Source organism: Mesorhizobium alhagi CCNWXJ12-2, from assembly GCF_000236565.1.
GTDB lineage: Bacteria > Pseudomonadota > Alphaproteobacteria > Rhizobiales > Rhizobiaceae > Allomesorhizobium > Allomesorhizobium alhagi.
Genome location: NZ_AHAM01000210.1, coordinates 1 through 50,916 on the forward strand (window position 1 = coordinate 1; position 50,916 = coordinate 50,916).

The 50,916-nt window shown below is 64.1% G+C and carries 46 protein-coding genes, 1 tRNA gene and 2 pseudogenes; 22 read left to right on the forward strand and 27 right to left on the reverse strand.

The window, feature by feature from the left end:
• The 4 genes from MAXJ12_RS23795 to MAXJ12_RS23810 form a co-directional block, all read left to right on the forward strand.
• A partial coding sequence (locus MAXJ12_RS23795; RefSeq protein ID WP_008838593.1) for an aldehyde dehydrogenase family protein occupies positions 1 to 567 on the forward strand: 567 nt, incomplete at its 5' end.
• 119 nt (positions 568 to 686) lie between these two features.
• Positions 687 to 1,436, forward strand: a complete 750-nt coding sequence (locus MAXJ12_RS23800) for an SDR family oxidoreductase (protein WP_008838594.1) — start codon at positions 687 to 689, stop codon at positions 1,434 to 1,436.
• Positions 1,437 to 1,537: 101 nt separating this feature from the next.
• Positions 1,538 to 2,362 carry an alpha/beta fold hydrolase gene (locus MAXJ12_RS23805; protein ID WP_008838595.1) on the forward strand — a complete coding sequence of 275 codons (825 nt, stop codon included), beginning with the start codon at positions 1,538 to 1,540 and terminating at the stop codon, positions 2,360 to 2,362.
• Between the two features lie 414 nt (positions 2,363 to 2,776).
• Positions 2,777 to 3,628 carry a hypothetical protein gene (locus MAXJ12_RS23810; protein WP_008838596.1) on the forward strand — a complete coding sequence of 284 codons (852 nt, stop codon included), beginning with the start codon at positions 2,777 to 2,779 and terminating at the stop codon, positions 3,626 to 3,628.
• Positions 3,629 to 3,713: 85 nt separating this feature from the next.
• Here MAXJ12_RS23810 and MAXJ12_RS23815 read toward each other — a convergent pair whose 3' ends face one another.
• From MAXJ12_RS23815 to aceA, 5 genes are all read right to left on the reverse strand, one after another.
• Complete coding sequence (locus MAXJ12_RS23815; RefSeq protein WP_008838597.1) at positions 3,714 to 5,000, reverse strand: NAD(P)/FAD-dependent oxidoreductase; 1,287 nt, start codon at positions 4,998 to 5,000, stop codon at positions 3,714 to 3,716.
• 177 nt (positions 5,001 to 5,177) lie between these two features.
• Positions 5,178 to 6,611 (reverse strand): glutamine synthetase family protein, encoded by a 1,434-nt coding sequence (locus MAXJ12_RS23820; RefSeq protein ID WP_008838598.1) that lies wholly within the window; start codon positions 6,609 to 6,611, stop codon positions 5,178 to 5,180.
• Between the two features lie 65 nt (positions 6,612 to 6,676).
• Positions 6,677 to 7,132 (reverse strand): ANTAR domain-containing protein, encoded by a 456-nt coding sequence (locus tag MAXJ12_RS23825; protein ID WP_008838599.1) that lies wholly within the window; start codon positions 7,130 to 7,132, stop codon positions 6,677 to 6,679.
• A gap of 211 nt (positions 7,133 to 7,343) precedes the next feature.
• Positions 7,344 to 7,589: an SMc00767 family acetate metabolism repressor gene (locus tag MAXJ12_RS23830; RefSeq protein ID WP_008838600.1), complete on the reverse strand. Its 246-nt coding sequence runs from the start codon at positions 7,587 to 7,589 to the stop codon at positions 7,344 to 7,346.
• 55 nt (positions 7,590 to 7,644) lie between these two features.
• Positions 7,645 to 8,934 (reverse strand): isocitrate lyase, encoded by a 1,290-nt coding sequence (gene aceA / locus MAXJ12_RS23835; RefSeq protein WP_008838601.1) that lies wholly within the window; start codon positions 8,932 to 8,934, stop codon positions 7,645 to 7,647.
• Between the two features lie 236 nt (positions 8,935 to 9,170).
• Between aceA and MAXJ12_RS23840 the strand changes: the two genes are divergently transcribed.
• Positions 9,171 to 10,619 carry a helix-turn-helix domain-containing protein gene (locus tag MAXJ12_RS23840; protein WP_008838602.1) on the forward strand — a complete coding sequence of 483 codons (1,449 nt, stop codon included), beginning with the start codon at positions 9,171 to 9,173 and terminating at the stop codon, positions 10,617 to 10,619.
• Positions 10,620 to 10,762: 143 nt separating this feature from the next.
• Here MAXJ12_RS23840 and MAXJ12_RS23845 read toward each other — a convergent pair whose 3' ends face one another.
• Complete coding sequence (locus tag MAXJ12_RS23845; protein ID WP_008838603.1) at positions 10,763 to 11,638, reverse strand: LysR family transcriptional regulator; 876 nt, start codon at positions 11,636 to 11,638, stop codon at positions 10,763 to 10,765.
• Positions 11,639 to 11,729: 91 nt separating this feature from the next.
• Here MAXJ12_RS23845 and MAXJ12_RS23850 point away from each other — a divergent pair, with 91 nt between their 5' ends.
• The 6 genes from MAXJ12_RS23850 to MAXJ12_RS23875 all read left to right on the forward strand — a co-directional run bounded on the left by MAXJ12_RS23850 (position 11,730) and on the right by MAXJ12_RS23875 (position 17,486).
• A complete protein-coding gene (locus tag MAXJ12_RS23850; protein WP_008838604.1) occupies positions 11,730 to 11,972 on the forward strand; it encodes a hypothetical protein in 243 nt (80 codons plus the stop codon).
• 131 nt (positions 11,973 to 12,103) lie between these two features.
• Positions 12,104 to 13,057 carry a DMT family transporter gene (locus MAXJ12_RS23855; protein ID WP_008838605.1) on the forward strand — a complete coding sequence of 318 codons (954 nt, stop codon included), beginning with the start codon at positions 12,104 to 12,106 and terminating at the stop codon, positions 13,055 to 13,057.
• A 326-nt stretch (positions 13,058 to 13,383) separates the two neighbouring features.
• The gene (locus tag MAXJ12_RS23860; protein WP_008838606.1) at positions 13,384 to 14,484 is read left to right on the forward strand and encodes a polyamine ABC transporter substrate-binding protein; all 1,101 of its coding nucleotides are present in this window, start codon (positions 13,384 to 13,386) and stop codon (positions 14,482 to 14,484) included.
• A gap of 69 nt (positions 14,485 to 14,553) precedes the next feature.
• Positions 14,554 to 15,693 (forward strand): ABC transporter ATP-binding protein, encoded by a 1,140-nt coding sequence (locus tag MAXJ12_RS23865; protein ID WP_008838607.1) that lies wholly within the window; start codon positions 14,554 to 14,556, stop codon positions 15,691 to 15,693.
• Positions 15,694 to 15,699: 6 nt separating this feature from the next.
• A complete protein-coding gene (locus tag MAXJ12_RS23870; RefSeq protein ID WP_008838608.1) occupies positions 15,700 to 16,671 on the forward strand; it encodes an ABC transporter permease subunit in 972 nt (323 codons plus the stop codon).
• Positions 16,668 to 17,486: an ABC transporter permease subunit gene (locus MAXJ12_RS23875; protein WP_008838609.1), complete on the forward strand. Its 819-nt coding sequence runs from the start codon at positions 16,668 to 16,670 to the stop codon at positions 17,484 to 17,486. The genes MAXJ12_RS23870 and MAXJ12_RS23875 overlap by 4 nt, the downstream gene beginning before the upstream one ends.
• A gap of 4 nt (positions 17,487 to 17,490) precedes the next feature.
• Here the strand turns inward: MAXJ12_RS23875 and MAXJ12_RS23880 are convergent, their stop codons facing one another.
• Positions 17,491 to 19,317 (reverse strand): AsmA family protein, encoded by a 1,827-nt coding sequence (locus tag MAXJ12_RS23880; protein ID WP_008838610.1) that lies wholly within the window; start codon positions 19,315 to 19,317, stop codon positions 17,491 to 17,493.
• Positions 19,318 to 19,519: 202 nt separating this feature from the next.
• Between MAXJ12_RS23880 and MAXJ12_RS23885 the strand changes: the two genes are divergently transcribed.
• Entirely contained in the window at positions 19,520 to 21,478 is a 1,959-nt protein-coding gene (locus tag MAXJ12_RS23885; RefSeq protein ID WP_008838611.1) for an acetoacetate--CoA ligase, read from the forward strand.
• A 245-nt stretch (positions 21,479 to 21,723) separates the two neighbouring features.
• On the opposite strand, the gene MAXJ12_RS23890 is transcribed toward MAXJ12_RS23885, so the two are convergent.
• The 3 genes from MAXJ12_RS23890 to MAXJ12_RS23900 form a co-directional block, all read right to left on the reverse strand.
• A complete protein-coding gene (locus tag MAXJ12_RS23890; RefSeq protein ID WP_008838612.1) occupies positions 21,724 to 23,442 on the reverse strand; it encodes an ABC transporter permease in 1,719 nt (572 codons plus the stop codon).
• 74 nt (positions 23,443 to 23,516) lie between these two features.
• Positions 23,517 to 24,566 (reverse strand): Fe(3+) ABC transporter substrate-binding protein, encoded by a 1,050-nt coding sequence (locus MAXJ12_RS23895; protein WP_008838613.1) that lies wholly within the window; start codon positions 24,564 to 24,566, stop codon positions 23,517 to 23,519.
• Between the two features lie 232 nt (positions 24,567 to 24,798).
• Complete coding sequence (locus MAXJ12_RS23900; RefSeq protein ID WP_008838614.1) at positions 24,799 to 28,422, reverse strand: ATP-binding protein; 3,624 nt, start codon at positions 28,420 to 28,422, stop codon at positions 24,799 to 24,801.
• A gap of 245 nt (positions 28,423 to 28,667) precedes the next feature.
• On the opposite strand from MAXJ12_RS23900, the gene MAXJ12_RS23905 reads away from it, so the two are divergent.
• The 3 genes from MAXJ12_RS23905 (at position 28,668) to MAXJ12_RS23915 (ending at position 30,170) form a co-directional block, all read left to right on the forward strand.
• Positions 28,668 to 29,132: a phasin gene (locus MAXJ12_RS23905; protein WP_008838615.1), complete on the forward strand. Its 465-nt coding sequence runs from the start codon at positions 28,668 to 28,670 to the stop codon at positions 29,130 to 29,132.
• A 324-nt stretch (positions 29,133 to 29,456) separates the two neighbouring features.
• Positions 29,457 to 29,533: transfer RNA gene (locus tag MAXJ12_RS23910), tRNA-His, on the forward strand.
• Positions 29,534 to 29,813: 280 nt separating this feature from the next.
• Positions 29,814 to 30,170, forward strand: a complete 357-nt coding sequence (locus tag MAXJ12_RS23915; RefSeq protein ID WP_008838616.1) for an RcnB family protein — start codon at positions 29,814 to 29,816, stop codon at positions 30,168 to 30,170.
• Between the two features lie 59 nt (positions 30,171 to 30,229).
• On the opposite strand, the pseudogene MAXJ12_RS23920 reads toward MAXJ12_RS23915, so the two are convergent.
• The 3 genes and pseudogenes from MAXJ12_RS23920 to xseA all read right to left on the reverse strand — a co-directional run.
• Positions 30,230 to 30,448, reverse strand: a pseudogene (locus MAXJ12_RS23920) (MucR family transcriptional regulator); the annotation flags it as partial.
• 22 nt (positions 30,449 to 30,470) lie between these two features.
• Positions 30,471 to 30,626 (reverse strand): hypothetical protein, encoded by a 156-nt coding sequence (locus MAXJ12_RS38280; RefSeq protein WP_008838618.1) that lies wholly within the window; start codon positions 30,624 to 30,626, stop codon positions 30,471 to 30,473.
• Between the two features lie 100 nt (positions 30,627 to 30,726).
• Positions 30,727 to 32,377, reverse strand: a pseudogene (gene xseA, locus MAXJ12_RS23925) (exodeoxyribonuclease VII large subunit).
• Between the two features lie 88 nt (positions 32,378 to 32,465).
• Here xseA and MAXJ12_RS23930 point away from each other — a divergent pair.
• Positions 32,466 to 33,461, forward strand: coding sequence for a DMT family transporter (locus MAXJ12_RS23930; protein WP_008838619.1), 996 nt, complete (start codon positions 32,466 to 32,468; stop codon positions 33,459 to 33,461).
• Between the two features lie 8 nt (positions 33,462 to 33,469).
• Here the strand turns inward: MAXJ12_RS23930 and MAXJ12_RS23935 are convergent, their stop codons facing one another.
• The 3 genes from MAXJ12_RS23935 to MAXJ12_RS23945 are packed head-to-tail and all read right to left on the reverse strand — an operon-like array spanning position 33,470 to position 35,074.
• Complete coding sequence (locus tag MAXJ12_RS23935; protein ID WP_008838620.1) at positions 33,470 to 33,769, reverse strand: addiction module antidote protein; 300 nt, start codon at positions 33,767 to 33,769, stop codon at positions 33,470 to 33,472.
• Positions 33,766 to 34,071 carry a type II toxin-antitoxin system RelE/ParE family toxin gene (locus MAXJ12_RS23940; protein ID WP_008838621.1) on the reverse strand — a complete coding sequence of 102 codons (306 nt, stop codon included), beginning with the start codon at positions 34,069 to 34,071 and terminating at the stop codon, positions 33,766 to 33,768. The genes MAXJ12_RS23935 and MAXJ12_RS23940 overlap by 4 nt, the downstream gene beginning before the upstream one ends.
• Positions 34,072 to 34,117: 46 nt before the next feature.
• Positions 34,118 to 35,074 carry a LysR substrate-binding domain-containing protein gene (locus MAXJ12_RS23945; RefSeq protein ID WP_008838622.1) on the reverse strand — a complete coding sequence of 319 codons (957 nt, stop codon included), beginning with the start codon at positions 35,072 to 35,074 and terminating at the stop codon, positions 34,118 to 34,120.
• A gap of 176 nt (positions 35,075 to 35,250) precedes the next feature.
• Between MAXJ12_RS23945 and MAXJ12_RS23950 the strand changes: the two genes are divergently transcribed.
• Entirely contained in the window at positions 35,251 to 35,541 is a 291-nt protein-coding gene (locus tag MAXJ12_RS23950) for a DUF1127 domain-containing protein (RefSeq protein ID WP_008838623.1), read from the forward strand.
• Between the two features lie 141 nt (positions 35,542 to 35,682).
• Here MAXJ12_RS23950 and MAXJ12_RS23955 read toward each other — a convergent pair whose 3' ends face one another.
• The 3 genes from MAXJ12_RS23955 to MAXJ12_RS23965 all read right to left on the reverse strand — a co-directional run bounded on the left by MAXJ12_RS23955 (position 35,683) and on the right by MAXJ12_RS23965 (position 39,113).
• Complete coding sequence (locus MAXJ12_RS23955) at positions 35,683 to 36,555, reverse strand: alpha/beta fold hydrolase (RefSeq protein ID WP_008838624.1); 873 nt, start codon at positions 36,553 to 36,555, stop codon at positions 35,683 to 35,685.
• A gap of 177 nt (positions 36,556 to 36,732) precedes the next feature.
• Positions 36,733 to 37,644 carry a DUF937 domain-containing protein gene (locus MAXJ12_RS23960; protein ID WP_008838625.1) on the reverse strand — a complete coding sequence of 304 codons (912 nt, stop codon included), beginning with the start codon at positions 37,642 to 37,644 and terminating at the stop codon, positions 36,733 to 36,735.
• 95 nt (positions 37,645 to 37,739) lie between these two features.
• Positions 37,740 to 39,113, reverse strand: a complete 1,374-nt coding sequence (locus MAXJ12_RS23965) for a glutamate--cysteine ligase (protein ID WP_008838626.1) — start codon at positions 39,111 to 39,113, stop codon at positions 37,740 to 37,742.
• A gap of 484 nt (positions 39,114 to 39,597) precedes the next feature.
• Here MAXJ12_RS23965 and MAXJ12_RS23970 point away from each other — a divergent pair, with 484 nt between their 5' ends.
• A complete protein-coding gene (locus MAXJ12_RS23970) occupies positions 39,598 to 40,254 on the forward strand; it encodes a TerC family protein (protein ID WP_008838627.1) in 657 nt (218 codons plus the stop codon).
• 220 nt (positions 40,255 to 40,474) lie between these two features.
• On the opposite strand, the gene MAXJ12_RS23975 is transcribed toward MAXJ12_RS23970, so the two are convergent.
• From MAXJ12_RS23975 to MAXJ12_RS23985, 3 genes are all read right to left on the reverse strand, one after another.
• On the reverse strand, positions 40,475 to 41,209 hold the full coding sequence (locus MAXJ12_RS23975; protein ID WP_008838628.1) for a 16S rRNA (uracil(1498)-N(3))-methyltransferase: 735 nt from the start codon (positions 41,207 to 41,209) through the stop codon (positions 40,475 to 40,477).
• Positions 41,210 to 41,263: 54 nt separating this feature from the next.
• Positions 41,264 to 41,956: a pentapeptide repeat-containing protein gene (locus tag MAXJ12_RS23980; RefSeq protein ID WP_008838629.1), complete on the reverse strand. Its 693-nt coding sequence runs from the start codon at positions 41,954 to 41,956 to the stop codon at positions 41,264 to 41,266.
• Between the two features lie 104 nt (positions 41,957 to 42,060).
• The gene (locus MAXJ12_RS23985; protein WP_008838630.1) at positions 42,061 to 42,708 is read right to left on the reverse strand and encodes a hypothetical protein; all 648 of its coding nucleotides are present in this window, start codon (positions 42,706 to 42,708) and stop codon (positions 42,061 to 42,063) included.
• 74 nt (positions 42,709 to 42,782) lie between these two features.
• Between MAXJ12_RS23985 and MAXJ12_RS23990 the strand changes: the two genes are divergently transcribed.
• Both MAXJ12_RS23990 and MAXJ12_RS39720 read left to right on the forward strand, forming a co-directional pair.
• Positions 42,783 to 43,481: a type 1 glutamine amidotransferase gene (locus MAXJ12_RS23990; RefSeq protein ID WP_008838631.1), complete on the forward strand. Its 699-nt coding sequence runs from the start codon at positions 42,783 to 42,785 to the stop codon at positions 43,479 to 43,481.
• Between the two features lie 205 nt (positions 43,482 to 43,686).
• Positions 43,687 to 43,818, forward strand: coding sequence for a hypothetical protein (locus tag MAXJ12_RS39720; RefSeq protein ID WP_280113349.1), 132 nt, complete (start codon positions 43,687 to 43,689; stop codon positions 43,816 to 43,818).
• Positions 43,819 to 43,892: 74 nt separating this feature from the next.
• Here MAXJ12_RS39720 and MAXJ12_RS23995 read toward each other — a convergent pair whose 3' ends face one another.
• The 5 genes from MAXJ12_RS23995 to MAXJ12_RS24015 all read right to left on the reverse strand — a co-directional run bounded on the left by MAXJ12_RS23995 (position 43,893) and on the right by MAXJ12_RS24015 (position 48,532).
• Positions 43,893 to 44,636 carry a metallophosphoesterase gene (locus tag MAXJ12_RS23995; protein WP_040587650.1) on the reverse strand — a complete coding sequence of 248 codons (744 nt, stop codon included), beginning with the start codon at positions 44,634 to 44,636 and terminating at the stop codon, positions 43,893 to 43,895.
• 3 nt (positions 44,637 to 44,639) lie between these two features.
• Positions 44,640 to 45,314: a LutC/YkgG family protein gene (locus MAXJ12_RS24000; RefSeq protein WP_008838634.1), complete on the reverse strand. Its 675-nt coding sequence runs from the start codon at positions 45,312 to 45,314 to the stop codon at positions 44,640 to 44,642.
• Positions 45,311 to 46,747 carry a LutB/LldF family L-lactate oxidation iron-sulfur protein gene (locus MAXJ12_RS24005; protein ID WP_008838635.1) on the reverse strand — a complete coding sequence of 479 codons (1,437 nt, stop codon included), beginning with the start codon at positions 46,745 to 46,747 and terminating at the stop codon, positions 45,311 to 45,313. The genes MAXJ12_RS24000 and MAXJ12_RS24005 overlap by 4 nt, the downstream gene beginning before the upstream one ends.
• A gap of 209 nt (positions 46,748 to 46,956) precedes the next feature.
• Positions 46,957 to 47,727: a (Fe-S)-binding protein gene (locus MAXJ12_RS24010; RefSeq protein WP_008838636.1), complete on the reverse strand. Its 771-nt coding sequence runs from the start codon at positions 47,725 to 47,727 to the stop codon at positions 46,957 to 46,959.
• 25 nt (positions 47,728 to 47,752) lie between these two features.
• A complete protein-coding gene (locus tag MAXJ12_RS24015; protein WP_008838637.1) occupies positions 47,753 to 48,532 on the reverse strand; it encodes an FCD domain-containing protein in 780 nt (259 codons plus the stop codon).
• Positions 48,533 to 48,738: 206 nt separating this feature from the next.
• On the opposite strand from MAXJ12_RS24015, the gene MAXJ12_RS24020 reads away from it, so the two are divergent.
• Positions 48,739 to 50,235, forward strand: coding sequence for an FAD-linked oxidase C-terminal domain-containing protein (locus tag MAXJ12_RS24020; protein WP_008838638.1), 1,497 nt, complete (start codon positions 48,739 to 48,741; stop codon positions 50,233 to 50,235).
• Between the two features lie 50 nt (positions 50,236 to 50,285).
• Entirely contained in the window at positions 50,286 to 50,756 is a 471-nt protein-coding gene (locus MAXJ12_RS24025; RefSeq protein ID WP_244421579.1) for an endonuclease domain-containing protein, read from the forward strand.
• Positions 50,757 to 50,916: the final 160 nt, after the last annotated feature.

Sequence of the window (50,916 nt, forward strand, 5' to 3'; positions counted from 1 at the left end):
CGGCCGGTCTACGAGGCGGTCGCCGCCGCCCTCGCCGAGCGCTTCTCGAAGCTGGTCGCCGGTCCGCACGACGCCGATCTCGATCTCGGCGCGCTGATCAATCCCAAACAAAAGAGCCAGGTTGCCGGCATGGTCGCGGCGGCCGAAGAGTCGGGCGTTCCGGTTCTCGCCAAAGGTTCGGTGCACCCGGATGCGCCGTCCGGCGGCTACTACCACGCGCCGGTGCTGTTCGGTTCGGTCGATCCCGAAGCCGCCATCGCGCGTCAGGAGGTTTTCGGGCCGGTGCTGACGCTGTTCCCGTTCGAGGGCGAGGACGAGGCGGTTCGCCTCGCCAACGGCACCGATTTCGGCCTGGTCGCCGGTATCTGGACCAGGGACGGCGGCCGTCAGCACCGCGTTGCCAAGCGGGTGCGCGCCGGCCAGGTCTTCGTCAACGGCTATGGCGCGGGTGGCGGCATCGAACTGCCCTTCGGCGGCTTCAAGAAATCCGGTCACGGCCGAGAAAAGGGCTTCGAGGCGCTGTACGACATGAGCGCGACGAAGACGATTGTGTTCAACCATGGGTGAATGTCGAAGCACCCCCTCACCGGTTTGCGAAGCAAACCACCTCTCCCCCGGGCCGGGGGAGAGGTGGCCCGAAGGGCCGGTGAGGGGGTGCTTTTCGTTCGCAAACATTTCGAGGGATCATGAACCGTCTCAAGGACAAGGTCGCCATCATCACCGGCGCTGCATCGGGATTCGGCGAGGGCATGGCGAAGCGCTTCGCCGAGGAGGGCGCGAAAGTCGTCGTTGCCGATTTGAACGCCAAGGGCGCGGAGCGCGTCGCGACCGACATCGGCGCTTCGGCCATCGCGGTGACCACCGACGTTTCGCTGCAATCGGAATTCGACCTGATGGTAGAGGCGGCGATGACCGCCTTCGGCCGCATCGACATCATGGTCAACAATGCCGGCTACACGCATCGGAACGGCGACATGCTGGCGGTCGAGGAAGACGTTTTCGACCTGATCACCGCCGTCAACATGAAGGCGATCTACCACTCCGCCCGCGCTGTCGTGCCGATCATGGAAGCGCAGGGCGGCGGCGTCATCCTTACTACCGCCTCGACCGCAGGCCTCAGGCCGCGCCCGGGACTGACCTGGTACAACGCCTCCAAAGGCTGGGCGATCACCGCGACCAAATCGATGGCGGTCGAACTCGCGCCGAAGAACATCCGCGTCAACTGCCTCTGCCCGGTGGCGGGCGAGACCGGCATGCTGGCACAGTTCATGGGCGAGGACACGCCTGAACTGCGCGCGAAATTCCGCGCCTCGATACCACTCGGCCGGCTGTCGACGCCGCTCGACATCGCCAATGCCGCGCTGTACCTCGTCTCCGACGAGGCAGCTTTCATCACGGGCGTGGCGCTGGAGGTCGATGGCGGGCGCTGCATCTGAGGCAGGTTCGTCACACCCGGATTGCAACGCAAGTCTAGATTGCTCTCGTGCCTCGACGGTGCGCAAGCTTCGCCTCCACCCAAGCAGAAGGAAGAAAGACCGTGAGCAAGATCGTCACCCGCGACGGCGTTGAAATCTATTACAAGGACTGGGGCAAGGGGCAGCCCGTCGTTCTCAGCCACGGCTGGCCGCTCAGCGCCGACAGCTGGGAATCGCAGGCGCTGCATCTTGCCTCCAACGGTTTTCGCGTGATCGCCCACGACCGGCGCGGCCATGGCCGCTCCAGCCAGCCGTGGGACGGCAACGACATGGATCACTATGCCGACGATCTGGCGGATCTCATCGAGGCGCTGGACCTCCGGGACATCTTCCTGGTCGGCTTTTCCACCGGCGGCGGCGAGATCACCCGCTATATCGGCCGCCACGGGACCGGCCGTGTCGCCAAGGCGGGGCTGATCTCCGCTGTGCCGCCGCTGATGGCCAGGACCGAAGCCAATCCCGAAGGGCTGCCGATCGACGTGTTCGACGGCTTGCGCGCGGCTTCGATCGCCGATCGGTCGAAGCTCTACCGCGATCTCGCCAGCGGCCCGTTCTTCGGCTTTAACCGTCCGGGCGCGACCGCCTCGCAGGGCATGATCGACGCCTTCTGGCTGCAGGGCATGATGGCCGGCCACAAGAACGCCTATGATTCCATCAAGGCGTTTTCGGAGACCGACTTCACCGAGGACCTGAAGAAGTTCGACGTGCCGACGCTGATCGTCCACGGCGACGACGACCAGATCGTGCCGATCGGCCGCTCCGCCCACGCCGCCGCCAAGCTGGTCGCGAATGCGACTCTGAAGGTCTATCCCGGCGCGCCGCACGGGCTCGGGGACACGCACAAGCAGCAGCTCAACGACGACCTGCTGGCTTTCGCCAGGGGGTGATGAGGCGGGCGGCTGCCTCCTTCCCCTCAAGGGGGAGGGGGTCGTCAGCGCCGGTACTTCATCCATATGCAATAGCCCTGCCCGCCGAGGGGATTGAGAGGCGTGTCTCATCATCGCCACGCCCGGTTCTCACCGTCTGGCCTTTGTTAAAGAACGCCTCCCTTTGTAGGGAGCTAGTGGGAAGCGGGGCGCGAGGCCAACGCCTTCCTAATTTTTATACGTGGCGCGAACTCCGCGCCCCGCCGGTTGATTTTTCAGCCCCCCGTTTCCCAGCCTGCGGACCTGCCGGCCCATGCCCGATAGAACTCGCGCCACCCTGACCGCTGCTCTTCCTGTAATCGAAATTATTTTATCCACGCCCTTCCCGCTCGCGCGATAATCCCTGCGCCTTGTGTTCTGATGGAGGAGGCGGCGATGGACTGGAATGCTGCGATCGAGCGAAACCGCGAAGCTCTGAAACGCGTCTTGGCTATGCTCGTCGCCATGGCGGGGCTGGGTCCGCGGGGACAGTTTGCTTTCTCTCCGCAGGAAGGCGCGGCCGTTTCAAGGCTGGTGCGGGCGCAAGAAAGTAAACTGTCCCTGCCGCGCCATCTCCACCGCGCCGTTCTCCGCCTGCTGCGTCCTGCCGAAGCCGCCGCGCGGCGGCTGGTCATCGTGATGGCGCGAGGACTTGTCGTAAAACTGCCCCCTGCGCGCCCGCGCCAGCCGCAGCCAAGGTCCACGATCCTGCACGACAGGCTCGGCACCGGCATTCTGATGCCGCGCGGCTTTCGGCCCGAAGCCGGCCCTCGTCCGCCCGCTCGGCGTACATTCTCCCTTCCCCTTCTCGATCCACTGCCCCGTTGGCGGACTTCCCGCCGGCCGGCGGCGAGCGGGATTCCCCGCATCTCCTTTCCCGGCATCATTGCTCCGCATTCCGTTGCGGTCCGACAACCGCCTTCGCCCGACGATCCGGTCGACGCTGCGCGTCTTGCGCTGCGCCTCGACGCGCTCGGCTCGGCACTCGACGATTTGCCGGGCCAGGCGCGGCGCTTTGCCCGCTGGCGGGCGCGCCGCGACGCCGTGGGCGCGCAAGACAAGAACCGCGACGCAGCGTGTGCGCAAGACCGGCAAGGTCGTAGTACAGGCCGAACCCGCCGCCTGTGGCCCTTGCGCCCCGGCCGCCCGCCGGGCGGCCGCCAAAGGGCTGTCCATGAGGTCCACGAGGTTCTGAGGGACCTGCAATGGTTCGCCGTCAAGGCCCTGGAGCGTGCTGACACGTCATGACCTCGCGACCGCTCGTCGGACGCAGGGAGGAAGGAATCAATGGCCGGATGCAAAAAATGCAGGCGCGGCAAGGATGAAGCGCGCTCTAAATCCGGTCCCTCAGCGCGAACCAGTTGAGGGCGAGGAAGAGCAGCGGGGCGCGGAGGCGGCGGCCGCCGGGGAAGGGCGGGATATTCAGCTCCTCGAACAGCTTCAGGCGGTCGCGGTTGCCGGCCACCGTCTCGGCGTAGAGCTTGCCGACGAAATTGGACAGCATGACGCCGTGGCCGGAATAGCCGCCGGCAGAAATCACCCCCGGCATGACCTCGCGGACGAACGGCTTGCGCGGCACGGTGATGCCGACATAGCCGCCCCAGCCATGCGTGATCTCTATGTCCTTAAGCGCCGGATAGATCTCGGCGATCTGGCGGCGGATGTGGATGTGGATGTCCTTGGGGTCGTGGACCGTGTAGATTTCGCGCCCGCCGAACAGCAGCCGGTTGTCGCGCGTCTTGCGGAAATAGCGCACCACGAAACGGGAGTCGTCGACGGATTCGCCGCCCGGAAGCACCGGGCTGTCGGATGGCAGCGGTACGGTCGCGCCGATGAACGAACCGATCGGCATGATATGCGAGGCGCTGACCGGTTCGAGTTCGCCGCCATAGGCATTGACTGCGACCAGGCATTTTTCGGCGGTGATCGCGCCGGTCGGTGTGGTCACGCGGATTTTGCCGCCGGTGGAGGACAGGCTCGTGGAACGCGTATTCTCGAAAAGCCGCGCGCCGGCTTTGGCCGCAACCCGCGCCGTGCCGACGACCAGCTTCAGCGGGTGGATGTGGCCGGGGCCGGTGTCGCGTATGCCGCCATAATAATGGGTCGAGCCCAGGCGCTCGGCGGTCTCGGCGGCGTCCATGAAACTCATGTGCGGATAGCCGGCCTTTTCGCGCATGTAATCGGCGTAGCGGCGGTAGTCGTCGACATAGCGCTTCTTGTGCGCGACCGAGATCTGCCCCGGCATGAAGTCGATGTCGATGGCGTTGACGCGGGCGAATTCGAGCAGATGCGCCTTCGCCTCCTCGGCAAGATCGAACAGCGCCTTGGCCCGCGTCCAGCCATAAGCGGCCTCCAACTCGTCCAGCGAGCCGCGCTGGCCGGTGCCGAGCTGGCCGCCATTGCGCCCCGACGCGCCGTCGCCGAAGCGGTTGGCGTCGATCAGCACGACATCGACGCCGGATTTGGCGAGATGCGCCGCGGCTGAAAGCCCGGTGAAGCCGCCGCCGATGATGACGACATCGGCCTGAGCATCGCCGTCGAGGGCGGGGTATTCAGGTCTTGGCCCAGCGGTATCTTCATACCAGGAGCGGCCGGGGGAAATCGGAGATTGGTAGGTCAATGAAGCCTCCTGACCTTCTCCCCTTGTGGGAGAAGGTGGCCGAGCGAAGCGAGGTCGGATGAGGGGTGCTGGGCGGATTGCCGACTCTTCATTTTTCCAACACCCTTCATCCGTCTCGGCGCTGCGCGCCGATCCACCTTCTCCCACAAGGGGAGAAGGCAGGCGCGCCCAATCGCCCTAAACATTCAACAGCAGATATTCCCGCTCCCACGGGCTGATGACCTCCATGAAGGTCTCGAATTCCGCCCGCTTGATCGCCGCATAGGTGGCGGCGAAGGACTGGCCCAGCAGGTCCTTAAGGTCCTCGTCGGCCTCGAACAGGTCGACGGCTTCGAGCAGGCTGCGCGGCAGGTCGATCTCGTCCTCGTTTGCGGTGGTAAGCACCGCTGTGTCGGGCGCGATCTGCTTCGACATTCCGATCAGCCCGCAGGCCAGCGAGGCGGCGAGCGCCAGATAGGGATTGGCGTCGGAGGAAGGGATGCGGTTTTCGAGCCGGCGGCCGGCCGGATCGGAGCGGGGCACGCGGAAGGCGACCGTGCGGTTGTCGTAGCCCCATTTGGTGTTGACCGGCGCGGAGGCGGCCTGCGTCAGCCGTCGGTAGGAATTGACGTAGGGCGCAAACATCACCAGCGCGTTCGGCACATGCTTCTGCATGCCGCCGATGAAGTGGCCGAAGGCTTCCGTCTCGCCGCCATCCGCGTCCGAAAAGACGTTGCGGCCGGTCTTCTTGTCGATGATCGACTGGTGGATGTGCATGGCTGAGCCGGGCTGGCCCTGGATGGGCTTGGCCATGAAGGTGGCGTAGGTCTCGTGCTTCAGCGCCGCCTCGCGGATGGTGCGCTTGAACAGGAACACCTGGTCGGCGAGCTCGACCGGATCGCCGTGACGCAGGTTGATCTCGAGCTGGCCGGCGCCCTCCTCGTGGATCAGCGTGTCGATCTCCAGGCCCTGGCTTTCGGAGAAATGGTAGATGTCGTCGATCAGCTCGTCGAACTCGTTGACGCCGGCGATGGAATAGCCCGCCCCGCCTCCGATGGGGCGGCCGGAGCGCCCGACTGGCGGCGTCAGCGGATAGTCGGGATCGGGGTTCTTGCGCACGAGATAGAACTCGATCTCGGGCGCCACCACCGGCCTCAGGCCGCGCTTCTCATAGGCGGCGACCACGCGCTTCAGCACGTTGCGCGGCGTGAACTCGACGGAGCGGCCGTCCTGGTGGACGAGATCGCAGATGACCTGCGCGGTCGGGTCGCTCTCCCACGGCACCACGGACAGCGTCGAAAGGTCCGGCATCAGCTTGAGGTCGCCGTCATCCTCCGGATAGGAGAAACCATTGCTGTTTTCGGGATAGCCGCCCGAAATCGTCATCATGAACACCGCAGAAGGCAGCGCCAGGGAGGTATTAGAGGTGAACTTCTTGGACGGCATCATCTTGCCGCGGGCGACGCCGGCCTGGTCAGGGGTGATGCACTCTATGTCTTCGATGCCGCGCCATTCCAGCCACTCGCGGGCTTCCTTCCAGTTCTTCACGCCGCGCAGATTTTTCACGAATGCGGGCGTGCGGGCGCGTCCCCCGCGGCTCGACGGGCGGACTTCCTTCTTTGCAGGCGGCATCAATCACCAGATTGTGGTTGCGGATTTTGTCACTATAGCCGGGCCGCAACGCGGAAAGGAAGGGGCTACTGGCGCGCGCGCTCAAGCAGGCGGTCGATGACCGGCTGCAGCAATTCGGTGGTGATCGGCTTGGCGACCACCGCATCGACGCCGGCGAGTGGCGCCGGATCGGCCTCGCAATGCGATTTCGTTGCCAGCAGGATGACCGAGGGCGCGTCGTGGCGGCACACGCTGCGCAGCGAGGCAAGCCACGCCATCAGGCCCTCGCAATCCCTGTTGTCGGCGCCGCCGTCGAGAATGACGGTACCGGGAAATACCGAGCGCAGCATTTTTGCCGCCGCTTCCGGCGTTTCGGAAATCGGCTTGAGCCCTGACTTTTCAATAATCTTCGACACGACTACCCGGTTTACCGGCGACCGTCCGACGACGAGAACGCGGGAAAAATCCGGCTCCAAAGGAGCGCCAAGGGGGACAGCGTTCGTGAACCGGCCGCTTGCCGGTTCGTGGCCTGATTTGGTCATGCTGGGAAAGCCGATCGTTCAAGCGCTCAATTTACGGTTGCGTGGCGGGAACATAACCGGCATTACGCATACGTCAAGCTCAAAGTCGGCGAAAATCTTTCGGGAATGAAGAAACGAGGGCAGCCAGGTCTTCAACTTGTGAAGATCGGGCTGCCCTTTTCGTCGGGAACGAACCTGACCGGAGAGTATTGATATCCGGATAGGTTGTATTTTAGTCGCTTTGTCTGGACTGCGTGACGATCACCGGGATCAGCAGATCGCCCCAATTGCCATTGCCGCTGTGGTGGCGCGCCGAGCGGACCAGTTCGACTGAGACGCCGGCTTCCACCGCCTTCATCACCGACTGGTTGAGCCGGTGCAGGTCGTTGGCCAGCATCCGGATTGTCGCCTGCTGGTCGGAGTTCATGGCCGACGACTGCTCCTCGGCTCTTTCCTTGACGCGACTGATCGATGCCATCGAGATTCTCCTTCGTGGCTGTTCTGCCCTTTCGGGCGTCGGTTGATGCCGGCCCTTATTCCGCCGCCGGCTTGAACTGGTCGTGCTCGGTCGATTCCTTCATCGCCGTGGTCGAGGACTGGCCGCCGGTGATCGCCATCGAGACGGCGTCGAAATAGCCGGTGCCGACCTCGCGCTGGTGCTTGGTGGCAGTGTAGCCGTTCACTTCCGATGCGAACTCCGCCTCCTGCAGCTCCGAATAGGCGGCCATTTGTCGATCGCGATAACCCCGCGCGAGCTCGAACATGCCGTGGTTCAGCTGGTGGAAGCCGGCCAGCGTGATGAACTGGAATTTGTAGCCCATGGCGCCGAGCTCGCGCTGGAATTTGGCGATCGTGGCGTCGTCCAGGTGCTTTTTCCAGTTGAACGATGGCGAGCAATTGTAGGCGAGCAGCTTGTCGGGATGATGCTTGCGCACGCCCTCGGCAAACTTCTTCGCCTGCGCCAGATCCGGCTTGGAGGTCTCGCACCAGATCAGGTCGGCATGCGAGGCGTAAGCGACGGCGCGCGCAATGCACGGCTCGAAGCCGTTCTTGACCTGATAGAAGCCCTCGACGGTGCGGCCCGCGCTATAGTCGACGAAGGGCTGGTCGCGCTCGTCGACGTCGGAGGTGAGCAGCTTGGCGGCCTCCGCGTCGGTGCGGGCGATAACCAGCGTCGGCGTGCCCATCACGTCGGCGGCGAGCCGCGCGGCATTGAGGTTGCGGATGTGCGCGGCGGTCGGGATCAACACCTTTCCGCCGAGATGGCCGCACTTCTTTTCCGACGCGAGCTGGTCTTCGTAGTGGACGCCGGCGGCGCCCGCCTCGATGAAGGCCTTCATGATCTCGAAGGCGTTGAGCGGACCGCCGAAGCCGGCTTCGGCGTCGGCGACGATCGGCGCGAACCAGGTGTCGACCGAGAGGCCGTTGCCTTCCGAGGTCTCGATCTGGTCGGCGCGCTGCAGCGTCTTGTTGATGCGCTTGGCGAGTTCCGGTGCGGCATTGGCCGGATAGAGCGACTGGTCGGGATACATGGCGGACGCGGTGTTGGCGTCGGCGGCGACCTGCCAGCCCGACAGGTAGATCGCCTTCAGGCCGGCGCGGACCTGTTGCATGGCCTGATTTCCAGTCATCGCGCCGAGCGCGTTGACGAAGCCCTCCTCATGGATGAGCTTCCAAAGCCGGTTGGCACCCATTTCGGCGAGGCTGTACCTGATCTGGACCGAGCCGCGCAGCCGCGTGACTGCCTCCGGCGTGTAGGGGCGTTCGATGCCGTCGAAGCGGCCTTCCGGCGCGGAGGGGACGAGGTTGTAAAAATCAGTCATAGATCGGCTCCAGGAGATCGGTTTGCCAGGCGACCTTCTTTACGGAAGGCACGTTGGTGTATGACTTCATTTACATTGCAGTGCGGGAGAAACGAGGAAAATCGCCAATGTGAGCAGGAAATAAGGGAAAACCTGTGTTGTGTTTGACTGGAGGCGAGTGTAAATTTGTAAAGAATGTAAATTTCGGCAAGGCTTCGAACTTCCTCGTTGTAAGTAATTCGTGTCAAAGCAGCAAAATGGCCGACCAAAAGATCTTCGCCGGGCCGCGCATCCGCCGCATCCGCAATGCCAAGGGCCTGACGCAGACGGCGATGGCCGAGGGGCTGGGCATCTCGCCCTCTTACCTGAACCTCATCGAGCGCAACCAGCGGCCGCTGACGGTTCAGCTCATCCTTAAACTGGCATCCGTCTACAAGGTCGAACCGGAAGAGTTGCAGGGCGAGGCGCGCGGCTCGATCGCGGCGCTGCGCGAAGTCTTCGCCGACCCGCTGCTTGCCGGCGAATTGCCGGGCGACCAGGAACTGATCGAGGTCGCCGAGGCCGCGCCGAACGCGGCGGCGGCGATGATAAAGCTGTTTCGGGCCTATCGCGAACAGGCCGAAAGGCTGTCGGATCTTTCCGAACTTCTCGCGCGCGAGGGCAGGGCCACAGCTCTGCTAGGCACCAGGCTGCCCTTCGACGAGGTGCGCGAGATTTTCGAGCGCCGCCCGAACCATTTTCAGGCGATTGAGGAAGAAGCGGAGGCGTTTACGGCGCTGCTCGACCCGGGCGACGATCTGTTCGGGGCGTTGAAGGCCTGGCTGAAGCGCGAATACGGCATCGTGGTCAAGGTGCTGCCGGTGGCGACGATGCCGAACTGGCGCCGCCGCTATGACCGCCACTCGCAGCGCCTGTTCATCTCCGAGCGGTTGTCGCCCTTCGATCAGTTGCGCGAAGTGGCGATGGAAGCCTGCCTGATGCGCATGCAGGTCGCGGTGGCGGGCGAGATCCAGGGGCTGAAACTGTCGTCCGACGAGGCGCGGCGCATCGCCCGCTTCGAACTCGGCCGCTATGCCGCTCATGCGCTGATGATGCCCTACCAGGCGTTTCAGGCGGCGGCGGTGCGCGCCCGCTACGACATCGACGTGTTGAAATCGCGGTTCGGCGTTTCCTTCGAGCAGGCGGCGAACCGGCTGACCATGCTGCAGCGGACCGGCGCTTCCGGCGTACCCTTCTTCATGCTCGAGGTCGATAATGCCGGGCACCGCTTTCGCAGGGCGGGCGCACAGGGCTTTCCGCAAAACCGCTTCGGCGGCGGCTGCCCGAAACTGCCGGTCCACGCTGCCTTCACCCAGCCGGGCCAGATTTTCGTAGAGGCGGTCGAAATGCCGGACGGCGCGGAATTCCTCTGCGTCGCCCGCACGCTCGAAGGGCCGCAGGGCGCGTTTTCCGAGCGCCCGCGTCGCACGGCGATCCTGATCGGCTGCGACATCGGTTTCAAGGACGAGATCGTCTATGGCGCGGCGCTGCCAAGCCGTCTCGCAGGCAGCGGCGCGAAGTCAGGCGCTGTCCTCTCGACGCCAGTCGGGCCGGCCTGCCGGCTCTGCGAGCGCTCCGGCTGCCTCTCGCGCGCCGAGCCGCCGGTGACCCGGCCGCTGGGCCTGGACGAGATGGTGACAGGGTTGAGCGCCTTCGATTTTCAGTAGCGACTGTCCTTATTGGCTTCTGGCAGTACGAAGGATCGCCTCCATGTTGCGGCGGCCGTCGATTATCCGCGCGATAACGATCCGCTGTCGATCAGCCTCGTAGCGGTAAAAACGACGTGTTGCGGACGCGCCGGCCGGTCTCTCTACCCCTCGCCAAACGGCCGCTCGCCTGCAAACAGCGCGGAATGCGCGGTGATGAGCGCGACGATGCGGTCGATGACGGTGCGCACCTCGCGGCGGTGACGATCGTCATTGTGCATGACGATCCATTGGCCTTCTCGCAGTTCCTCGATGGTGCCGCCCGCCCGCTCCAGCAACGGATCGCGATCGCCGGCAAAGCACGGAAGCACGCCCTTGCCGACGCCGGCGCGAATAAGGTCGTGCAGGGTCCGGGGTGTGTTGGCCCAGGCGGCTATCGTGATGCCTGGCTGTGCGTCGACCCAGTTGGCCGAGCGCGTAGCGCGGTCTTCCGGGGTGATGGCCACCCAATCTTCCCGTTGGGCACCGGGACGGTTGCGCGCGCGGAATGGCGCCTGCGCCACCTCGCCGGTGCGTCGCGCCGCAAGGTTGGGGCTGTCCGGCTGGGCGTTGCGCACGCCGATCTCGACTTCGCGGTGGGCGATGTCGAGCTTCGCTTCCGTCGTCTTGAAGGCGATACGGAACGGATCGGACGGGGTCCACAGCCGCGCGAAATTCTCCGTGAAGAAGTTCGCCGTCCAGGTGCCTACCGAGATCCGCACGGTGGCGCGGCGGTCGTCCGCTTCGAGCCATTCCTCGATCGGCCTGGCGCTCGCCTCGACGGCAATCGCTTTGGCGAGCAGCATCCGGCCATGCTCGGTGAGCTCGTAGCCGGTCTGACGCCGCACGAATAGCGGCCGGCCCAGAACATTCTCCAGCGCCAGCATGCGCCGCCCGACCGTGGCCGGGCTGGAGCCGAGTTCGGCGGCGGCCGCCGAGAGCCCGCCGCCCCGCGCCACGCGAACGAAAATCCGCAGATCGTTCCAGTCCAGGTTTTTCATCGCTGAAAAACATACTGCGGATTTCTGGCGATGAACAGCTCGACAGTCGATCCTATCATTCAATTGCGAAATGGTAGCGAAAGGATCCGTCATGGATCAGATGCTTGTTTGGACCTTCATTCACCGCGAAGTGCTGCGGACGCGGGCCGACCGCAAGCCGGTCGACTCTATCGATATCTACGAAGACAATTCGTCATCGCTCGGGCTCTTCCGGCGCGTCGGCGGTCTGCTCGAGCGGGCGAGAAGCTGGCGAGTGTCGGGAAGGTCGACGTGCGACAGCGGACGGCAAGAGAGGATGCTTGCCAGCGGAGGCAATTGCAGTCCGGGCGCGTAGCCCTGTTGCCGAAAAACGTGCCACAAATGGAACGGGCCGCTGGACCACGCGGCGGCTGGCGGTTTCGCATACGCCGCTTGTGTCCGCCTGGCCAGTGATCCGGCGGCTCCTCGAACCGCCGGCGAACCGCCATGAACGACATAGCTTCGCAGCATGCAGCCCTCGCGCCGCAGGTTTCGCGGCGCGAGGAGAATATCGGCCTGCTGCTGGTGTTCCTGTCGGCGCTGTTCTGGAGTTTTGGCGGGGCCATCGCCCGCTTCATCGAGACCGGTGACAGCTGGACCGTGGTGTTCTGGCGCTCGTTCTGGGCGGCGGCTTTCCTGTTCGGCTTCATGCTGTGGCGCGACGGCTGGCGCGGCATGCTGAAAATGTTCGGCGACATGGGCCTGCCCGGCTTCGCCGTGGCGCTGTGCTTCGCCACGGCTTCGACCTCCTTCGTCGTGGCGCTGGCTTATACGACCGTCGCCAACATCCTGTTGATGCAGGCCGGCGTGCCGCTGATCGCGGCGCTGATCGCCTGGGTGCTGTTTCGCGAGCGCGTCGCAGGCGCGACCTGGGCGGCGATTGCCGCCGTCATCTGCGGCGTCGCCATCATGGTGTCGGAATCCTTCAACGGTCAGGTATCGCCGATCGGCGACGGGCTCGCCCTGCTGATCGCATTCGCGTTTTCGATCGCGACCGTCATCACCAGGCGCTTTGCCCATGTGCGGATGACGCCGGCGACCTGCCTCGGCACCATCTTCGCAGCCCTGTTCGCCTTCACCCAGACCGAGTACCTGGCAGTCGCGCCGCGCGACATGGGGTTCCTGTTCGCTTTCGGCGCGCTCAATCTCGGGCTCGGCCTGGCCTTCTTCGCCACCGGCGCAAGGCTGATCCCGGCGGCCTTCGCCGCGCTGCTCGGCACGTTCGAGACCATACTCGGGCCGGTCTGGGTCTGGCTGATCCATGCCGAGGTGCCGTCGGCGCGCACGGTTCTCGGCGGCTCGGTGGTGTTCCTCGCGCTGCTGGTCCACATCGGCCTCGAATTCAAGCGCCAGATGCGGCCGCAAAAGCCCGGCACGACCGGAATGCCGTCTCCCCATTGACATCTCCATCCGGGAGCGGGCAGGCTGGGTTATCGGCAACAAAAGCACAGGCGTGTCTTGCCATTTCCGAAAGCCGACGCGGCGGGCGCCGGCATCACAGATACGTTCTGCGGAAGCGTTCGCGCGAAACTTAGCGTCGCGCGCTTCGCTGCCGAAACGCCGGTAAAACTCAACGTTAAATCAACAATATGCGGGGCGCACATGCGGCCTTCGGGCACGCCGATTGCGGCTTGTCGCACCGCAAAAACGCCAATAGGCTTCAACCGATACCCAGCCGCTGATCCTTCGAACGAGCCGGGACGGGACACCGCACAGAGGAGAGCAAAATGATCCACAAAGCGCTATGGCTATCGGCCGCTTCGGCCGCCCTGGCCGCGGCCTTGACGGTTTCCGCGCAAGCGCAGGAACGCGTAGTCAACATCTACAACTGGTCGGATTATATCGACGAGTCGATCATCACCGACTTCACCAACGAAACCGGCATCAAGGTCGTCTATGACGTCTTCGATTCCAACGAGATACTGGAAACCAAGCTGCTCGCCGGCGGCTCGGGCTACGACATCGTCGTGCCGACCCACAATTTCCTCGTCCGCCAGATAGAAGCCGGGGTTTACCAGAAGCTCGACAAATCGAAGCTTCCGAACATCTCCAACATGTGGGACGTGGTGAACGAAAGAGTCGCGAAGTTCGACTCCGACAACGCTTACTCCGTCAACTGGATGTGGGGCACGGTCGGCATCGGCTACAATGTCGACAAGGTGAAGGAAGCGCTCGGCGTCGACAAGGTCGACAGCTGGGACGTGTTCTACAAGCCTGAAAACCTCGCAAAGCTGGCCGGCTGCGGCGTCTATGTGCTGGACTCGCCGTCGGACATCATCCCGACGACGCTCAACTATCTCGGATTGAGCCCCGAAAGCACATCGAGCGAAGACTTCGCCAAGGTCGAGGAGACCCTGCTGGCGCTTCGGCCGCACATCCGCAAGTTCCATTCGTCCGAATACATCAACGCGCTGGCGAATGGCGACATCTGCCTCGCGATCGGCTGGTCGGGCGATGTCTTCCAGGCGCGCGACCGCGCCGCGGAAGCCGATCAGGGCGTGGTCGTCGACTACGTCATCCCGAAGGAAGGCGCGGAAATGTGGTTCGATCAGATGGCCATTCCCGCCGACGCCAAGAATGTCGACGAGGCCCATGAATTTTTGAACTACATCATGAAGCCGGAAGTGGCAGCCAAGGCCACCAACTACGTCTACTTCGCCAACGGCAACAAGGCCTCGCAGGAGTTCATCGAGAAGGAGATCCTGGAGGATCCGGCGATCTATCCGGACGAGGCGACGCTGCAGAAGCTGTTCACGGTCAGCCCCTACGATCCGAAGACGCAGCGCGTGGTGACGCGCACGTGGACGAAGATCGTCACGGGGCAATAGCACACGCCTGACAAGGCCCCGGCGCACGCGCCGGGGTTTCGCCTGGCCGCCGAAAAATCGGAGCAGATCATGAAGTCGCTTGGCAGCATCCGCAGGGATTTCGCGCCCTGGGCCGATCCCGGCGCCAAGCCTTACATCTCCTTCGAGAACGTCACCAAGAAGTTCGGCGACTTCATCGCCGTCAACGATCTGTCGCTGAATATCTATGAGCGCGAATTCTTCGCGCTGCTCGGAGCGTCCGGCTGCGGGAAGTCGACGCTGCTCAGGATGCTGGCCGGCTTCGACGAGCCGACCTCGGGACGCATCCTGCTCGACGGGCAGGATCTGCGCGGCATCCCGCCCTATCGCCGCCCGGTAAACATGATGTTCCAGTCCTATGCGCTGTTTCCGCATATGACGGTGGAGGGCAACATCGCCTTCGGCCTCAAGCAGGACAACATGCCGAAGGCCGAGATCGAGGCGCGGGTCAAGGAGATGCTGCGCCTGGTCAAGCTCGAGCAGTTCGCCAAGCGCAAGCCGCACCAGCTTTCCGGCGGCCAGCGCCAGCGCGTGGCGCTAGCGCGCTCGGTCGCCAAGCGTCCCAAGGTGCTGCTGCTCGACGAGCCGCTCGGCGCGCTCGACAAAAAGCTGCGCGAGGAGACGCAGTTCGAGCTGATGGACCTGCAGCAATCGCTGGGGCTGACCTTTGTCGTTGTCACCCACGACCAGGAAGAGGCCATGACCATGGCCGACCGCATCGCCATTCTCGACAAGGGCGAGGTGATGCAGGTGGCGACGCCGGCGGAAGTATACGAGGCGCCGGGCTCGCGCTTCGTCGCGGGCTTTGTCGGCAATGTGAACATGTTCGAGGGCAGGGTGGCGGCAAGGGACGCTGGTATCGCCCGCATCACCGGGGCGAGCGGCGCCGAGATCATCGTGGAGAATGCCGGCGACGCCGAGACCGGCAATGCGGTGTCCTTCGCCATCAGACCCGAGAAGATCAAGGTCTCGTCGCGCCGGCCCGAAGGTGCGGTAAATGCCATGGAGGGCGAAGTTTTCGACCTGGCCTATCTCGGCGACATGACCGTCTATCACGTCCGGCTCGACGACGGCCAAGTGGTCAAAGCGAGCTCGCTAAACGCCTCGCGCGTCACCGAAGACCCGCTGACCTGGAACGACCGGGCATGGATTTCATTCCCGCCGGACGCCGGCGTCGTCTTGACCCGGTAGGCCGACATGTCGGAAGCGGTAATCGATCGCGAGAATGGCGCCGTTGCGGCTAAGGGCCGGTCGCTTGCTGGCCGCGCCGCCAACGCCGTCGTCAGCCGGCTTGTCATACTGGTGCCGTATCTCTGGCTGCTGATCTTCTTCCTCGCCCCGTTTGTCATCGTCTTCAAGATCTCACTGTCGCAGACCGCGATCGCGATGCCGCCTTACGATCCGGTGCTCAGCCTGGCTGATGGCGTCTCGGGACTGCTGGAGCAGTTGCGGCAGCTCAGCATCGACAATTACGTCTGGCTCACCGAGGACGCGCTCTACTTCAACGCCTATGTGTCTAGCGTCGTCATCGCCGCGACCTCGACATTCCTGACGCTGCTCGTCGGTTATCCCATAGCCTACGGCATGGCGCGCGCCCCGGCATCGCTGCGGCCGACGCTGCTGATGCTGGTCATTTTGCCGTTCTGGACCTCGTTCCTGATCCGGGTCTATGCCTGGATCGGCATATTGAAGCCGGAGGGTCTGCTCAACCAGTTCCTGATGGCGCTCAACATCATCGATAGCCCGCTGATCATCCTCAACACGCATACGGCGATCTTCATTGGCATCGTTTATTCCTACCTGCCGTTCATGATCCTGCCGCTCTATTCGTCGCTGGAGAAGATGGATTATTCGCTGATCGAGGCCGCCAAGGATCTCGGCTGCACCCCGAACGGCGCGTTCTGGAAAATCACTTTTCCGCTGTCACTGCCGGGCGTCATCGCCGGCTGCATGCTCGTTTTCATCCCGGCCGTCGGCGAGTTCGTCATACCCGACCTGCTCGGCGGCTCGCAGACGCTGATGATCGGCAAGACGCTGTGGAACGAGTTCTTCGCCAATCGTGACTGGCCGGTGTCGTCCGCCGTGGCCGTGATCCTGCTGCTGATCCTGATCGTACCGATCATGATCTTCCAGAATGCGCAGGCTCGCGCGCAGGAGCAGGAACGATGAACGCGACCTGGAGCCGTTTCAACATCGTCTCGATCGTACTGGGCTTCGCCTTCCTGTACCTGCCGATCGTGCTTCTGGTGATCTTCTCGTTCAACGCCTCGAAGCTGGTCACAGTGTGGGGCGGCTTTTCGACCCAATGGTACGTTGCGCTGTTCAACAACCGCGGCCTCATGGACGCCGCCTGGGTGACGATCCGCGTCGGCCTGATCTCGGCGACCGTGGCAACCGTCCTCGGCACGCTCGCGGCGCTTACGCTGACGCGCTACACGCGGTTTCGTGGCCGGGTGCTGTTTTCGGGCATGGTGTTTGCGCCGCTGGTCATGCCGGAAGTCATCACCGGGCTTTCGCTGCTACTGCTGTTCGTCGCGATAGGCTTTGATCGCGGCTTCATGACAGTGACACTGGCGCACATCACCTTCTCGATGTGCTTCGTCGCCGTCGTGGTTCAGTCGCGGCTGATGAGCTTCGATCGCTCGCTCGAGGAAGCGGCGATGGATCTCGGCGCGCCTCCGGTCAAAACCTTCTTCCAGATCACGCTGCCGGTCATCATGCCGGCGATCGTCTCGGGCTGGATGCTGGCCTTCACGCTTTCGATCGACGATCTCGTAATATCGAGCTTCACTTCGGGTCCCGGCGCAACGACGCTGCCGATGAAGATCTACAGCCAGGTGCGGCTCGGCGTGACGCCTGAGATCAACGCCGCCTGTACGCTTCTGATCGCCATCGTTGCGATTGGAGTGATCATAGCGTCCCTCGCCAACAAGCGCCGCGAAGTGCAGCGCCTGCGCGATGAGCAGGCGGCACAGCGAGGTTAACGCCCTATTCCACCGGCTGGGAAGGAATGACCGGCGAGATGAAGGGCGCGCTCCACGATCCGCCGACGAAGAAAGCCGCATTACCGCCTTCCGCACCCTTGACGGTCGGCGTGACGCCGCCCGAAAGCGCGAGGCCGCGGCCTACATAGGGCACGATGCCTTTGAGCCATAGCGTGTGGCCGGTGGCCCGGGCTTCGGCCTTTTCTATCCGCGCCACGCCTTTGGCGACGCTGGCCTTGAACTCCGCGCCGTTGATCGGCACGTTTCCCTTCGACACCTCGTCGAGCGCGAAGAACCCGCCCTTTTTCACGCGCGCCAGCAGCCCGGCAAGATCCAGGCCGGCCAGTGCTCCCTGTCCGAAGCTCGCCGAAATCGAGCCGTCGGCGTTCTCCAGTATGGATTTCCACGAGGCGCCCGGTCCCTTGAGGATGACCGAAACAGTGCCCTGGCCGACCGGCACCAGCTTTGTCATGCCAGCCGCGCTGGCCAACGCGCCGCCGTCAATGTTGGAGGCCAGGAGCCGCATTTCGGCATAGGGGCCGTCCGGCTTGCGGTCGAAGCGGACGCCGGCCTGAACGTTGCCGCCGAATGCGGATGCATCGGAGACGTCGAACACTGAAAGCCCGTCCTTTACCTGCACGGTGGCCGCGACATTGGCCAGCTTGATCGCTCCCGCCACCGCACGTTCCGCCGACAGCCTGAGGTCGACGTTGAGCAGGCTGGAAAGCTCCGCATCGGCTTCTCCGGCACTGCCGTCGGCGGCGAGCGTCAGCGGCGTAAACGCCGAAAGCAGCGATCCGAGATCGATTCCGTCGAAAGCTAGAGACCCCGACATTGCCGGCCGGCGCGGTTCGAATTCGAGATTGAGCGCACCTACGCCACGATTTTCATCAAGCGAAAGCGCGACGTTTTCAAACTTCACACGGGCTGCATCGGCGACGATGCGGCTGGTGAATGCTACCTTGCCGCCAGGTGAGACCGGCGAGACATGTGATCCGGACCATTCGGCCGCGCGCCGTATCGAAGGGATGGAAACCTTGGCTTCGCCATCCAGATAGCCGTTTCCGGCAAACTTCGCGGAGCCCGTGAACGAGACTGTGGCCGGTGCGGCCGCGAAGTTGGCGGTGAGGGGCGCCGCGCCGCCCGCAAACAGCGAGAGCGGATTTTCCGAGGCTAGGTCGATCTTCACTGTTTCACCGCGCCAAAGGCCGATGGCCGACAAGGTGCCAGCCCTGTCGAGAGCCGGCCAGTCGGCTTTGCCGGCAATTCCGGTGACGATGTCAGTGACCTGCCCGTCCTGGTGGAGCGCAATCCTGCCGCCGCTGACTTCAACCGTGCCGAACGGATCGGACGGCAGATCGCCCTGCTCATCGGGGTTTCCGGCAATCGCCGCCCGGGCCTCCGCTATCGATGCGGCGATGCGGCCACCACCGGGCAGTTCGGGCATGTAGGCGCCGTTCGCGGCCCGCTGGATATACAAAGTGGGACTGACGAAACGGGCGCTCGAAAAAATGACGTTGCCGCGCAGGGCGGCGAGCGCTGACAGTTCGATCTCCACGCGCTCGGCAGCGATGACCGGCGGGCCGGAGGGGCTCTGCCATGGCGAGAGCCGGACATCAGTGAGGATAGCCTGGAAAGTCGGCCAGACTTCGATCTCAGGCGGGGCGCCGATGCTGACGCGGTATCCGCTCCACGAACTCATCTCCAGGGCGATCCGGTCGCGGACGATGCGCGTCGAGGCGATGGCGGGGAGCAGGAGCGCGATCAGGACAGCAAGGAGAACGGCGATGCCGATCCCCCATATGCTTCGCCTGACGAGAGCTGATGGCATGGTGCTCCGTTCGCTTATCCGGTTCAGGCGGGTGCCGCGTTGTGCGTGCTCCAGCGGGTGTGGCCCGATAGCTCCCGCTTTTCAAGCCTTTGTGGCCTTGCAATGGCGTTTCCGCACAAGTGGATAGCGCTGCAGGCGCCATGCCTTGCCCTGCTGCGCTGCAATATGCATAACCGGGAAAGTATTGTCAGGGAGGATAAGCATGGCTGAAACCGCTCCGCTATGGACGCCGACGCAGGAGCAGATCGCGTCCGCGCCCATGACCGCCTTCATGGCGGCGGCTTCGGTCCGGGCGGGAGTTGATTTCTCGAGCTATGCCGAACTGCACCGCTGGTCGATCGACGAGCGCGAGGCGTTCTGGAGTCTGGTCTGGGAGTTCTGCGGCATTGTCGGCGAGCGCGGCGAGACCGTGCTCACCAACGGCGACAAGATGCCGGGTGCGGCCTTCTTCCCCGACGCGAGGCTGAATTTCGCGGAAAACCTTCTGGGCAAGACAGGCGGCGGCGACGCCATCGTCTTCAGGGGTGAGGACAAGGTCGAGCGGCGCATGTCGTGGGACGATCTGCACGCGCTGGTCTCGCAGTTGCAGCAGCTGTTCCAGTCGCTCGGCGTGAAAGAGGGCGACCGCATCGCCGCCATGATGCCGAACATGCCCGAAACGGTGGCCGCAATGCTCGCAGCCGCGTCGCTCGGGGCCGTCTGGTCCTCCTGCTCGCCGGATTTCGGCGAACAGGGCGTGCTCGATCGGTTCGGCCAGATCGAACCGGTGATCTTCATCGCGCCGGACGGCTATTGGTACAACGGCAAGGCGATCGAGGTGGCCGACAAGATCGCGGCGGTTTCGGCCAAGCTGCCGACCGTGCGCAAAGTGCTGGTCGTCGACTATCTCGGCACGTCGGGCGACGTCGCCGAAACCATCGATAAGGCCGACGCGCTGGAGGCAGCGATCGCGTCGTTCGCGCCGACGAAGGTTGCGTTCGAGCGGCTGCCTTTCTCGCATCCGCTCTATATCCTGTTTTCCTCCGGCACGACCGGCATCCCGAAATGCATAGTCCATTCGGCCGGCGGCACGCTGATCCAGCACGTCAAGGAACAAAGGCTGCATGCCGGCATCGAGGATGGCGACCGTTTCTTCTACTTCACCACCTGCGGCTGGATGATGTGGAACTGGCTGGTCTCCGGCCTGGCGTCCGGCGCGACACTGCTGCTTTATGACGGATCACCGTTCTACCCGGACGGCAACGCGATATTCGACTTCGCGCAGGCCGAGAAGATGACCTATTTCGGCACCTCGGCGAAGTTCATCGATTCGGTGCGCAAGTCGGGGCTGAGGCCGATCGAGACGCACGATCTTTCCAGCGTGCGCACCCTGTCTTCGACCGGCTCGCCGCTGTCGCCAGAGGGCTTCGCCTTCGTCTATGACGGCATCAAGAAGGATGTTCATCTGGCCTCGATTTCCGGCGGCACCGACATCGCCGCCTGTTTCGTTCTCGGTGTGCCGATCCAGCCGGTTTGGGTCGGCGAGATCCAGGCTCCGGGTCTCGGTATGGCGGTCGATGTATGGGACGATGACGGCAGGCCGGTGCGTGGCGAAAAGGGCGAACTCGTCTGCACGCGTGCGTTCCCGTCGATGCCTGTTATGTTCTGGAACGACGCCGGTGGGGAAAAATATCACGCCGCCTATTTCGAGCGTTTCGACAATGTCTGGTGCCATGGCGATTTCGCCGAATGGGCCGAGCATGGCGGCATCATCATCCATGGCCGTTCCGACGCGACGCTCAATCCGGGCGGCGTGCGCATCGGCACGGCGGAAATCTACAACCAGGTCGAACAGATGCCGGAGGTCGCCGAGGCGCTATGCATCGGCCAGGATTTCGAAGGCGACGTGCGCGTTGTCCTGTTCGTGCGGCTGGCTGCAGGCGTCACGCTCGACGACGCGCTGGAGACGAAGATCAAGGCCAAGATCCGCACCGGCGCCAGCCCGCGTCACGTGCCGGCGAAGATCGTCGCGGTCGCCGATATACCGCGCACCAAATCCGGCAAGATCACCGAACTTGCCGTGCGCGACATCGTGCATGGCCGCGCGGTCAAGAACAAGGAGGCGCTTGCCAATCCGGAAGCGCTCGAACTGTTCCGGGATATCGCCGAGCTCCGCTCGTGAGACGGTCGGAACATGGTTAAGCAAGGATGACCGGCAAATTTACCGCGTTTTCACGAGTGGTACACTTCCGTAAATTTTCCGGGGTTCCGGTAAGGATTTGTTAAGGGCTGCCGCTGATATTCGCACGTAACTTGACGGAGAAATCCGGTTCCTCGCCCCCGAGGAAGCGACGTTCGCTCAAGCCCCGTTGTGACAGCATCCCATTAATTCAGGCGCCCTTTTGGGCGCCTTTTTCTTGGTTCCCGCTACATCGAGGCGGCGCGGTCGCGAGCAAGCGCCCTGGACAAAAGAATGACCGGCACGGTCGCGGTCACGATGATCAGCAGCGCCGCCACCGCCCCGTCCTCGACCACCGCGCGCGAGGCGTTTTCGTAAACCAGTGTCGCCAACGTGTTGAAGCCAAACGGCCGCAGCAGGATTGTGGCCGAAAGTTCCTTCACGGTATCGACGAAGACCAGCACCAGCGCCGTCAGGATCGCCGGCTGCAAAAGCGGCAGGAGCACGAGCGCGGCGCTTCTGGCTGGCGTTTTGCCAAGGCTGCGGGCGGCTTCATCGAGGTGAGGGGGCAACTTCTCCATGCCGGAGCGGACCGCGCCTTCGGCCAGCGCCAGGAAGCGGATCGTGCAGGCGAGGATGACGGCGGCGGCCGATCCCGTCAGCAAGAGCCCGGTCGAGACGCCGAACGTCTCTCTGGCGAAATGGTCGACGGTATTGTCGAGGCGCGCCAGCGCGAAGAGCAGGCCGAGGCCCATGATCGTGCCGGGCAGCGCGTAACCGACCGAGCCGATCCGCACCAGCCCGCCAGTCAGGCGCGAGCGCGACAGCCGCACCGCGTTGATGAGGAGTAGCGCCAGCGTGACGGTAAGCAGTGCGGCGGCGCTCGCCGTGAAGATGCTGTTGACGAAAGCCTCGGCGAGGTCGGCATTGAGCAAATAGTCGAGCCGGCGCGAGGCGTATTGCCCGAACACCAGTAGCGGCACGCCGAAGCCGAACAGCACCGGCAGGGTCACCGCGACGAGCGCAACTATCTGGCCGGGAACGCTCAGCCGGACGCGGGGCGGGCGAGCCTTCAACTGAGTGGCGCGCACATTGTGAAAACGTTGCCTGCGCCTGGCGAACTGCTCGGCGGCGAGAAGAAGCAGCACCAGGACGAGCATGACCAGCGCCAGTTGGGCGGCGCCCTCTAGGCTGCTGCGGTTGATCCAGGTGGTGAAGACGGCGGTGGTCAGTGTGCGCACGCCGAGGAATTCGGAAGCGCCGATGTCGTTGATCGTTTCCATCAGCACCAGCGCGACGCCGGCGCCGATTGCTGGCCGCGCCACCGGCAGAAGCACGCGGAAGAACACCTTTGCCGGCCTTGCGCCGAGTGTGCGCGCCACATCGGCGATGTTGCGGCCCTGCATCAGGAACACCACCCGGCTGGTCAGATAGACGTAGGGATAAAGCACGCAGGTGAGCACGAAGGCCGCGCCTCCGGTTGAGCGGATTTCGGGAAACCAGTATTGCTGCGGACTGGCGAAACCAAACAGCGCCCTCAAGGCGGACTGCACCGGCCCACTGAACAGGAAGAATTCGCCGAACGCATAGGCTGCGAGATAGGGCGGCACGGCGAGCGGCAGAACCAGCGCCCAGGAAAAGAAGGGGCGCAGCGGAAAGTCGTAGCCGACGACAAGCCAGGCGGTGGCGACGCCGATGGTCGCCGTGCCGACCGACACCATGGCCAACAGATAAAGTGTGGTGAGGGTCGCGCCGGGTAGCACATTGCGGGCGAGATGCGGCCAATCCTCGCCCGTGCCGGAGAGAGCGATTATAGCTAGCGTTGCGACGGGCAGGAGGACGATGGCGCAGATCGCCACGGTCAACGCCATGACGAAGGGATGGCGATAGCGCTTCACCGGCTTACGCGCAGCGAACACGTCCTTACCGGTGGCATTCATCTCCATTGCGTCGTCCGGCGCCAGCATTGCCTCGCCCTTGGAATGGCGAAAGGCCGGACCGCTTTCACGGACCGGCCTTCGCGGGTCTTCATGAACGAGGCTTAGCTCGACGGGCCGTCGTCGATGCCGACGCGGTCGACCATCTCGGAAGCGGCCTTGCGGTTCTTGGCGATGTCGGCGAGCGGCAGCGTGTCGGCCTTCAGTTCGCCGAACGCCTTCACCACGTCGGAGGGCTCGAGGCCGGGCTCAACCGGATATTCGAACACCTGCTCGGCATAGATCTGCTGCGCCTTGTCGCTCGACAGGAACTGGATCAGCTTCACGCCATTGTCGCGGTTCGGCGAATTCTTTGCGAGGGCCGCGCCTGAAATGTTCACATGCGTGCCGCCTTCCTCGAATGTCGGGAAGATCACGTTGATGGCCGCCGCCCATTCCTTCTGCTCGGGCTCCTTCTCGTTGGTCTGCATCAGGCCGACATAGTAGGTGTTGCCGAGAGCGATATCGCATTCGCCGGCCGCAATGGCCTTGGCCTGGTCGCGATCGCCGCCGTCGGGCTTGCGCGCCAGATTGGCCTTGAAGCCTTTCATCCATTCTTCGGTCTTTTCCGGACCCCAATGAGCGATTGCCGCGGAGAACAGCGCCAGATTGTAATCGTGCTGGCCGGAGCGGATGCAGATCTTGCCCTTCCACTTAGGGTCGGCGAGATCGGCATAGGTGAGCGCGGTGTCGGTAACGCGGTCCTTCGAGGCATAGACGACGCGGGCGCGCTTGGTCAGGCCGAACCAGTGGCCTTCCGGATCGCGGTATTCGGCCGGCAGATTGCCGTTCACGGTGGCGTCGTCCAGCGCCTGGGTAACGCCCTTTTCCTTGGCGTTGGTGAGGCGTGCGATGTCGACGGTCAGGATCACGTCGGCCGGCGAGTTCGTGCCCTCGGCCAGGATGCGGTCTTCCAGGCCCTTGTCGAGGAACAGCACTTCGGTCTCGATGCCGGTCTCGGCCGTGAAGGCTTCGAGCACCGGCTTGATCAGGTCGGGCTGGCGATAGGAATAGATGTTCACCGTGCCGTCGGCGAGCGCCGAGCCGGCGAACAATGCGGCAAATGCGAATGCTGCGCAGCCGGCCGCTTTCGACCGGGCTTTTGTGAAGGTCATGACACTCTCCTGTCCGTCGAGGGGTTCAAGGCCCCGGGGAACGCGTTCCTCTGTCGGCTCCGTCGTCGAAACCGACCCGCCTATTGGGCGAATATTAGTGCGACGTCAATAGAAAGAGTAACGAATTCAATAGTTTAGAATTGTTCTAAACTGGATGGATTTACACAGCTTTTCAATAACTTGAGCGAAACTGTCCTGATCTGCCAGCGCTTCGGCGGGCAGAGATTTCTGCTCAGTCGGCCAGGACCCGCGTGGAAGGGAAGGTGATCTCGATCAGCGTGCCTTCGCCCGGCGTCGAATTGATGGAAAACCGCGCCCGGTTGGCCTCGACCATCGCTTTGGTGAGTGGAAGCCCAAGGCCGGTGCCGTCGCCGCGCGTCCGCTTCAGCGAGTTGATCTGCTTGAACGGTTTCAGCGCCTGCTCGATCTCGGCATGGCTCATACCGACGCCAGTGTCGCGCACCCGCATGACGATATCGCCGGACGGTTCGTAGGCGGTCGAGATGATGACCTGACCGCCGGCCTGCGTGTAGCGCACGGCGTTGGACAATATGTTGAGCGCGATCTGGCGTATGCTGCGCAGATCGGCGACGACTTCCGGCAGCTTGGAGGCGAAGCTTGAGCGGATGATGACCCGCTCGCGATTGGCCTGCGGCTGCATCATGGCGACCGTCTCGGCCAGCGTGTCGTTGAGCGAAACAGCCTCATAAGCCATTTCCTGCTGCCCGGCCTCGATCTTGGAGATGTCGAGCAGGTCGTTGACGAGATCGAGCACGTGGTTGCCCGAGCGGTTGATGTCGCGCAGATAATCGCGGTAGCGGTCGTTGGCGATCGGGCCGAAGCGTTCGTCGACCATCAGTTCGGAAAAGCCGATGATGGCGTTGAGCGGCGTGCGGATCTCGTGGCTGACCCGCGCCAGGAAGTCGGTCTTCTGGGATGAGGCCCGCTCGGCAAGTGCGCGCGCCTGGGTCAATTCCTCCTCGGCCCGCTTCCACTGGGTGATGTCGCGCACAACCGCGCAATAGCCGCTGTCGTTGGGCAGTTTGCCGATCGTCATGAACAGCGGGATGAAACGCCCCTGCGCCTCCCGTCCGATCACTTCGCGGCCGTCGTTCAAAACGCTCGCCACGCCGTGATCGGAAAGCCCGTTGAGGTAGTCGCGCGCCGCGCGCTGGCTCTCGATGGCGAAGAGCGAGATGAACGGCTTGCCGGCGACCTCGTCGCTGTCGAAGGAAAACAGCGCCTCGGCCGGCCGGCTGATCGAACGAATGGTGCCGTCATTGGCGATCAGCACCACGCCGTCCGTCGCCGTGTCGATGATCGTGCGCATCTCCGCCACGCGGGTGCGTAGCTCCTGCTCTTCCGCCGAACGGAGGGGCACTGGCTTGGCTGGCGTCTCTTCTTCCCCGGTGCGCCGCACCACCAGCATCAGCGCCTTGCCGCCGTCCCACGGCACGGAGCGCAGCAGCGCCTCGATCGGGAATTCCAGCCCGTCGCGGGTCGAAAGCCTGAGCGAGCGGTCCGCCTCGTCATGCTGTTCATCGCCGTAAGGAGCGGAAAACAGCGCGTCGAGCCCGCCCGCTTCAGCAAGCTGCTCGACGGAATCATAGCCGGTCAGTGCAAGAAATTCGTCATTGGCGTAGTGGAGCGCGTCGCCCGAATGGATCAGCACCGGAACCGGCAGCTTTGCCAATATGCCGGTGTCGGCGGGCAGTTTTTTCCGGGGCTCGGCTTCGGGGCTCTCATGCTCGGCGGCTTCGTCCGGCAGAACGGCGCCACTTTCCGCCGCGTCTGAGAGTTCCGCAGGCTCCACGGTTTCGGCTTCGTCTTCCGCGTCTGGCTGGGCCTCGGCAGTTTCGGCCGGCTCCGCAGCATCTGCCCCGGCAGTCTCCGCCTCGGCTTCCGCTTCGACCCCCACCGGCTCCTCAGCTTCGGCTGTCTCCTCGGCGGCGGCTTCCGCAGCCTCTTCGATCTCCACTGCCGCTACCGGCTCAGTCGTCGCTTGGCCCTCGGAAATCTCGGCGGTCGCCTCGGTCACCGCTTCAGAGGTTTCGTCCCGAGCGCCGGTTTCGGCGGCCGGGGCTTCCTCCGCCACGCTTGGTGGCGCTTCGCCGGATAGGTCGGCCGCCGCGCCTTCGTCAGCTTTTGGAGCCGGGGAGGGTTCCTGTTCCGGTCCCGGGCCCGCCGTATCCGCCTGCTCCGGCGCGGCGGGCTCGCCGATCAGCCTCAACCGCTCGCCGATTTCGCGGAACGCGCTCCGCTCGATGCTCGACAGGCCGCCCTTTTCAGGCGCGGGCTGGCGGTGCTCGGCGAGGCGGATCACCTTGTCCGCGAAACGGCGGTCCGGTTTCGGCACGATGGTCAGCGCGGGCACTTCGCCCTTGAACGGATCGGCGGCCTTCGGTTCGCTTTCGTCCGGTTCGGGCTTTGCGGCCTCCGCCGGCGTTTCGCTCGGCTGCGGCGCCGTGGCGTCGGCGCGCGGAGCGACCAGGACGAGTCCGATCCCTTCAGGATCGGCGACCGCTTCCGCGCCCCGGGCGACGCCAAAGCCGCGGAACCCTTGGAAGTCGCGGTCGCGGCCATAAACGGGCAGGGCGGCGAGGTCGACGGGGATTTTCAGCGCGGTTCCGGCAACCGGCCACAGCACCGAGCGGCCGGACCAGGTGTCGCGGCGGTCGAGCAGGCCGGCGATCTCGCCCGACGGGTCGAGTGCGAAAGTGGCCGCAACGTCCTTGAAGCGCCGACCGACGATATCGGCCGCGAGAGCTCCGACGGCGTCGGCGAATTCGGGCGAGATGGCGCTGAACTTGCCTTCGGCGTCGGTGCGCCAGACGAACCGCATCGGCGTCGTCACGCGCTCCGCGGCAGCCGGTGAGGGCGTTTCCGTCTTCCGGGATTCCGGTCGCTCCCCGGCCTGTGATGATGGCTGATCATGCGAAGGCCCGCCCGCCGCGCTGAAATACCAATTGTCGAGCTGCGCCGGCGCTTCGCCGGTGGTTTTTTCATGAGCAGCCGGCGTAGACTTCTCGTCGGCGGCTGGTGGCGCCGCCGGCTCGGCGGCCGGATGTCTTGCGGCCGAATTGTCCTGCTCGACCGCGTCCGCGCTTGTCGCAGGCTCCTGCTCTTGCTCGTACCCGGTGAGTTCGGCCGCATCTGCGCCTTCGCCGGGCGTAAATTCTTCGCCGCTGGCCCGGCGTTCGTCGATCACCACCAGAAGGTGCCGCGCCGGCTCGTCGGTGAGTCGCGCCATGCCCGCCGGCAGCGAGGCCGATCCGCCGCGGATGACGCGCCGGGCGATGCGATCCGGTCCGCCGCCGATTTCGGCGACAAGCGCGGCAAGCGTCTCGCGCGAAATGCCGAGTTCGCCGAAGCCGGCCGAAGCCGCCTCCACTTCGCCGCGCCCGTCGATGAAGGCGACGAAATGGCCGGGCTCGTTGAACCCGCCGATCGCGCGCTCGGCCGCTTCCGCCGGGCCGCGTGACTGGGCTTGTGCGATGGGGGCCGCCAGCAAAATTGCCTTTTCGCCGTCCGGAAGCGTGAGCGCGCTGGCGATGAAGGCGACGGCATGGCTGGTTACGCCAGTGGTCATGCGCACCATAAGCGGCCTGTCGCGCCCGATATCCGGGTACCCTCTTATGGCCATGATCTGGCGCCTGGCGGGCAGGCCGAGGCGGCTCGGCGCGCCCATGATCGCCTCGATGTCGTCATGTCCGAACAGCGCGGCGCCCGGGCCGTTGGCCCAGATCACCTGTTCGAGGTCGGTGGAAAGGATCGCCAGCGAGTCGCCGGCGGCAAAGCGCGAGCGCACCTCGTCGAGGACGACCACGTCGATGAAGGAATAGGCTTCTGACGGCATAAGCTGACTTGACCACCCTTGCATGGACGCCGCAATTAACCCTTTGTTAATAAAACCCGTCGGTGCGCGCGTCCACAAAACAGCGCGTGAGGGACCCCGGAAACTCGGTGTTTGGTTAACGCGGAATCGCGGATTTGGTGCAACGCAACAATTATGTTGCAATGCACCATGACCTGTATTATATCCACGTCATGCATGAACGAGACGGCCTTCTTCAAGGCTGTCCACCGAAAAAGGATGGAAATATGTCCAAGACCGCAGGCAAGACCGCTGACACCATCGAGAACGTCGAATTCCCGACCTTCGACGCTTCCAAAGCCACCGACCAGTTCCGCGCCTTCGCCGAGAAGGGCGTCGAGCAGTCGAAGGAAGCCTACACCAAGCTGAAGTCGGGCGCCGAGACCACCCAGAAGGCTATCGAATCCACGCTCGAGACGGCCAAGACCGCGGGCAACGAGGTTTCGCTGAAGACGATCGCCGCCATGCGCGCCAACACTGAAGCCGGCTTCTCGCACCTCGAGGCGCTGCTTGGCGTGAAGTCCGTCTCCGAGTTTGTCGAACTGCAGACCGCATTTGTGCGCAAGGGCGTCGAGATGACCGTCGAGCAGGCCAAGGACATCCAGGCCGTCACCACCAAGGCCGCCGAGGAAGTGTCCAAGCCGATGAAGGATGCCTTCGAGAAGGCCATGAAGGAACTCAAGGTCGCCTGACGCGTTCAGTCGATCGTAAATACCTGAAAGGCGGTATCCTCCTCCCACCGTCTTTTGGGGATAGCGGCCAGCACCTCCTCCCGCTGGTCCGATATAGGAAAAGGCCGGCACCTCCTCCCGCCGGCCTTTTTCTTTGCCTGGCCGCAGCATTCGCCGGCAAATTCGCTCACGTCGGGCGCGAGCTATCGGCCTGCGGTGAAATCGAACGGCAACTCCGCCCCAAACGTCTTGAAATATCCTTCGTTTGTCCGTATTGGACGCTTCGTCGGCGATAGGCGCCTGCATTGGACCCGCGTGGTTCAGGCAAACCGCCCGCCCGAGCGTGCGGTTGTAGCTCAGTTGGTTAGAGCGCCGGATTGTGGATCCGGAGGTCGGTGGTTCGAGCCCACCCAACCGTACCAATCTTTCAATAACTTGGCCAAAAAATCGCTAATCCAAAACTGTCTCTGCAATCGCCCTTGTATGCGATGCCGTCCGCTCGCTTGAGGTGAGGGCTGGAAATGCAGGCGCCGAGCTATATGACACGGATATCGGCCCCAATCGTCCGTGCGCAGTACGGCGCAGTCCGCTTACTTGACATCGCTTAATCTTTGATTTCATTACAAAAACGTAATGAGCCCGTTCAGTTTGGGTTCATCGCCGACCACTAGGTTCCTCACATCGACAACAAGGAGCCTACCGATGTTCAAACGAACCGTTCTTGCCGCGATTGCGATCTCCATGCTCGCGGTTCCCGTCGCCCAGGCTCAGCAGCGCCACCACGATGGTCCGCGTCAGGGTCAGCATTATTCGCAACAGCACAAGCGGGATTTCCATGCGCCCAGGCGGCATGATGTGCGCAAATATCAGAACAAGCGGCACCACTGGTCCAAGGGGAAGCGTGTTCCGGAATGGCAGCGCAGGCAGGCGATCCGTGATCACTACCGCTACGGTCTCAGGCGTCCCGGTCGTGGCCAGCAGTGGGTGCGCGTCGACAATGATTTCCTGCTGATCAGCCTGGGCACAGGGATCATCGCGAGCATTATCGCGGGCCGGTAGGCCTACAGGCCAAATAGACAACAGAGGCGGGTGATCAACCCGCCTCTTCTTCTTAGCGACTAGGCCGCTTTCTTACGCGTCCGCTTTACCGGTTCCGCCGTCTTGGGTTTGCGGCCGGGCTCCATTTTCTTGGCCAGTTCCGAAAGCGCAGCCGCGTAGCCCGGTGCCATCATCGGGTAGTCTGCAGGCAGGTTCCATTTCGCCCTGTATTCTTCAGGTGTAATCCCAAGCGTTGCCGTCAAATGCCGTTTCAGGGATTTGAACTTTTTCCCGTCATCACGATTTCCGGCAAGTTGCGGCCTATTCGCCGTCCAGCCTGGTCGCCTCGTCCGCCTCGACAACGGACTCGTACCCGGCATTCCAATCGCTATGAGCACTGGTTCCCGGCTGATAGGGATTGTCGTCCTTGCTCATGCCGGTCTCGGCCGCGACGACGCCCTGATCGAATGGTGACATGACTTTCCTCGCGTTCCTGCCAGGGATATAGGAATACCCCGCCCGATAGACGATACTTTCAGCGATTTCGTATCGCTTCAAACCGAGGCAGCGTCTCGCATCAGAAAAGCGAGCCCTGTCCGCCGCTGACCTTTGGCTTGTTCGCGGGCTTCGGCCGCGGGCGGGCGGCGGCATCGGCGCTGGTGGCGATGGCGTTGGTCTTGCCGTCGGCGAACTCGATGCCAAGCGCTGCGCCCGGCGCAATGTCGGCGGCGCGGCGCACCACCGCGCCTGAAACATCCGTCACCAGCGCGAAGCCGCGCGCCAGGATCGCCTTGTGCGACAGTGTCGCCAGCAGCCGGTCGGCCTGGGTCAGCCGGCCGCGCAGGCGATCAAGACCGCGCACTGCCGCCTCTTGATGCCGGCGCGTGGCGAGGACAAGCCGGTCGCGCGCGGTTTTGCGGGCGCGCAGCAGCGGCTGGACGGAGATGCGCGGCTGCAGGGCCTGCAGCCGCTTTTTCTTGAGCGCGAGCGCCGCGTCCGCGCATCTCGGCAGTTGCGACGCCGACCGCAGCAAGCGCGCTCGGCTTTCGCGCGCTATGCCGCGCAGCGCGGCCTGCGCGCGCAGCAGATCCCGGTCGGCCAGCCTGCGCCATTCCTCGATCCGCCGCGACAGCGTCGCTGATGATAGCCGCACGCCCCCGAGCCGAGCCCGCTTGCGTTCGGTGCTGACGATCAGCGCCCGCGAGAGCCGGGTGGTGGCCTCGTCGAAATGCCGCCGCGGCAGCGCCAAAAGCTGGTCGGGCGAGGGCAGGGCGCGCGCCGCCGATCTCATCGCCTGCCGCTTGCGGTCGAAATTGCGCGAGGCGCCGGCTTTTAGCCGGGCGGCGAGGCTTGCCAGATTGGCTTCGAGCTCGGCCTTCACCGGCACTGCGATTTCGGCAGCGCCCGTCGGGGTCGGCGCGCGCATGTCGGCGACATAATCGACCAGCGTCCAGTCGGTCTCGTGGCCGACCGCCGAGATCACCGGAATGCGAGAGGCCGCGACGGCCCGCGCCAGCGCCTCGTCGTTAAAACCCCAGAGATCTTCCAGGCTCCCGCCGCCGCGCGCCACGATCAGGAGGTCGGGGCGGGGAACCGGCTCCCCGTCAGTCAGCGCGTTGAAGCCGTTGACGGCGGCCGCCCCCTCCCCGGCCGCCCGCCACTTCCGCGCCTGAAGTCTCGCCCTGCACGCGCACCGGCCAGACCAGCACATGCAGCGGAAAGCGGTCCTTGATGCGGTGGATGATGTCGCGGATGACCGCTCCGGTCGGCGACGTCACCACGCCGATTACCTTCGGCATGAATGGCAGACGCCGCTTGCGCGATGCCTCGAACAGGCCTTCGGCGGCGAGCTTGCGCTTGCGCTCCTCCAGCAGAGCCATCAGCGCGCCGGCGCCCGCCGGCTCCAGATTGTCGATGACGATCTGGTAGTTGGACTTGCCGGGATAGGTGGTCAGCCGGCCGGTGGCGATGACCTCCATGCCTTCCTCGGGCCGGAATTTCAGGCGGGCCATCGCCGTCTTCCATACCACGGCGTCGAGCCGGGCGCGGTCGTCCTTCAGGCAGAAATAGGCGTGTCCCGAGGAGTGCGGTCCGCGATAGCCGGAGATCTCGCCTCGCACCCGCACATTGCCGAAGGCGTCCTCGACGGTGCGCTTAAGCGCGCCGGAAATCTCGCTCACCGTATATTCGGCGGCGTTGGTTTTCGATTCGGTGAAGAAATCGCTCATCCGGGGATTGGTGCTGTTCCAGCGCTCTGGGTCAAGGGCATTCGGCCCTATCTATCGTTTGCCTCAATGGTTCGATCAGAAGAATTGGATGGACCGAGAGCAGGGCAGGGGCATAGGCAAGGCGATGACCGCACGGACCGAAACCATCGATGGGGCCGCTGCTCGCCCCACCGCAAGACCGGCGAGCGCCGATCAGCCGTTCCAGCCGCTCGACTACGGCCTTTATGCGCTGACGGTGATCGCCTGGAGCGCGTCCTGGTTCGCTATCGAGCTTCAGGTCGGCAGCGGCGTCTCCAATGAGGTCAACCTGGTCTGGCGCTTCGCCATCGCCACGATGCTGATGTTCGCCTGGGCGGCATTTTCCGGCCGCCGGCTGCGCTTCCCGCTTTCGGACCATCTGCGCTTCGCCGCACTCGGCGTGCTGATCTTCTCGTCCAACTTCCTGTTCTTCTATTACGGCGCCGGCTATCTGGTCAGCGGGCTACTGTCGGTCGTGTTCTCGCTGGCCTCGGTCATCAACATGCTGCTTGGCGCGCTCATCATGCGCGAACGCCCGTCGCCGCGCATCCTCGCCGGCGGCCTGATCGGCTTTGCCGGCATCGCGCTGATGTTCTTTCCCGAAATCGCTGCGCACGGCCTCTCTGGCGGCACCATGACTGGGCTGCTGCTTTGTCTGTGCGGAACGCTGAGCTTCTGCGCCGGCAATCTCGTCTCGGCGTCCAACCAGCGCCGCAGCCTGCCGCTGGTCTCGACCAGCGCCTGGGGCATGCTCTACGGCACGCTGTGGTCGGGCTTTCTCGCCTTCCTGCTCGGCAAGCCGTTCATCATCGACCCGAGCGTCTCCTATCTCGGCTCGCTGATCTTCCTGGCCGTCATCTCGACGGTGATGGCGTTCGCCGCCTATCTCACCCTGCTCGGCCGCATCGGCGCTGCGCGCGCCGGTTACGCCACGGTGATCTTCCCGGTCTTCGCGCTGCTCATCTCGACCGCGCTCGAAGGCTATGTCTGGACGGCCTATGCGATCATCGGCCTGGCCTTTGTCGCCGCCGGCAACGTGCTGGTCATCCGCGGCGGAAAGCGCTGAAACTTGCTCTAGGCAGCCTCTGCATCTTCCGGCTTCAAGGTGAGCTTGAAGCCGAGCGAGTTCAAAACGCCAAGGAAGGTCGTGAGCCTGGGGTCGCCTGTTGGTCCCAGCGCTTTGTAGAGGGCCGCTCGCGTAACCCCTGTCTCGCGCGCAACTTCCGTTATTCCGCGCGCCCGCGCGATCGTCCCGAGCGCGATTGCGATGTAAGTCGCGTCGCCGCTCTCGAGTGCATCAGCAAGAAGCTCGGCTTGGGCTTCAGGTTCGCGTAAATACTGAGCAGCGTCGAAGGGAATGGTTTCGGTTCTCATCGCATCTCGTCCTTTAATCCCTTGGCCAGCGCCTTCGCCAAGGCGATGTCGCGATCCTGTTGCCGCTTGTCTCCACCACATAGGAGCACGATCAGAGTTCGTCCTCGTTGCGTGAAGTACAAACGATAGCCGGGACCATAGTTCACTCGCAGCTCGCTTATCCCGCCACCCACCGGCTTGACGTCGCCGAAGAGACCAGCCTCCAGGCGAACCAGACGCTGCGCAATTTTCGTCGCAGCGCGTGAATCCGCCAGGTCGTCGAGCCATCTGGCGAACTCCTTCGTCTGCCGGATTTCGATCATCCAAATCTAAGCACGATCGTATGGTTTGTCAACTATAGTATACAATCTACCACCCCGGCAATATGTGGCTCGGCTTCAGCCGGCGGCCGCGAAGGGCGGCCATGGCGGCGAAGTCGAACGTGCCGGTCTCCTCGGCCGCAGGCACCGAAATGTTGTCGAGGCTTTCGGAAATATGCCGGGCGATCGCCTCGACGATGTCGGCGCGCGCGGTGTGGCCGCGCATGATGCCGATCTTGCATTCGGGGAGCGTGCCGAAGCCGTCGGCCTCGCCGAGCACCCTCATGCCGGGACGGAGCGCGCATTCGGGCAGCACCGAGATCGCCAGCCCTGAAAGCACGGCGGCGGTGATGACTGTTGCCGACCAACTGGTGAACAGGATGCGGTATTCGCGGTTCATTTCGTCGAGCACGTCGCAGGCGGCGCGCCGCCAGATGCAGGTCGGGCGTCCGAAGGCCAGCGGCAGGATCTCCTGCTCATGCGTGGCATGATTGGCCGAACTCACCCACAGCAGCGGCTCGCGCCGCACCACCTCCGACTGCCCCTTGGCGTCGTCATGGGTGACCAGCGCCAGGTCGAGATGGCCGCGCTTTATATGCTCGACCAGGTTGAAGGTCGGCTCGCAAATGACGGTGAGTTCGACGCGCGGATTGGAGCGTGAGAACCGCGCCATGATCTCGGGCAGGAACCGGTCGGCGTAATCATCCGGCGTGCCGATGCGGATCGTGCCTTCGAGGCGGCGGTCGTCGAAGGCTGCCAGCGTCTCGCGGTTGAGGTGGATCATGCGGCGCGCGTAGGAAAGCAGCCTTTCGCCTTCCTCGGTCAGCTTGTTGGTGCGCCCGTCCTTTTCGAACAGCGCCTTGCCGATGCGCTCTTCGAGGCGGCGCATCTGCATCGACACCGCCGACTGGGTGCGATGCACTTCCTCGGCGGCGCGGGTGAAGCTGCCGGTATCGGCGATCATGATGAAGGTCTGCAACTGGTCGAGATCGAGCGGCGCTGCCATGGGAATATCCATCATCTATGTTGATGCTAAAGATTAAAAACATTCGTTGGATTAATCAATGGCGGGAGCGCATTGTCGCAACGTCAACACGAGGCCTGTGGTTTGCCCCCGGATCGCCGCGCTCGCGCGCTTCCGATGGCGTTCACGCACCCGCATTTTGAATGAGGAGACCAGATATGACTGCGCTCGATCACGCGACCCAGACGATGCACGCCGCAATCCGTCCGGCGGCTGTGACGCGCGTCGTAAACGCGGTCTCGGCCTTTTTCCGAACCTGGAAAAATCGCCGCGAATTCTACCGCCTCGGCGATATGTCGGATTCGGAACTGGCCGATATTGGCCTGACCCGCGCCGATCTGCATGTCGCTGTAGGTCTGCCCTTCGGCATCGATCCGACGGTGCGCCTCGGCGCGATCGTCCGGGCCCGCTCGGAATCCGCGGAAGACATGGCCCGCCGGATCTGCTGAACCGCGATCAGGAGTTTACGCAGGCTCCCCCACTCCCCGCCGGTTTGCCACAACCGGCCTGCCTGCACATTGCCCGGCCTGCGAAGGCCGGGCTTTTTTCTTAGGCTATGGCTATCCCGGCTTTAGCGCTGTCCGCTGGAGCTATCGGGTAAGGGTGCGGCTTAGGAAATCGCGGCTCAGAGCGACAATCTCGTCGAGGTTCGTTTCCAGCGCCCAGTGTCCGCCGTCGAGCAGGTGTAGCTCGGCGTTCGGCAAATCCCGCAGATAGGCGCGTGCGGAACCTTCCGGCATGTAGCCGTCCTGCGGTCCCCAGACGATGAGCGTCGGCGGCTGGTGTTCCCGAAGATAGCCCTGATATTTGGGAAACCAGGAGAGGTTTTCCTTCAGGGCGGCGATCACGCTGACCGCGATCTCGCGCCGTTTCAGCGTCATCAGCGACCAATGCAGTTTCCAGAGATCCGGCGGAATGCGCTCGGTCAGTTCGTCGCGAACATCATTCAGGAACTCGTCCTTGAAACCCTCTTCGCTCACCGCTTCCGCGAGCTTGGCGCGTCCCTCTGATGTCGGATTGCGCCAGTACTCCTCGAGCGGTGCGTATTTGGGGCCGAGCTGGTCCTCGTATATGTCGCCGTTCTGTATGATCAGTCCCGCTATCCGCTCCGGCGATCGGATGGCGAGCCGCAGGCCGATCTGCGAACCGAAATCGTGCAGATAGAGGACGTAGCGTTCGACCCCCAGCCTAGCTGTAAAATCTTCCAGGAACGCGGCGTAGCCGTCGAAACTGTAGTCGAAATCCTTCGGCGTATCGCTGTAGCCGCAGCCCGGGAAATCGGGCGCGATCAGCCGCCACCGGTCGGCCAGGGGCGGCATGAAATTGCGGAACTCGTAGGACGAGCATGGATAGCCGTGTGGCAGGAGGATGACTGGAGCGTCCGCCGGCCCGGCTTCGCGGTAGAAGACGCCAAGTCCGTCAAGGTCGATCCGACGGTGCTTTACGATTGCTGAACTGTTCAAGGCGACATCCCAACCGTGTTCGCGACGAAACGCGAGCGACGGCTGGAGGGAGTCAGGGCATCTGTACCGGCTGCCAGCCGCGCCCGCCAAAACGTGCGTCGACGCGTGATGTTCCAACCTGGGCGCGATCCCGGAGCGATGTCGATCAGCTTGTTGACGTTTCGGTCGGCCCAAGCACTACCGGTGCCGGTCCATGCCCTTGGTGAACTGCTCGAAGATCGATTCGGCGCTCTTCTGGTATTCGTCGCGTTGCTTGGCTCCGGTTTCGAACATGTCGCCGAACAGGTCATCGTAAGGGTTGCGTGGCCGCCCGCTCGGATTTTCGCGTGGCCGGGATCTTTGCTGCGGTTGCGGTTCTGGCTCCGGAGCGCGGCGCGCCTGGCCACCGCCCAGCATCTCCTCGAAGATCTTGCCGAGGGGATTGTCGCCATATGGGCTCTGCGCCTGTTCTGGCTGGCGCCGCGGTTGCTGCGCCGCGCCGCCGCCGAACATGTCCTGCAGCACTTTGCCGAAGGGATTGTCGAAGGGATTCGCCGGCTGCGGAGCCTGGCGCTGTTGCGGGGCCTGCTGCTGCGCGCCGCCGCACATCATGCCGCCACCTTGCCGCATCATCTGTTCGATGATCTCGCCGAGCGGGTTGGAGCCGCCCATGCCGCCTGCCTGCATCTGGTTGGTCGACTGCTTGAACAGCCCGCCCATGATCATCGACGCAATGACCGGAAGCATCTGCTTCAACACGTCCTGGCCGATGCCGGTCGCCTGCGAAGCTTGCGCCGCGACTGCGCGCGACAGGTCCTTCGAGCCAAACAGATGGCCGAGAATGCCGTTGCCCTCGGCTACGCCTTGCGGCGCGAAGGCCTTCTGCGCATCCTCGAAATATTTGGCGTGCTGGCCCGAGGCCATCGCGTTCAGGAAGCCGGCTACGCCGTACGGGTCGGAGGCGTTGCGCTTCAGCCCCTGCGAAAACGCCGGCAGCAGCGCTTCGACCGCAAGCTCGGCCTGCTGCTGCGAAAGGTTGAACTGGCGCGCCAGCATTTCCATGCCATGGCCGTTCTGGGCATTGGCCAGCATGTCGTACAATGGAAGCATCTTCTCCTCCTCGGAAACCTCCGCCGAAGAGAGCGTAGTGGGTTTCAGGGGCTGAATGAAGAGGGTATCTTGCCTCTCGCGAGGAGAGGGGGTCGTCAGTAGGCATACTCCAGAAACACCGGCTCGATCGAACCGCCCCAACGCGTGTGGTAGGCGTTGAGCATTTCCTCGGCGCTTGTGGTGCCGCGCGCCACAACTTCGTCCAGCGTAGACAGGAAGCCTGTCTCGTCATAGCCGTCGCGGTTCTTGCGGTCGCGGTTCGTAAGGCCAAGCCGTGAGATTTTGAGCGCCTCGCGCGCGATGCTGCGCAAATCGGTGTCGCGGAACTCCGTGCCGATGCCGTGCTTCGGCACGGCAGCGCGCATGTCGCGGACTTCCTCGAATGTCCAGTCGGCGGTCAACTGCTCGGCGGCGTCGAGCGCCTCTTCGTCATAGAGCAGCCCGACCCAGAAAGCGGGCAATGCGCAGATGCGCCGCCACGGTCCGCCATCGGCGCCGCGCATTTCCAGGAAGCGCTTCAGCCGCACGTCGGGGAACAGCGTCGACAAATGGTTCGCCCAATCGCCGATCGTCGGCACACCGTCCGGCACCTGGTTGTGCGCCGACCCGTTCATGAACTGGCGGAAGGTTATGTGGGTCATGTCGTGATAGCGCCCGTCGCGAATGACGAAATACATCGGCACGTCGAGCGCCCATTCGACATAGTCGGCAAAGCCGAAATCGGGCGAGAAGCAGAAGGGCAGCAGGCCCGATCGCTGGTTGTCGGTGTCGGTCCAGATCTCGCCGCGCCAGCTTTGCAGGCCGTTGGGGCGGCCCTCGGTGAAGGGTGAGTTGGCGAAGAGCGCGGTGGCGAGCGGCTGCAGCTTCAGCGACACCTGCATCTTGCGGCGCATGTCGGTCTCGCTCTCGAAGTCGAGATTCACCTGAATGGTGCAGGTGCGGTACATCATGTCGAGGCCATGCGACCCGACCTTGGGCATGTATCGCGTCATGATCTCGTAGCGCGATTTCGGCATTTTCGGCGTTTCGGAAAGCCGCCATTTCGGGCTGCCGCCGAGGCCGAGAAAGCGTATGCCGAGCGGCTCGGCGATTTCGCGAAGCTGCGCCAGATGCGCGTTGCCCTCGCGGCAGGTCTGGTGAATGGTCTCCAGCGGCGCGCCGGAAAGCTCGAACTGGCCGCCGGGCTCCAGCGAGATCGCGCCCTGACCCGTCGGCTCGACCAGTCCGATAACCCGCTCGTCATCGAGGATCGGGTCCCAGCCCAGCGTACGCTGCATCCCTTCAAGCAGCGCACGGATGCCGTTGTCGCCGCCATAAGGCACCGGCGCGTTGCCGTCGACATAGAACGGGAATTTCTCGTGCTCGGTGCCGATGCGCCATTTGTCTCTGGGCTTGTTGCCCTCGGCCAGATACTCGACCAGTTCGTCGATGTTCTCGATCGGCCGGAAATCCGTTGTATCGCGCGCCATTCACCGTTCCTCTGCACGCTCCTGACAAGCGTCGCGCTTGATGGACGCAATCGTGCCGGCCGATCAAGCAAAAAATCCTGACTATCCTGTCAAGAGCATTGATGCCCACGTCCCGCCGGGACGCAAAATCCGTCCCGCGGGGCATGCCCGCTTCGGCCGGGATGAGACCCTTTCACCCCCGGCCCAAGCGGGGTTGACCTGACCGCCTGTGGCCTGCGACGTCTTGCGCTCGCTATATTTGGCCGGCTGCTCTTGAATTCGGTCGTTCAGGCGGCTACACCGAAACCACCAGACCGGGCCCCTCTGGCAGCTCCCACGAGCTGTGATGTCGGACTGGCATTTCAACCTTGGGGGTCTGGTGTTCGTGGAATCCACGTGACGATCGCATAATCGAACCTGCAGCGAAGGCGTTTGAACGTTTTCGCTGGCCGTTGCGCGTCGCGATCCACCCATGCCGGCACTCCCATTCAAAAATGGGTGCCAAATGACGGAATTCTTTACTGCGGACGCCTTGTCCGCGCTTCTCCAAGTTATCATGATCGATCTCGTATTGGCCGGCGACAATGCCATCGTCATCGGCCTTGCTGCTGCCGGCCTGCCGAAGGATCAGCGCGCCAAAGCCATCCTGATCGGCATCATCGCCGCCACGGTGCTGCGTATCGGCTTTGCCACAGTCACGACCCAGTTGCTGCAGATCGTCGGCCTCCTGCTTGCCGGCGGCGTGCTCCTGCTATGGGTATGCTGGAAGATGTGGCGCGAACTGCGCACCACCCATACCGAGGAGATTGCCGGGGCCGAGGCGCTCGAGAACAAGGATCTCGATGCGGACGGCAAGATTGCCGCCGGCGCTCCGCGCAAGACTTTCGCACAAGCGGCATGGCAGATCGTCATTGCCGACGTGTCGATGTCGCTCGACAACGTACTGGCCGTTGCCGGCGCGGCGCGCGAGCATCCGGGCATTCTGGTGTTCGGCCTCATCCTGTCGATCGCACTGATGGGCATCGCCGCTACCTTCATCGCCAGGTTGCTGCAGCGTCACCGCTGGATCGCCTATGTCGGTCTCGCCATCATACTCTACGTCGCCCTGGAGATGATTTATCGCGGCGGCTTCGAGGTCATGGCAGCGGTGAACGGAGCGTAAGAGTGAAGCTCTAGCATCGACTGTCTGAGTTGCCCCTTGTCGCCCTGCCGGTCGGCGGTTGCGCCGATCGGCAACATTGCAGCAAAGCGGGCCGGCGGTGCGGCGGGCTACTCTCTCCCCGTTTACGGGGAGAGATGTCCGGCAGGACAGTGAGGGGCGGAGCCGACAGTCAAAAGACAAGCGATCCTGGAAGGCCGACTGACCTTCCAGGATCCAGGGCCTACCAATCCCCCACCGTCGCCTGGATGACGGCGAGCGCCGCCACGGCTGCCGTGTCGGCGCGCAGAATGCGCGGGCCGAGCGGAATGGCGGTGACGAAGGGCAGGGCGCGAAGCTGGCGCCGCTCGGCGTCCGAGAAGCCGCCTTCCGGCCCGACTAAGAGGGCGAGCTTCCGCTCCGTGATCGCCTGAAGCGCAAGCAGGGGATTGTTGGTCGAGGCATCCTCATCGCAGAAGATCAGCCGGCGTTCGCTGTCCCAGTCGGCGAGCAGACGATCGAATTTTTGCGCCTCGCGCACTTCCGGTATCGCGAGGATGCCACACTGCTCGGCCGCCTCGACGGCGTTGGCGCGCAGCCTTTCGATGCCGGGTCTGGCGATCTGCGTGTGCTGGGTGACAACCGGCTGCAGCACGCTTGCGCCCATCTCCACGGCCTTCTGCACCAGATAGTCGAGCCGGCCCTGCTTCAGCGGCGCGAAGCAATAGACGAGGTCGGGAAGCGGCGGCTGCGGCCTTGTGCGCTCCACCGCGCGTAGCCGGACGGACTTCTTCGCCTTGGCTTCGATTCGCGCCAGCCATTCGCCGTCGCGGCCGTTGAACAGGAGCAATTCCGCGCCTTCGGCGAGCCTGAGCACATGGCTGAGATAGTGGCTCTGCTCCCGGCTCGCCTCGATGACGGCGTTTTCAGCCAGCTCCTGCGGCACGAACAGCCGCTGCATCTTGTAATTCGCGCGCATCGGCGACTGATGGGACAGGCAGCGCCGCCGGTCAAGCGACGGGCAACTGGAAATCTAGTCCAACTCGCACGGCCAGCTCGCAGGCGCGGTCAATCCGGCCGGCAGCCTGGTTTCGGCATCGCCGCAGGCCATGTCGAGCTGGTATTGGGTGAGTCCGGTGGCGGCGCTGAGGTCGAGACCGCCGAGCCTCGTCAGATAGAAGAAGGCATTGGCGAAATCGAGCGGCCCTGTGAACTTCGCCATGCTCAGATCGGCCCGCGCCAGATTGGCCAGCGTGAAGCGGCTACCGGTCAGGTCCGCGCCCTCGAAATTGGCGCGGCCGAGTTCCGCCTTCTCGAAGCTCGTGCCGGCCAGATTCGCGCCCGAAAACTCGACCCGCTGCAGTTCCGCATTGATGAATGCCGAACCCTGCGCGTCCACCCCGCTGAAGTCGGTGCGGTAGCCCTCGACCTTGGCGAAGTTCGCGCCCTTGGCGCTGGAGCCGGCCAGTGAGGAGCGCACCAGCGTCGCGCCTTCCAAATTCGCGCCGTCGAAATTGGAATGCCTGAGGTCGGTCGAGGTAAAATCGGTTTCAACCAGGTTAGCGCCGCTCAGATTGCTTTCCCGTATGATGAGCGCGCGCTTCGGGCAATCCTGCCAGTCGATCCCCGGATGGGCCATGCTGCCGCAATCGGCCGATATTGCGGGGCTGGTGGCCAGAAAAGTGGCGAACCCGCCGGCAATCGCGGATGGAAGGTTATATTTCAAAATTTACCTCCGGCCCCGCCAATGGGGTTCGGGCAGTACACTACAACCAGCGACGCTCTTCCTGAAAGGCGATTTTTCCACACCGATCCGAGGCAAAGAATCGGCTATCGGTCGGACTTGTCCGCCCATACCGGCCTATAGCCGGAACGGAGGACGGCAACAGCGGCGGGCGGCGTGACGAGGCGAAGCGCCGAGCTTTTCAGCGCCTCGCGGTCGAGTGCAGGCCCATAGCCCGAAAAATTCCAGGGCAGAGCGGCGGCATCCGCCAGCGCGAAGGCCTGGCCGCCCGACGCGACGACCGTGCCGTCGGGCAGGGCGCGCAGCGTCTCAGCGTCAACCGGCTTTGCCTCGCCGCCCGAAGCAAGCCGCTCCCCATGCAGCCTCGCGTCGATCTCGCCGGCCTTCGGCGCGGTTATCCGAAAAGCGTCGCTATAATGGCCGACGAACGCCTTGGCCCGCTCGCGCCGGCAATAGAAGCAGGGGCGATGGCCGGCGGCCAGCGCCGTCACCTCGTCGAGAAAGAACAGTTCGGTCCAGCCGGCATTGCCGGAAGGTGCATTGCGGCCCATCACCTCGCGCCTGTGCCCGCGGAACTCGCACACGCAGATGAGCCAGGCTTTCGTGCTCCAGCGCCGCTGCAAGAGAGTCCGCGTAGCCGGATCGTGGATGACACCGCGATTGCCGGTGAACATGCCGCGCGCAGGGACCGCGTGGATTTCGCCGAACGGGTCGACGCGGTTTTGCAGCGGCATGGCCGGCCTCCCTTTCTGGCGTGTGCAAGCCATGATATCGGTCGCGACGCATTTGTCATTCCCGAAGGATTTCGATGCGCGTTCTCGTCGTCCAGAATTTCGACAACACAGGACTCGGCCAGGCCGGCGCGGCGCTCGAGGAGGCAGGCGCGGAGCTGGATATCCGCAACGCCCATCTCGGCGATGCGCTGCCGCCCGGTGCGGACGGGCACGACGCGATCGTGGTACTGGGCGGCGCCCAGAACGCGCTCGCCGACGAGGAGTACACCTATATTCCGGCGCTGCTCGCCCTGATGCGCGATTTCGAAAGCCGCGACCGGGCGGTGCTCGGCATCTGCCTCGGCAGCCAGTTGCTCGCCCGCGCCTATGGGGCGGAGAACCTGATCGGGACGGCCCCGGAATTCGGCTGGCACGGCGTCTCGCTGACTGCGGAAGCGGCGGGCGATTCGGTGCTCGGCGCGTTGCCGCGGGAGTTTCCGATCTTCCAGTGGCATGACGACACTTTCACGCTGCCGCCAGGGGCGGTGCGGCTCGCCTCCAATGCCGCGGCGGCCAACCAGGCATTCCGCATAGGCCGCGCGGCCTATGGCTTCCAGTTCCATTTCGAGGCCGACCGGCCGCTGATCCGCCACTGGAATACGGCCTTCGCGTCCTATCTCGCCGACCGCCAGCCCGACTGGCCAGCGCGCTTCGACGCGGAAGCGGAACTGCACGGTCCGGAGGCCGATGCCACCGGCCTTGCGCTCGCCCGCGCCTGGGTAGCAGCGATTTAGGCGACCCATTGCCCCTCAGTGGCAAAAATGCACCGTCGCCGAAATCTCGTGTGGATGTCCCTTCGAACGGCTGGCGGGTTCATCGGCAAACGCCTAGAAGGCGGCCGCTTTCCCCGCCACGGCTGTCCGATCAGCCCGCGCCGCCGGAAACCGAAAAGTAACCCTGACAGTGCAGACATACCGAAGCGCAACCGAGATGACCCCCGTGAAAGCAGCACTCCTGTCGTTCGCCATGATGTCCGCCATCGTGCTGTGCGGCTTCGGCATCTATACCGCCAGCGCTTCGGCCAAGCACGCCGCTATCGACGGTTACGGCGTCACCGCTTCCCGATTCTAGCTTGATCCCGAACCGAAGTCCGCGCAGCGAAAAGTTGCAGACTTTTCGGACAAGTTCATGCGGCTAATGACTGATCACGCCCGGACTGAGAGCATCCGCTTCTCGGCGCCGTCCACGACCAGCGCCGTCAGCACGCCGGACCGGTAGGCCAGCGTGTCGACATTGACGCGGTTCGGCAGGATTTCGGGCTCCGCGAACGGCGTGTGGCCGTGCACGATGATCTTCGGGTGCAGGGCGCGATAGTCCAGGAAATCCGCGCGTATCCAGATCAGGTCCTCAGCGGCCTGCTTGTCGAGCGCGACTTCGGGACGGATGCCCGCGTGGCAGAAGAAGAAGTCGCCCATCGCCGTGCTGAACGGCCGCGCCCGCAGGAAGGCGACATGGCTGTCGTCGACGGCATCCATCAGCGCCGAATGGCTTTCCCGCAGCGCTGCCAAACTGCCGCTGTCCAGCGTCACGCCGTACGACCGTGCGGTTTCGGCCCCGCCAAACCGCGCGAACAGAGTTGCCGGGTCGGGTTTGTCGAGGAATTCGAGAAAGCCGACATCGTGGTTGCCGGCGAGCGAAATGATGCGCTCGTCGCGGCGATGGGCTGCGACCAGAAAATCCAGCACCGCCTTGGAATCGGGACCACGGTCGACATAGTCGCCGAGGTGAATGATGCGCCAGTCTGCCGGCCGGTCGCGCGCGATCTCCGCCTCGATCTGCTCGTGCATGAGCTTCAGCAGGTCGGCGCGCCCGTGCACGTCTCCCATCGCGTAGATGCGCATGCCTTCCGGCCCTCGCGCATCGAGAAAATGAACGCCTCCGTCCCGCAACGATCAGTCGCCCACGACGAGGATGTGCAGCGCCCGCGGGCCATGCGCGCCGAGGATAAGCTTCTGCTCGATATCGCCGGAGCGCGAAGGGCCCGAGACGAGATTCAGCGTGCGCGGCATCTCTCCCTTTCCGAAGGTCTCGCGGACCTTGGCGATCGCCGTTTCGAGATCGCCGTCGATATCGGCGGCGTCGATGACCACAATGTGATGCTCGGGCAGGAAATTGATGGTCGTCGGATTGCCGGCGCCCGAAAGCATGACCAGCGTGCCGGTTTCGGCGATGCCGCCCGCCGCATGGCTGACGCCGGCCGCGTCGTCGCCGTCCGATGCCCCTTGCTTGACCTCCAGCGCGCGTTGCTTGCGCCACGGCATCGCGTCAAGCCTGGGATCGCCGCCCATGCGGATAGAAGCCGGCAGGTTCTTGCTGCGCAGATATTCGGCCACCGCCGCCGGCACGTCCTCCGGCTTCGGGACCCGCTGGACGGTCGCGAACAGCTTTTCGGCCATGGTGCAGAACAGATCGATGCGGCCCGCCGGCGCGAGTTGTCCCCGCGCGGGAATGACACCCTGTGGCGCATTCTTCAGCCTGTCGGCAACCGCCTGCTGGCGCAGCGCATCGCTTGCCGGCTGGCCGAGCGACTGGCGCACCTTGTTCAGGATGGCGTCGCGTGCGCTCATTGAACGGCCTCTTTCGCCCCGGTGGCGCGGCTGCCCAGCTGCTGCATGAAGGTGCGCTTCTCCGGCGCGGGCAGGTCGCGATGCTTCGTCCAGCCGCCGGCGAGCGGCAGATAGCCGAACCTGCCCTTGCCGCGGTCGAGCAGCGACAGCATAGGGATAGCGATCGACGTCGCGAAACGGTAGAGCGAAGGCCGCTTGGCCAGGAACGCCCACAGCTTCAGCCCGGCGCGCTGGGTGGCCGGGTTCAGCCCGCGCTCGAATTCGCGCTCGCGCCAGTGCCGCATCATCTTCGGCAGCGGGATCTTCATCGGGCACACGCTTTCGCAGCGACCGCAGAAGGTCGAGGCGTTGGGCAGGTGCCCGCTTTTGTCCACGCCGATCAGCGACGGCGTCAGCACCGCGCCCATCGGCCCGGGATAGACCCAGCCATAGGCGTGCCCGCCGACTGCGTGATAGACCGGGCAATGGTTCATGCAGGCGCCGCAGCGTATGCAGCGCAGCATGTCCTGGAACTCGGTTCCGAGCATCGACGAGCGGCCATTGTCGAGTAGCACGACGTGGTATTCCTCCGGGCCGTCCGGATCGCCCGGCCGTCGCGGCCCGGTCGACATGGTCGTATAGACGCTCATCTCCTGGCCGGTCGCCGAGCGCGCCAGCACCCGCAAAATCTGCGCCGCGTCCTCCAGCGTCGGCACGATCTTCTCGAGCGAAGCCATTACGATATGCACCTTGGGCAGGATCTGCGTCAGGTCGCCATTGCCTTCATTGGTAACGATGATTGAGCTGCCGGTCTCCGCCACCAGGAAATTCGCGCCGGTAATGCCGACATCGGCCTCGAAATAGGCCGAGCGCAGCACCCGGCGCGCCTCGTTGAGCAGCGTTTCCGGCTCCGACAGGTCGCGGCCGGGCGGCAGGTGGTCGTGCACGCGCCGGAAATCCGCCTCGACCTGTTCCTTGTTCAGATGCACCGCCGGCGCGATGATATGGCTCGGATGCTCGCCTCGCAGCTGGATGATGTATTCGCCGAGATCGGTCTCGACCGGGCGGATGCCGTTTTCGGCGAGGAAATCGTTGAGCGCGATCTCCTCGGTGATCATCGACTTGCCCTTGGTCACCGTCCGCGCGCCGGCCGAGCGGCAGATGTCGAGAATGATGTTCCTCGCATCCTCGGCGGTCTGCGCCCAGTGCACATGGCCGCCGGACGCCTTCACCTTGGCCTCATAGGCCTCGAGATAGAGGTCGAGATTTTCGAGCGCATGGTCCTTGATGGCGCGGGCGTTGTCGCGCAGCCGATCGAATTCGGGCAGCGCGTTGACGGCTTTCTGGCGCTTGTCGATGAAGCCGGAGCGGACATTGCCGAGCGCCTTCTGCAACTGCGCGTCGGCCAGCGCGCCCGCCGAATTCTGCTTGAAGGTGGGGGAGGTGATTTGCATTAGCGCGCCCCTGGGCGGGAGTTGTCTGAAAGCACCCCCTCACCGGTTCGCTTCGCGAACCACCTCTCCCCCGCTTCGCAGGGGCGAGGAACCGCGTTCTGCAAGCTTGGGTTCCTCGCCCCCATGGAATGGGGGAGAGGTGCCGAGCGAAGCGAGGCGGAGAGGGGGTCTTTAGCAAACTCCGATGAAGCCAGGTGCTTGTTCATATCCTACCTCCCCCCGATCGGTGGCGTTTGCGTCATTCCGGCCAGCACTTCCGCGACGTGCCGGACCTCGACCTTCGAGCCCTCGCGCTTCAGCTTGCCGGCCATGTTCATCAGGCAGCCGAGATCGCCGGCAAGCAGCGTCGAGGCGCCCGAGGCGGCGATGCTCCTGGTCTTCGTTTCCACGATCGAGTTGGAAATGTCGGGATACTTGACGCAGAAGGTGCCGCCGAAACCGCAGCAGACATCGGGATCCTGCATCTCGACCAGCTTTACGCCGGCCACAGAGGCGAGCAGCGCGCGCGGCTGCTGCTTGATGTCGAGCTCGCGCAGGCCCGAGCAGGAATCGTGGTAGGTCACCGCGGCGTCAAGGCGGGCATCGACGCCGCGCATGCCGCGCACGTCGACCAGAAAGCTAACCAACTCGTGGACCTTGGCCGAAAATGCCCGCGCCCGCGCTTCCCACTTGGCGTCACCCTTCAACAGGCCGGGATAGTGCTTCTTCAGCATGCCCGCGCACGATCCCGAGGGCGCCACGACATAGTCGAAACCCTCGAAAGCTTCGATGGTATTTTCGGCAATGGCGCGGGTGTCGGCGCGGTCGCCCGAATTGTAGGCGGGCTGGCCGCAGCAGGTCTGCGCGCGCGGCACCTCGACCGTGCAGCCGGCATCCTCGATCAGCTTGATGGCGGCGAAACCGACCGTCGGCCGGAACAGGTCGACCAGGCAGGTCACAAACAGTCCGACGCTAGGCTTTTTTTCGATTGGCTGGGTCACTGATTTCCCTGGCTTGTTGTCTGCTTCATTGTCTTGCTTCGGACCGCTGTCTCAGTCGCAATCTCGACACGCGCTGCCAGTCGCCGGCGCGTTCGGCCTCGATCATCGCCTGCTCGACATAGATAATATGGTCCATAGCCGCCTTGCGTGCGCCGGCCGGGTCGCCGCCGGCGACAGCCGCGTGGATCGCCCGGTGCTGCGCCAGCAACTGCTCGCGTGCGCCGGGCAGGCCGAACACCAGAAGCCGGTTGTGGAACACCCCATCCGACAGCAGGCGGTAGCACGAGCGCAGCGTGTGCAAAAGGATGATGTTATGGGCGCATTCGCTGATCGCGTTGTGGAATTCGACGTCGACCGCAGCCTCCTGCTCGAAATCTCCGCGCTCATGCGCCGCCTCCATGCGCGCCATGATCTGGGCAAGCAGGGCGAGATCGTCGGCGGTCGCCCTTCGCGCCGCATATTCGGAGGCGACGCCCTCGATTTCGCGACGGTATTCGAGATAGTCGGCTGCGGCTTTGCGGTGCGTGGCGATCAGGTCCATCACCGGCGCGGTGAACACCTGGCCGATCACGTCGGCGACATAGGTGCCGCCGCCGGGCCGCGTCACGATCAGCCCGCGCGCTTCCAGAGCTTTCAGCGCGTCGCGCAGGATCGGCCGCGATACGTCGAACTGCCGCGCCAGTTCGCGCTCGCCGGGCAACCGGTCGGCCGCGCGCAGCACGCCTTCGAGAATCATGCTCTCGATCTGCTGCACGACCTCGTCGGCGGTGCGCGAATGCTCTATCCGGGAGAAGATTTCACTCAATGCTCGGCGTTCCGGGCGGCTCGTTGTCGCCGCCGACAATAGCGGCAACGTCTTCTTCTGGTCAATTTAATTATCCGCTTGCTAGGTGTTCAGCCGGCATTCAATGAAGCGAGGCCGGCACATCAACGGAAGCAGCAATTCACGATTTGCAGACCGTCGGCGCTGCTGGTAAAAGCTTTTTACCAGTTTGTTCCGGAGAGACCGCGATGTCCGGTTTGGCCATGCCGATGCCCGCCGCCGACACGATGCGCCGGCGCGACGAGATCGTCGCCGACATGCGCATCATCGTGCCGGGCGAGGGCGTGGTCGACGCCGTCAACGAGATGCGCGCCTTCGAAAGCGACGGGCTGACGGCCTATCGACAACTGCCGCTCGTCGTCGTGCTGCCCGAAACGACCGCGCAGGTCGCAAGAATCCTGAAATACTGCAACGAGCGAAACATTCGCGTCGTGCCGCGCGGCTCCGGCACCTCGCTTTCCGGCGGCGCCCTGCCGCTGGAGGACGCCGTGCTCCTGGTGATGAGCCGCTTCAACCGCATACTCGAGATCGACTTTCCCAACCGCGCCGCCGTCGCCCAGCCCGGCGTCACCAATCTCGGCATCACCAACGCCGTCGAGCAGGAGGGCTTTTACTACGCCCCCGATCCATCCTCCCAGATCGCCTGCTCGATCGGCGGCAATGTCGCGGAAAATTCCGGCGGCGTTCACTGCCTGAAATACGGCCTTACCGCCAACAACGTGCTCGGCATCGAAATGGTGCTGATGGACGGCGAGATCGTCCGGCTCGGCGGAAAATATCTCGATTCCGAAGGTTACGACCTTCTGGGTGTTATGACCGGCTCGGAAGGGCTTTTGGGCGTGGTCACCGAGGTCACCGTGCGCATCCTGAAGAAGCCGGAAACCGCGCGTGCGCTGCTGATCGGCTTCCCGACAAGCGAGCAGGCCGGACAGTGCGTCGCTGACATCATCGGCGCCGGCATCATTCCGGGCGGCATGGAGATGATGGACCGTCCGGCGATCCACGCGGCGGAAGATTTCGTTCAGGCAGGTTACCCGCTGGAATGCGAAGCGCTCCTGATCGTCGAGTTGGACGGACCGGGCGTCGAGATCGACCACCTGATCGGACTGGTCGAGGCGATCGCGCTGCAGAACGGCTCAACGACCTGCCGGATTTCAACCTCCGAGGAGGAACGGCTGACCTTTTGGGCCGGCCGCAAGGCAGCCTTCCCGGCCGTCGGCCGCATCTCGCCGGACTATTACTGCATGGACGGCACCATTCCGCGCAAGGAGCTGCCGTGCGTGCTCTCCGGCATGCGCGACCTCTCGGAGCGCTACGGCCTGCGCGTCGCCAATGTCTTCCACGCCGGCGACGGCAACCTCCACCCGCTCATCCTCTACGACGCCAATGTGCCCGGCGAACTCGAAAAGGCGGAAAATTTCGGCGCGGACATATTGCGGCTCTGCGTCAGGGTCGGCGGCGTCCTCACCGGCGAGCATGGCGTCGGCGTCGAAAAGCGGGACCTGATGCCGGAAATGTTCAACCAGATCGACCTCGACCAGCAAATGCGCGTCAAATGCGCCTTCGACCCCAACCACCTGCTCAACCCCGGCAAGGTCTTCCCGCAGCTCCGCCGCTGCGCCGAACTGGGGCGAATGCACATCAGTGGTGGCAAAATGCCGTTCCCGGACATTCCGAGGTTTTGAGGATGGCGTTTCAGAATAAGTATTCCTCGCCCCCTCAACGCGGGGGAGAGGTGGCTCGGGGGAAGCCCGAGACGGAGAGGGGGGCGGCCGGCCTGCCGAGCCGGCGCGCGCCTGAGAAGATCGCGCGGGCCCGCTCGCTCCGCCAAGGCGAAAACATCGCGGAGGCGACCCTGTGGAACGAACTGAAAGCCAAAAAGCTGGGCGGATACAAGTTCGCTAGCCAAGTGCCTATCGGTCCGTATTTCGCTGACTTCGCATGCCGCAGTGCAAAGCTGGTCATCGAGTTGGACGGGAGCCAACACGCAGAGAGTTCCTACGACAGACGGCGTGACGAATTCATGCGCGGCGAAGGATATTCGGTGATCCGCTTCTGGAGCGCCGACATGCTGAACAACCCGGCGAGCGTTTGCGAAACCATCCTTGCTGCACTCGAGGGGCGACTGAGTGAAGACACGGTCGCTTCGGACCTGAGGTTCGTTTTTGCGAGAGCGAGCGAGAAGGTCAAGGGCGGCACTCGATGATCGCCCCCTCTCCGCCTCGCTTCGCTCGGCACCTCTCCCCCGCTTCACAGGGGCGAGGAACCCGAGTTCTCCGAGGTCGCCGACTCCTGCGAGGTAGCGACCTTCGCGAGTGCCGGTTCCTCGCCCCCGCAGAGCGGGGGAGAGGTGGCGCGGGGGGAGG

Coding starts and splice junctions, on each gene's coding strand:
- MAXJ12_RS23875 (WP_008838609.1), top strand. CDS start 16,668: ATGAACGCGACCTGGAGCCGTTTCAACATCGTCTCGATCGTACTGGGC.
- MAXJ12_RS23850 (WP_008838604.1), top strand. CDS start 11,730: ATGGATCAGATGCTTGTTTGGACCTTCATTCACCGCGAAGTGCTGCGG.
- MAXJ12_RS23810 (WP_008838596.1), top strand. CDS start 2,777: ATGGACTGGAATGCTGCGATCGAGCGAAACCGCGAAGCTCTGAAACGC.
- MAXJ12_RS23885 (WP_008838611.1), top strand. CDS start 19,520: ATGGCTGAAACCGCTCCGCTATGGACGCCGACGCAGGAGCAGATCGCG.
- MAXJ12_RS24005 (WP_008838635.1), bottom strand. CDS start 46,747: ATGCAAATCACCTCCCCCACCTTCAAGCAGAATTCGGCGGGCGCGCTG.
- MAXJ12_RS23975 (WP_008838628.1), bottom strand. CDS start 41,209: ATGCGCGCGAATTACAAGATGCAGCGGCTGTTCGTGCCGCAGGAGCTG.
- MAXJ12_RS23880 (WP_008838610.1), bottom strand. CDS start 19,317: ATGCCATCAGCTCTCGTCAGGCGAAGCATATGGGGGATCGGCATCGCC.
- MAXJ12_RS23930 (WP_008838619.1), top strand. CDS start 32,466: ATGGACCGAGAGCAGGGCAGGGGCATAGGCAAGGCGATGACCGCACGG.
- MAXJ12_RS23950 (WP_008838623.1), top strand. CDS start 35,251: ATGACTGCGCTCGATCACGCGACCCAGACGATGCACGCCGCAATCCGT.
- MAXJ12_RS23865 (WP_008838607.1), top strand. CDS start 14,554: ATGAAGTCGCTTGGCAGCATCCGCAGGGATTTCGCGCCCTGGGCCGAT.
- MAXJ12_RS23855 (WP_008838605.1), top strand. CDS start 12,104: ATGAACGACATAGCTTCGCAGCATGCAGCCCTCGCGCCGCAGGTTTCG.
- MAXJ12_RS23860 (WP_008838606.1), top strand. CDS start 13,384: ATGATCCACAAAGCGCTATGGCTATCGGCCGCTTCGGCCGCCCTGGCC.
- MAXJ12_RS23830 (WP_008838600.1), bottom strand. CDS start 7,589: ATGGCATCGATCAGTCGCGTCAAGGAAAGAGCCGAGGAGCAGTCGTCG.
- MAXJ12_RS23985 (WP_008838630.1), bottom strand. CDS start 42,708: ATGCCGCTGCAAAACCGCGTCGACCCGTTCGGCGAAATCCACGCGGTC.
- MAXJ12_RS23965 (WP_008838626.1), bottom strand. CDS start 39,113: ATGGCGCGCGATACAACGGATTTCCGGCCGATCGAGAACATCGACGAA.
- MAXJ12_RS23935 (WP_008838620.1), bottom strand. CDS start 33,769: ATGAGAACCGAAACCATTCCCTTCGACGCTGCTCAGTATTTACGCGAA.
- MAXJ12_RS23895 (WP_008838613.1), bottom strand. CDS start 24,566: ATGACCTTCACAAAAGCCCGGTCGAAAGCGGCCGGCTGCGCAGCATTC.
- MAXJ12_RS23890 (WP_008838612.1), bottom strand. CDS start 23,442: ATGCTGGCGCCGGACGACGCAATGGAGATGAATGCCACCGGTAAGGAC.
- MAXJ12_RS23900 (WP_008838614.1), bottom strand. CDS start 28,422: ATGCCGTCAGAAGCCTATTCCTTCATCGACGTGGTCGTCCTCGACGAG.
- MAXJ12_RS23990 (WP_008838631.1), top strand. CDS start 42,783: ATGCGCGTTCTCGTCGTCCAGAATTTCGACAACACAGGACTCGGCCAG.
- MAXJ12_RS24000 (WP_008838634.1), bottom strand. CDS start 45,314: ATGAGCGCACGCGACGCCATCCTGAACAAGGTGCGCCAGTCGCTCGGC.
- MAXJ12_RS23915 (WP_008838616.1), top strand. CDS start 29,814: ATGTTCAAACGAACCGTTCTTGCCGCGATTGCGATCTCCATGCTCGCG.
- aceA (WP_008838601.1), bottom strand. CDS start 8,934: ATGACTGATTTTTACAACCTCGTCCCCTCCGCGCCGGAAGGCCGCTTC.
- MAXJ12_RS23845 (WP_008838603.1), bottom strand. CDS start 11,638: ATGAAAAACCTGGACTGGAACGATCTGCGGATTTTCGTTCGCGTGGCG.
- MAXJ12_RS23800 (WP_008838594.1), top strand. CDS start 687: ATGAACCGTCTCAAGGACAAGGTCGCCATCATCACCGGCGCTGCATCG.
- MAXJ12_RS23960 (WP_008838625.1), bottom strand. CDS start 37,644: ATGCTTCCATTGTACGACATGCTGGCCAATGCCCAGAACGGCCATGGC.
- MAXJ12_RS23870 (WP_008838608.1), top strand. CDS start 15,700: ATGTCGGAAGCGGTAATCGATCGCGAGAATGGCGCCGTTGCGGCTAAG.
- MAXJ12_RS23940 (WP_008838621.1), bottom strand. CDS start 34,071: ATGATCGAAATCCGGCAGACGAAGGAGTTCGCCAGATGGCTCGACGAC.
- MAXJ12_RS23840 (WP_008838602.1), top strand. CDS start 9,171: ATGGCCGACCAAAAGATCTTCGCCGGGCCGCGCATCCGCCGCATCCGC.
- MAXJ12_RS23825 (WP_008838599.1), bottom strand. CDS start 7,132: ATGACCAAATCAGGCCACGAACCGGCAAGCGGCCGGTTCACGAACGCT.
- MAXJ12_RS23905 (WP_008838615.1), top strand. CDS start 28,668: ATGTCCAAGACCGCAGGCAAGACCGCTGACACCATCGAGAACGTCGAA.
- MAXJ12_RS23820 (WP_008838598.1), bottom strand. CDS start 6,611: ATGCCGCCTGCAAAGAAGGAAGTCCGCCCGTCGAGCCGCGGGGGACGC.
- MAXJ12_RS24020 (WP_008838638.1), top strand. CDS start 48,739: ATGTCCGGTTTGGCCATGCCGATGCCCGCCGCCGACACGATGCGCCGG.
- MAXJ12_RS23970 (WP_008838627.1), top strand. CDS start 39,598: ATGACGGAATTCTTTACTGCGGACGCCTTGTCCGCGCTTCTCCAAGTT.
- MAXJ12_RS38280 (WP_008838618.1), bottom strand. CDS start 30,626: ATGTCACCATTCGATCAGGGCGTCGTCGCGGCCGAGACCGGCATGAGC.
- MAXJ12_RS23945 (WP_008838622.1), bottom strand. CDS start 35,074: ATGGCAGCGCCGCTCGATCTCGACCAGTTGCAGACCTTCATCATGATC.